Below are 57,671 nucleotides of genomic sequence, written 5' to 3'. Positions count from 1 at the left end.
TCATAAATAAGTTCCCACCTTGGTATCAAACACCTTGGTGAGAACTTATTAAATATTATTCTATTTTGTAGGTACCAATATTTTCTGTCCTGGGAATATTAAATGTGGGTTTTTAAGTTTATTATATTCAGCTAATCTTTCCCATGTAGTGTTGAACTTTTCAGCAATTCTCCACAGTACATCTCCCGATTTTACTATATAGGTTTCTTCTACTGCTACTTCTGGTTCTTCTATCTTTTCTGATTCTTCTCCTTTTTCTACTTCTGTTATCCTACCTTCAACAGAAATATCTACTTCTCCTAATTCTTGTATATACTGAGCTAACATCTCATCAAAAGCTGCAAATTCAGCCACAATATTTCCGTTTGCTAAAGCTTCATAACCATCTCCACCAACAGCCATAAAATCATTAGTAGCTAATTTATATACCTTATTTAAATCTACAGGTTCGCCTTTAATTACTAGGTCTTTTACTCTATTGCCTGGTTCTCCAGTTGGATCTATTTTAAAGGTCATACCAGCTACTTGAGGGAATTTCCCTGCAGACTCTGGATATTCTGTAACCCCATGTTCTAGAGCATTCAATATATCTATACCTTTGATCTCCATCATAACTCCATAGTTACCAAATGGGAAAGCTTCTAATACATGGCCTTTAGTAATTTCACCTATTTCAATAGGAGATCTAATTCCTCCACCATTTGTTATAGCCACATCAGCTCCCGTTATACTAAGCATAGCATCAGCCATTAGGTTACCAAAATTAGACTCTTGGGTCCTAACTATTTCCCTATCTCCATCTAGTCTCACCTTAGTACTTCCAATTACCGTTGATAATACTTCCTTATTCTCTTCTTCTAAGCCTTCGATTATTCCTTTAACTTCTTCATCTTCTTTTAATTCTTCCGCTTCTTCCCTAGTAAATAGTGTGGCTTCTTTTTTAGTTATTTCACCATCAGTAAATTCTATATTTACAATTCCAATATTGTTAAGATAGTTTCCTGTTTGAACTAGTAAAGTATCTCCAATTAATCTTCCCGCTTCTAAAAGGGTATGGCTATGTCCATCTACCATTAAATCTATCCCTTCTACTTTTTCTGCTATATCAGAAGACTTTGGATTGCTTTCATCGTCTACACCAATATGAACTAAGGCTATTATCATATCTACTTCTTCTTCCTTTAATTTTTGAACCATTTCTTCTGCTTTAGCTACTGGATCTACAATATCTATCCCTTCAGTATTTTTAGGATTAGATTTATACTTGCTTTCTTCTGTAGCCAATCCAAATATACCTATTTTAAGTCCATCTACCTCTTTTATAGTATATTCCTCTAAATCCTTAGTGCCATCATCTTTAATAACATTTGCAGCTAATATTGGAAACCCTGCCATTTCATTTAATTCAACCAGCCTATCATAACCATAGTTAAAATCATGGTTTCCTGGAGTCATAGCATCATAACCTATTTCATTCATTAGCCTAATCATTGCTTCCCCACGGGAAACGGTTATTATTGGTAAACCATGAATAGTATCACCTGCATCTAATACCAATACATTTGGATTCTCTTCCTTTAACTCTTTTACCTTTGTTGCTAACCTAGGGAATCCAATTTCATTGTCACCAGTTGTAACCCTACTATGAATATCATTAGTATGGACAATGGTAAGTTTGACTACTTCCCCTTCCTCAGCGAACACTAAATTTTGTACCGGTACTAAAAGCATACCTAATACTAGTGCTAAGGATAAAAATAGACTTAACAACCTTTTGTTTCTTAGAAACATTTTTAAATCTCCCCCTTTTTTGATTAAATATATTGATTACCAATTACCCGTTTTATGGGTATTATACACATCAACCTTTGTCCTAAACCTACTTTTTTAGGATATTTCTGGTGGAAGTCCCTGAAACTCCTATATTCTCCCCTATCTGCCTATATGAATATCCTTCATCTCTCCCCAGTTGTATATATTTAATTTTATATTTTGTTAAATACCTTTTTCTGGAACCCTTTTTTATAAGATTGAATTCATTTTCTGTAGGACAAGATCTCTTCAATATTTCATCTAAGGTAGTTCTTTCATCTTTTTTCGTTTTCTCAAAGGATCTTATAAATGCCTGTGAGCCTATTATTCCATTTCCTTCATAAAAATTCTTCAGATTTTCATAATTAGATATTTCTTGATCCATTAATTCAACATATTTTGTCAAAGATTCTTTCCTGTCTAGAGAAAGTGTATCTAATAGAACATCTATATCTACTATATTTCCTATGTTCATTCTATAGAATATATCACTACTCCATTTGTATTCTTCTATTGAGTTACATATATTAGCTGCCACTGGATTATTATGTATATATCTTACAAGTTCTAGTAAATAACTTTCATCTTGAATTAACACACTAGTATATCTACCTTTAAATACTGGACCTCTTCTCCCCATTTTCAAATTATAATATTTAGCATATTTACTGTTTATATTATGCATTATCCTACTAATAGAAATATTAAAAGTCCGCATTAAAAGATGATAATAATTATCCATTATAACATAGGCAAATATTTTGAAATCATAAATATCCCTAGATTCATTTAATAGTTCCAATAAATAAAGTTTATCTTTCTCCTCTTTAAAAACTAATCCCCTATTATTTCCCCCTTGGATTATATGATAAATAGCACCATAATATTGAATTCGAGGCTTTCTACCCATATTGTTCCCCCTAATCTAATTATCCTATATAGAATATTCTACATAAATTACATATTTCCTTCTTTTTCTTTATTTTATCCTTTTCCCGGGAAATATATAGGATTTAATATAAATTAGTCGAAAACTTTTATTATAAATAAGTTCCCATTAGCAAAAATGCAAATGGGAACTGTATGATAATTAATTTGCAGGAATTAATATTTTCTGTCCAGGGAATATAAGATGTGGATTCTTCATTTTATTATATTCGGCTAATTTTTCCCATGTAGTATTGAATTTTTCAGCAATTTTCCACAACACATCTCCTGATTTTACTACATATTCGTCTACTTTTACTTCTTCTACTACTACTGACTCTTCTACTTCTATAGATGAAGATGCATGTTCTCTTAACACTTCTTCAGGTATTAAACCTTCTTTAATCAATTCATATACATTTAAGGCCCTACTATTAATACTTCTTCCGTCTTCAGAAGTTGGAATTTCTATTTTACCTTCATTAACTTGTTCTATTATATAATCTCTAAGTGGATGATCTAAATCTGCACCAATTATTTCCCAATTATTATCAACCTTTGGTTCTATAGTCCCTGACTCCCTTATATATTGGGCTATATAGGATCTTAAAGATATTGGGTCTGAGTTGAAATAGGGTTCTCCACTAATAATTCCCATACTTTGAAGACCACTAAGTCTATAGTTGTTTATAGTCAATTTAAAAGTATCTTCATCTTTAACAGGTTCACCTTTAAACTTCAAATCAACTATTCTCTCACCTGCCGGCTTAGAGATATCTATTTTATAGTCTACTCCTTGGAACATATCATAATTATAAGCCCTAATATCTGGATTAAAGCTTATAGTTATATCTCCTGGTTTATAGGTATTATAATAGGAAGCCGACCATTCCATATAATCTTTTAATTCCTTACCTGTAACTTCTACTCCTACAAGGGTATTTGGATATTTATATATGTCGAAAATACTACTATAAGTAATATCCCCTTGCCTTATATTAGAAGAAGGTTGGAATAATGCAGCTGAAGATATATCTGCTCCTGAATATTTAAGCTGTACATCGTTGATTAAATCCATTACTGCCGTGTCTCTAATTTGTCCCTCTGGAATACCCTTCACTTCAGAAGCTGGATGGAAATCTTCTGTTGCTTGACCTATTACATCTTCTAAAAATTCTAATGTAGCTTCATGGTATCCCTTAGCATATTCTTTTAATTCCTCTGAAGCTTCATAGTCGGTTACTTCAATTAATTCTACCTTCCTATCAATTACATTCCACCTTTCTCCATCCTTCTTAAGAGTTAAATCAAATCTTACTACCTGTCTTCCTGCATCCCTTGCACCACCAACCAATGTAGTACCTACGGTTTCAGCTACTGAAGCATGACTATGGCCGACTAGCATAGCTTCAATTTCTGGATTCTTTTCAATTGCAAGCCTTACTGAATCTGCTTCACTATATTCTTCCTCTAAACCAGCATGGGCTGTAGCAATTATTATATCTACTTGATCTTTTAATTCCTTTACATATTTGTCTGCAGCTTTATCTATAGCTTCAAACTCTAATTCCGTTACCTTAGGTCCATCCCATCTTGGAATATTTGGATTACCAAGACCTAAAATACCAATTTTAATACCAGCTACTTCTTTAATAATATATGGTTTAGCAAAATTAGTTCCATCTTTCCAGTAGATATTAGCACCTAAGATCGGAAATTCTGCTTCTTCAACTATTTTGTCGATTAATTCAAGTCCAAAGTTAAACTCATGGTTTCCCAAAGTCATAGCATCATATTCCATAAAATTCATAACATCGATTACTGGATGAGGTAAATCTAGTTTTGTATTATATAAGTCATCTGAAAGGATTGTTCCTTGAATAGTGTCTCCGTTGTCCAATAACAGGGTATTAGGATTTTCCTCTCTAATCTCCTTAATTACCGAATATACTTTAGCTATACCTAAATCCTCTACCTCTTTCCCATCTTCATAGGACCAATTGTATATATTTGCATGTAGGTCAGTAGTTCCTAAAATAGTTAATTGTACCGTTCCTTCTTCTGCTTGTGCCGGTAAAGTAAAAACTCCTATAATCAGCAAAAATGAAAGCACAAGGCTAAACAGTTTTTTACCCTTATAACTCACGCTAAATCCCCCTTTTTAAATATAATTAGTATGTTTATACCCTTTTATGGTAATAAAAACCTCCCATTTTGGTATCAGACACCTAAGGGAGGTCTACAATCATTATTCCATTAGATGAGATTCTAGTATTTGGTCTCGTCTCAACCCTTGTAATCCCAAATAATATTCTAAATTGTTTAGCAAATAATCTAATTTCACTGGTCCTACTAATTCTGAACCGGTAACGGCCACTCCATACTTTTTAGCCTCTTGTTTTACCAATTCAAAAGTTCTATAAAGTGGTGTAGATGCACAGTCAAACATATTCATAGAAACTACTACTCCTTCTCTTTCTGGGAATTTAATACCAACTGCCCTAACTGTAGAGAATCCACCACTAGGTCCTCTTACTGCTTTTGCTATTTCTTTAGCTATATTTACATCTTCTGTAGCTAAAAACACATTATAGGCAGTTAATCCTTCCATATCAGCACTAACTATAGTTGCTCCGGATTTTTCGCTTAACTTTCCTTCTACTGATAAGTCTGGCTTTCTATTATCATAATCCGGATGATTAGAATCCTCTAATAATGCCTTTAACCCTTCATATTGTCCCTTTCTTATATAGGAGATGCTTTTTTTATCTTTTGTTCTAGCATTTTCTGCTGAAAAGTATATTGGTACTTTATACTTTTCAAATAATTCCTTTCCTATTTCTTCTGCTAACTGGACACATTCTTTTAAAGAAATATTCCTCAATGGAAAAATAGGTATAGTATCCTGAGCACCAATTCTTGGATGGGTTCCTTCTTGCTCCCTCATATCTATAAGTTCATATGATTTCCCAGCCATAGCAATTAAAGCTTCCTTTAAAGGCTCTGGTTCACCTACTATTGTAACTACCGTTCTATTAAAATCGTGTTCTGGTTCATAACTTACTAGTTTTACTCCTTCTCTATCCTTAACTTCAGCTACTATGGCTTCAATTACATCCTTTCTTCTACCTTCACTAAAGTTTGGAACTGCTAATATGTACTTCTTAGCTACCATATTTAAGCCCCCCTTTATCTATAATCCTAAATATGATAGCATAAATTCTACAATTTTTCTTTGTAGGTTTTCTATAAAGATATTATTTTACAAGGCTTTAAATTATTACAATTATATTACAAATAAGTTGCCTATTATGTACCAACCATAAACTAGGCAACTTATTTTAAATTAATATCTTGTAGAATTCCTCAACAACTCTTCTATTTCTCCTTCAGTTAATTGATAATGGTAGAATAGATTATAAAACTCCTTTACCTCTTCCTCCATATTATAATCGAAAATATCTGGATACAGGAGATTTCCTAACCATTTCACTCCTAATATCCTATTTACAGAAGGTGGTCTATCAAACCAATTGAAAGGTTTATTAGGTATTTCATATATTTCTCCATTTTCTACCGCCTTTATACTTTGCCAAGCTGAGTCTTCAAATATTCCTGAATAATAACCTCCTCTTTCATCATCCCAGGAGATGATTAAATCTGGATTCCATATTAATAACTGCTCTATTGATACTTCCGATTTTCCCTTATCCCCTTTTAGTTCTACCTCTGCTACATTTTCCCCTCCTACCATATCAATTATTTCAGCATGCCAGGAGTCGGAAGGTTCTGTTTCCAACCCATTAGGTCCTTCTGCATAGTATACTCTTACTTTTTCTTCTTTATTTATCCTAGATATATTATTTTCTATATCTTCCATAGTTTCTTTGCAGTAATTACCTAGTTTTTCTGCTCTTTCTTCTTCTCTCAATGCCTTCCCTAATATTTTATAAGCCTCATCTAATTTATGTAAATCAGAATCCAGCAAAATTACAGGTTTTCCCGTTTGTTCTTCCAATTCTTCAGCTTTTGATATGGTGTCTTCATCTAATTCTTCCATTATTATTAAAAAAGCCGGATCCATCTTTAGCATTTCTTCTATATTAATAGCATTTTTACCTGCACCACCTAGATTAGGTAAGTCATGGTATTCTTCATCAATAAATCTTTTTTCTCCTTCTCTTAAATCGTAATTCCACCCTATCATTTTTTCTGGATTTAAAGAATATAAAAGGATGGTCCCCGTAGGTATGGTGGCGAAAACTTTTTCAGCCTTAGCTGGTACTAATACTATTCTTCCAGCCATATCTTTTATTTCAATATATTCTTCGTCTCCTAAGTCTTCATTTACTGCTTCATTATTACAACCTACCAATAGGGAAAATACCAATACCAAAACAATTAATAGGGAAATACTTCTTTTAAACATATTATTCCTCCTTTCAAAATACAGGTATGCATATTTTGCTAGCTTTATCTTTTAAATCTATTTCTATAATTTTTAAATCCACATTATATAGTTCTCTTAATTTCTTTTCTTTTAAATTCTCCTTTGGATTATCTATTTCTACTACCTTTTCATCCTTTACTAATAGAGCTTTCGTTCCATATAAAAAAGCATGTTCAGGACAGTGGGTAGCCATTATGACGGTAACTCCTTCCCTTATCCATTCCTTCAAATATCCTAGCATAACTATTTGGTTGCTAAAATCCAAATTGTTAGTCGGTTCATCCATAATTATAATTTCAGATTGCTGGGCTAAGGCCTGAGCTATTTTTACCAATTGTCTTTCCCCACCACTTAATTGAGAGTATATCTTGTCCTTAAGATGTAAAATTTTGAGTTTTTCCATGGCTTCTTCTGCAATTTGTTCATCTTTCTTAGAGGGAGAAGAAATAAGTCTTAGATAAGAATTTCTTCCCATTAAGACTATATCCTTAACCTTATATTGAAAAGTAGAACTAAAGGATTGAGGGATATAGCTAATCTTATTTGCTCTTTTTCTCCAATTCCAATTTTTAATATCCTCATTATCTATTAATACCTGGCCTTCAAAGGGTTTTAATAGGCCTAGAATTGTCTTAATTAAAGTGGATTTACCCGACCCATTTGGTCCTAGTATACAGATAATATCTCCGGAGTTACCAGTAAAGCTTACATCTTTTAAAATAGTTTTATCACCATAGCCACAAGTCAATCCTTTAACCTTTATCATCTATTCCAACTCCTTCCCTTATTTAATAATAAAAATATGAAAAAGGGGGCTCCTATAAGGGAAGTAAGTATCCCTAGAGGAATTTCTACTGTTGTAAATGCCCTTGCTATATTATCTATTATCAATAGATATGTACTGCCTAATAATATGGTTATAGGCACTAAAATCCTATAATCAGGGCCTACTAATATCCTCCCTAAATGAGGAATTACAAGGCCTATCCAGCCTATTACACCACTAATGGAAACAGAAGCCGCTGTCATAAGAGTAGAACAGATTATTACTATTATCCTAGTCCTTCCTGTATCAAGACCTAAAGTCTTAGCCTCATCTTCATCTAAGGAAAGTACGTTTAGTTTCCATCTTAGTAGGTATAAAGGTACTATCCCTACTAAGATAGGAACGAATACCCTTTTAACGTCTTTAGGTAAAATTCCAGATAAACTTCCCATTAGCCAAAAGGTTATTGTAGGTAGTTTGTCCTCTGTATCAGCAATATATTTTATTATTGAAGTAAGAGACGTGAATATGGAGCCTACTAATATACCGATAATGACGAGCGAAATTAAAGGATCTTCTTTTACTTTTATACTAATTAGATAAACTAAAGCTACCCCTAATATGCCGAATAAGAAAGCTGATATTTGTATTCCTACCGTATTAAAAGATAAAAATATGGCTAAAGCAGCTCCAAAGGCGGCACCAGCAGAGACTCCCAGTATATCAGGGGATACTAATGGGTTTTTAAACATTCCTTGATATACTGCCCCAGATAAGGAGAGGGATCCTCCTACCAACATTGCAGCTAATATTCTAGGAAGTCTGACCCTAAAAACTATAGTTTCTACAGTATCAGACCAAGTTTTATCTATAGTAAAAACCTTAGATAAAAGAACTTTTATTAAAGTCTCCATATCTATAGGATATCTTCCAATGGCAAAAGATAGGAGAAAAACAAATATTAGTAATCCCCATAAAAATCTCCTTATATTTACTATGTTTTTCATAAAATCTGCCCCTTCATCGATATTCTTTTATTAATATAACGCTTTCAAAAAAATTAAATATCCTTAAAATATTTTTTGAAGATTTCTTCTACTGATTCCTCTGCTTCTTTACAAAATCCTTCATATGCCTTTACTATTGCCTTTCCCTCAACGGTTAAGTAGGACCCCCCTCCATCAATACCACCTGTTTCCCTTTCTAAAAAGGAATATCCTAAAGCCCTTTCTGCCCTATTTATAATAGACCAGGCCTTGCTATAAGACATATCTAATTCCTTTGCAGCCTTATTTAAACTTCCAAATCTATCTATGGTTTTCAGTAATATACAAGGTCCTCTTCCAAAAACTTTCTCCCCATTTTGTACTATCCAAAATCTACTTTCTAATTTCAAAATTCCCACCTGCTTTTATAAAGGTGAGGTACATCTTTCCCATATTTTACTGCTTGTATCTCTGCCATAATGGATAAAGCGATTTCTTCGGGAGTTTCTCCTCCTAAATCTAACCCTATGGGACTATAAACCTTTGATAATTCTTCCTTTGAACAGCCCTTTTCTAAAAGATTGTTAAAAGTAGTTTTAACCTTATTTTTGCTTCCTATCATCCCAATATATCTAGCCCTGGATTTTAATACTACTTCTAAAACATCTTGGTCGTATTTATGTCCATGAGTTACTATTATAACGAAAGTATTATTGTCTATATCCATCTTTTTTAAATTTTCCACTATATTGCCTAGAATTAAATTTTCAACTTGAGGAAATAATTGTTCATTTACTCTTTCTTCTCTATTATCTAAAACGGAAATGGAATAACCTAGTATATTAGCCATCTTAGCAATTCTTTCTGCCACATGACCAGCTCCTGCTAGGATTAACTTTTCTCGGGAGTTGTATACCTTAATAAATAGACTCACTTTACCACCACAAGCCATAGGCAAAATATTGCCAGTTTTTGAATCCCTATCTAGATTATAGTCTATTAATGAGGATTTGTTTTCTTTTATGCAATTAATTGCATCTTTTCTTGCTTTTTGTTCTAAAACTCCACCGCCAATTGTACCTTCTAATATATTACCATCTCCATCTACTAACATGGAACTCCCAACACCCCTAGGTGTTGAACCTTCTACCCTAATAATGGTTATTGTAGCTACAGATTGGCTTTTTTCTAAGCATTTATTAAGTTTTAATAAAACTTTTCTATCTTCAATCATATAATTATCTCCTTATCTACCTTTCATATATTATTATACAAGAAACTAGTCTAAAATGCTATATGAAATTTATATTAGAATAGCTAGCATTCTAAATTTTATCATGGATTATTTTGAATATTCCCTATTTCATCAAATGGAGTATTCCTTCTAAAACACCACCACCAATAGCTCTAGCCTTGTCCGAAATAGTAAAGGCATGGTCTATTACATTTCTTGGATCTATATCTCCAATTTTTAATCCCTTATTTACAAATAATCCTTCTTTTATTATACCTCTAAGGACACCACTAATCTGGGCCACAACATTTTTTTCCCCAACTTGACAGATTATATCTCCTGCTTCCACTTTATCTCCTATATTATAAAAAGCTTTAACTACTCCATCGCACGGAGCTCTAAGAACTCTCTCTTCTCTATAGCCCATTACTTCTCCTGGTATTCCAGAATTTGGGGCAGGTTTCCCCTCATATAAAACCTGCCCTAGATAATGTCCTCTTTTGGTTTCAACCACTAAATCCACATCTACTCCTGCCTCAAACCCTGGTCCTACTCCTATAGTTATAGGAGCAAGTTCAATAGTAGTGCCTAGATTTGACTTGGCAAGAATTGCATCCACAACTACTAATGGTTTTAATTCTTTGATTATCTGCCCCATACCATCTAAATATACAGGAATATGACCTTCCTTTAATATTTTCCTAATATCCTGTAAATCCTTAGCTAATATTCCTTTTACACCTTCTATAGTAATTTCTTCATTATATACAGCATGGCTAAAAGATACAGTCCTCCTAATAGCTAAAGGTTTTTCTATTTCTAAAATTACTACTTTAAAACCTGCCATAAATAATCTATGAGCTATTCCTGACGCTAAGTCTCCTCCACCTCTTATGACTACCATATTCACGGTTATTCACCTACTCCATCTATTTCCATGCTTTAACTACTAAATCTTTTATCATATCCTCATTTGGTATGAATGGTAATGTTATGTGATCTATTCCTTTTCTTGTTTCATTATAGCTAATACAGGTTTCTACTGAATTCTGATTTCTTGCCCATGAACGTCTAGCTACTCCACCCATTACATCCCAAGGTATAGCTCTTTTAATAATATTATCTATTCTTTCACTTCCATCAAGAACTAATCCAAAACCTCCATTAATAGATTTTCCTATTCCTACTCCACCACCATTGTGAAGAGCTATCATACTCATTCCTCTTGCTGCATTACCTGCAAAGCATTGTGTTGCCATATCTGCCATTATATTTGAACCATCTTTTATATTGGAAGTTTCTCTAAATGGTGAGTCTGTTCCACCAGTATCATGATGATCTCTACCTAACATAACAGGTCCTATTTCTCCTTTTCTTACCATATCATTGAATTTAAGGGCTATGTTCATTCTTCCTAAGGCATCTTGATAAAGAATTCTTGCTTGAGTACCAACTACTAGTTTATTCTTGTCTGCATCTCTAATCCACATCCAGTTATCTCTATCTTGGAATCTTCTATTTGGGTCTATACAATCCATTGCTGCTTGGTCAGTTTTTAGAAGGTCTTCTTCTTTACCACTTAAACATACCCATCTAAATGGTCCATATCCATAGTCAAATAGCAATGGTCCTAAGATATCTTCTACATATGATGGGAATATGAAACCGTCTATAGGATCTATACCATTTTTGCATATTTCTGTAACACCAGCATCAAATATTGCCTTCATAAAACTATTTCCATAGTCAAAGAAGTATGTTCCCTTGTCAACTAATGCTTTTATTAGTTCATAATGTCTTGTCAATGATTGATCAACTAAATCACCAAATTTTTCCTTGTCATTAGCTAACATTTCGGTTCTTTCATCAAATGTTAAACCTTGTGGGCAATATCCTCCATCGTATGCAGCATGGCATGATGTTTGATCTGATAATAGGTCAATGTGTATATTATTTTCTACTGCATATTCTAACAAGTCTACTATATTCCCATGAAATGCTATTGCAATTGTCTTTTCTTTATCCATATATTCTTGAGCTAATCTAAAGGCTTCATAAGGATCATCTATTATTTTGCTAACCCATCCTTGATCATATCTAGTTTTAATCCTTGAATAATCAACTTCTGCTATTATTCCTACACCATTTGCTATTTCTACAGCTTTCCCTTGAGCTCCACTCATACCTCCAAGTCCTGAAGTAACGAATAGATGTCCCCTCAAGTCACTATCTGCAGAAATTCCTAACTTGTCCCTACCTGCATTTAATATGGTACTGTAAGTCCCATGAACTATACCTTGTGGCCCTATATACATCCAGCCACCTGCAGTCATTTGTCCATAGTTAGCAACTCCTAAGGCTGCCCCCCTATTCCAGTCATGTAAATTATCATACATTCCTATCATTAAACCATTTGTTATTATTACTCTTGGAGCCTCTGGGGTTGACTTAAATAGTCCTAGTGGGTGTCCAGATTCAACGACTAAAGTTTGATCTTCTGTCATGACTTCAAGATATCTTTTTATTAACCAGTATTGCATCCAATTTTGACAAACTTGCCCTGTTTCCCCATAGGTTACAAGTTCATATGGATATAGAGCTATTTCAAAATCTAAATTATTATCAATCATGACTTGAATTGCTTTCCCCTCAATAGTTCTACCCTTATATTCATCTATTGGCTTACCTTTTATCCTTCCCTCAGGTCTAAACCTATATCCGTAAATTCTACCCCTTGTTAAAAGTTCATTTAAAAATTCTGGAGCTAATTGCTCATGCCATTCTTCTGGTATATATCTTAGTGCATTTTTTAGAGCAAGTTCAGTTTCTGATTGATTTAATGTAAATTCTCTTTTAGGAGCTCTCCTGATGCCTTCAATGAAATTAGGCATTTCAGGTAACTCTTTAAATATATCCGTTAACTTAACGGTCATAGCTTTTGAAACATTCTGATTATGAGTCATTTTTAAACCCCCCTAAATATTTTTATACTATTACACGATTAATTTAACTTTATCGTAAAACCGTTACTATAATATCTATTTATCTCCAGCTCGATACATACTTTTGCTCTAATAACTTCCTATTACTTTTTAGTCTTCACTAATGCCTCAACTATTCTCTCCGGTGTAGCTGGATATTGGGAAATATTTGTTCCAATAGCATTATTGATGGCATTCAAGGTAGCAGGAGCTATTGCCACAGCACTAATCTCCCCAACAGATTTGGCTCCGAAAGGTCCAAATTCATCTTCTTCCTCAATCAAAATTATCCTTACATCAGGCATACTAGGTGCATTTATCACGTGATAGTTACTAAAGTTTAATGTACTAATCCTTCCATTTTCATCTAATTCTATATTTTCAGATATAGCCATACCTAAACCTAAATGGATTCCACCTTGAACTTGACCATATACAAAATCTCTATTTATCGCCCTACCAATATCATGTACTGCAACTATATCCAATACATTTACCAGACCAGTATAAGTATCTACTTCAACCTCGACAAAATTCGCTGCATAAACTCCAGGATTTGCAGGAGAACTGTAGGTATATGAAGCAGACATATCCATCGAATATTGATGATATATATTTGATACCATATCCCCATATCCTACCTTTTTGTCAGGTTTGTTTTTGTTATAAATATATCCTCCCTCCATTACTATATCTTCTTCATAGCAATTAAGTATTTTTGAACTATATTTAGCAAATTTATCTTTAAGAATCTCTGAAATCTTCTTTGCAGCACCGCCACATACATAAGTTACCCTACTAGCTTGAGTTCCTGCTGAATCATAGGGGCTAGATAATGTATCTCCTTCTAATACAGTTATCTTACTAAGTTCTAAGTCTAGCACCTCGGCTACAATCTGTTGCATTATGGTAACTGTACCACATCCCATATCATGAATTGCAGAATTTAATATAACTTCCCCATTAGAATTCATCTTGATATCCATTGTAATAAAATCAGGGTATGCACCATAATATCCATTTCCATGGGTTCCGCACGCCATACCTACTCCTTTTCTATATCTACCGCTATCCTTAGGTCTTTTCCATTTTTCCTTCCATCCAAAAGCTTCTGCACCTCTCTTAACACATTCTATTATTTGTCCATTCCCCAAGTCTGGACCACCCATAGGGTCTTTATCAAATGGATGAACTAAATTTTTAAGTCTAAATTCTACAGGATCCATATTTATACCTCTAGCCACATTGTCCAAATTTAATTCGGTAATAGCATGGAGCTGAGGAGAACCATATCCTCTGCAAGCCCCACCAACAGGAGTATTTGTATATACCGATGTAGCTGAATATCTAACATTATCCATTTTATACATTCTAAAAAATTTTTTGCCCATTGCCATAGCTATGGCACTTGCATTAGTATGATATGCTCCTGAATCAATTACTATATCTAAGTCCCTGCCTAATATTTTCCCTTTTTTATCTACTGCTGTTTTTACTGTACCTATAGTTTTATGCCTTGTTCTAGTCCCAATTATTGATTGTGTTCTATCTAGTGTTAACCTTACAGGACGTCCCGTTTCTTTTGCTAAGAAAGCACACACTGGTTCAATTATTGGCTGTCCTTTCCCCCCAAATGATCCTCCCATAGGAGCCTTTATTACCCTTACTTTACTTAAGGGAATATTTAATGCTTCAGATACTATTAATTGAACCTGAAATACTACTTGACATGGAGTATATATAGTAATCATATCTCCACTAGGTATTGCTAAAGCTACATGAGTTTCCATAGCTGCATGATGTTGCTTTGGAGTAATTATCTTATCTTCAAATATATATGAAGCTTTATCAAAGACCTTATCTACATCTCCGTAACCCATAGTCTTTGAAAATGCAATATTTCCTCTTTCATGTATTTTTATTGAATCTTCTATTAACGAAGTTTCTGGATCTATAATTGCAGGTAGAACCTCATATTCAACTTCAATTAAATCCGCTGCCATTTTTGCAATTTTGTCATTGGTAGCTACAACTGCAGCAACTCTATCTCCATAAAACCTTACCTTATCTGTAAACAAGTATTGATCCAGCACTTCGTCCATTCCTGACATCCATTTATGAGCATTGTATAAAATTTTTGGAGAATTGTCATAGGTAAAGATATCGACTACTCCTGGTAAATCTTTGGCTTTTGATATATCTATACTTTTTATTTTCCCATGAGCTACATGACTTAATACAAGTCTTGCATATAACATGCCATTCACTTTCATATCTCCCACATATTTAATTTTACCAGTAGCCTTTTCTATAGCGTCATGTCTTGGTACAGATTTTCCTATATATTTGTAGTTTCCTTCAGTCATCATATCTCACCTCTAATACATGATTCACCAAATAATCTAATAAATAATTCCTCACACATTCCTTTTATTGCATGTCTCTTATACAATTGTGAACCCCTTCCTGGAATAGCTTCATCTACCTGTTTCATCAATATGTTTTGAAATTCAGATAATAGTTCTTTATTTGGCTTTTTATTCATTAATACTTTCTCTGCCATTATACTTCTAAATGCTTTAGGTCCTAAAGAGCCTAGAAATACTTTAGCATTAACTATTGTATTATTTAAATTAATATCTACAACCACAGCTCCGTTTAATTTAGATATTGTTACAGCCTTCCTACTCCCAATTTTATAAAAGGCTGAAGAGCATGTATCCTTTAAATAAGGAATAACGATTTCAATTATTGCCTCATTTGGTTTAAGATTCTTTTTACCCGACCCTTTTATTGCTTTATCTACAGGAATGTGATAATATTCACCATTACCATTTAACATTTTTAATTTAGCATTTAAAGCCATTAATGGTACTACTGTATCAGCACATGGAGAGGAATTTCCAATATTCCCAGCTATAGTAGCTCTATTTCTAATCTGTGTTGAACCAACTTGAGATGTTGCTTGAGCTAATGCAGGAAATTTTTCTTTAACAAATGAGTTTTCACAAACTTCTGTAAGGGTAACCCCTGCTCCTATTGAAATACTACTTCCATTTTTCTTTATTTCCTTTAACTCATTAACCCCTGATAAATCTATTATTGTATTTGGGTAGAGTTTTTTATTATTTATATTTATTATTAAATCCGTTCCACCGCCTAATAAACACGAGCTACTATCAGCATTCTTCAAGCAATTGATCAACTCATCTAAATTATTAGGGGTTTCTATTTTCATCATTTGCATAATTATTCCTCCCTCTTTAACTATTATCTTATCACCACGTCCTTAACCGCTTTAACTATATTGGTATATCCTGTACATCTACATAAATTTCCCTCAATAGCCCTACGTATTTCTTCTTCTTTGGGATAAGGATTTTTCATCAATAATGCCTTGCACGACATAAGCATTCCAGGAGTACAAAACCCGCATTGAATAGCCCCATTTCTTATAAACGACTTCTGAAGTTCATCTAATTCACCATTTTTTTCAAGACCTTCCGTGGTAATAATCTCTTTATTCCTAGCTTGTATAGCAAGAACAGTACAAGAATTTACTGCATCACCATTCATTATTACAGTACAGGCTCCACATTCACCTTCGCCACAACCTTCTTTTACACTAGTTAACCCCAATTGATCTCTTAAAACATCTAATAATCTATCTGAAGGATTAATATCTATATTATGTTTTTTCCCATTTACAATCATATTTAACTCCACTTGATTTCCTCCTTCCACATTTTCCTCCATTAACTTAAATAAGATTTGAAAGCTCATTCTAATTATGCTTCTTACAAAAATTCCAAATACAATTATATTAAATTAATCATCAAAAGATCATTCAATGAATTGCAATAGAACATAGGTAGTATATATCCTCTTACTCCTATGTGATTCATGAACGAACCTTTATCAATTTCAGATTAATATTTCATAAAATCATCAATAATTGTATGTTAATCTATCCTAATTCTTTAGAACTATTGCTGTATCTGGATTATCTATAACATCATAATCCTCATATTTAACAAGAGCTTTTACAGCTAAATATATCATCAGGGCAACTATAAGCAATAATGGGAACGCACTGACTATAGCCAATTGTTTTGTTGCATCTATACCACTAACCTCTACAACCTTTCCTGATGTTGCAATATTTACATAAGAAAGGAATGCCATTACTAATCCCCAGAAGATTTTTATCTTTGTAGGTGGTTCCGCTGAACCAGTAAGCTTTGATTTTAATGATAGGGATGAAATGTTGTTGTCATAGAATCAGCTAATATAACTGCCGATAGAAAAGCTGTAAATATGAACAATATACTTATCAATTTACTTAATGGGAAATTTGAGAAAAATGCAAATACTGATGATTCTAACCCATTAGCCTGTATGCTTTCCCATAGGCCAGCTCCATTCATTTGTAAGTTAATGGCTGAAGAACCAAAAACGTCAAACCATAAAACTCCAATAATTAATAGTTCACCAAATTGGCCATTGTTCTCCTTCAAAAGTTCCTAAATATGTAGCCTGTGTAAAATAATTATCCAAATGAAATCCCATAGATTCTGTTGTCATTGATAATATGTACTTTGTAGGTCCAAACAAAATACAAATATCATCAATCCTATATATATCTTGGCATTTTATCGGATAAGAATTTGATTCCTTTATCAATACCGGTTAGACTTGATATGATAAATGTAACTACTATTAATGTTAATATAATACCCCATACTATAGTTGATGGTTGAATACTTGTAATAGTACTAAGTCCACTAGCCATTTGCATAGATACAACTCCTAAAGATGCAGATACGCCACCTGCTATCCCAAATAAACAAGCAATATCAACTATATCACCAGCAACTCCAGTTACTCTTCTTCCTATTACTGGATATGATTATGACGAAACTCTATGGGCAGATCCATGTTATATGCTTCAATACCTATTGCTATTCCCGCCATGCAACAAAACGCATACAATGTGTGACCCCAATGCGGAAAACATGTACCTAATGAATATAGAGCCTCTTCCTTACTAGTAATACCATATCCGAACCAGGAATTGACGATACCAAATATGCCATTGGCTCAGCTATTATCTTAATAATAACCCTCTTCAGTCAATAGAAAGTCAAAACCTTTAGTATAAAATCAAAATAGTAAATTTTCACCGTCAACGCAGTTTCCAGTTCAAGCACAAAATAAAACATGCAAAACTATTAACAGTTTTGCATGTTTTGCTTTAGCAATTTTTGCATATTTCCTTTAGACTCCTCATAACCTCTATTTCATAACATTTGCTTATATTGCTTAAATAAAATATGGCTTTTTCGCAAAAGTTTTCTCCACATTCTTCTAGATATTTATATATATTATCATTTTTTACTTTCCCGGTTTTTACTAGACTGCAAATCTCTGCTTTTACCCTAAATGTGATTCCAACTTCATAAGGATTCTTCAGCCTTTGGGCATACTTATCAGCTTTTTTAAGATGCTTTACCACATCAATATAGTTTTGTTGTCTCATTAATAATAATGCTGTATACCCATGAGCTATAGTGCGCCCCCAGTGAAAATCTAATTGGTCATAAAGCATTAATGCTTGCCTTAAGTATTTTTCCGCCATATCGTAATTTCCCATATCATATGCAGCTTGTCCTGCACTAGTTTTGAAAACCGTTAACCTTTCAACTAAGCCATATTCTTCGCAAATAGATATAGCTTTTTCATAATATGATATTGCCTCTAAAAATTTCCCATTAAGTTTATTACTTTCTCCAATATAATAGTTTGCAGCTGCAATATTTAAAATATATTTATTCCTATCCTCAAGTGAATTAAATATTGAAATTGAATTTTTAAGATACTTTTCCCCTTGTATGAAGTTGCCTTCAAGGACTTTTTGATAGCCTTTCATTCTAAGTATTACTCCAATTTCGCCTTTATTATGTAATTTCTTTGCTATACTTAAAGCTCTAGTTATATTATGATTCATCAGTACTGTATCATATACATTTATACTATAATAAATTATGAGCAAATATCCTTTTAAAGCAAAATTATAGTTCTCAAACTTTATGGATTTTGCAATCATCTCTTCTACTATAGATAATCCTTTTCCATATTCCCCACTTACTATAAAATGTCTTCCTACCATATGAAAATAGGCAAGCTGTAATTCTTTCAATTTATCTTCATCACTAAAATATTCCTCTTTTAAATCTCTTAATAATATGTTTATCCTCCCTAACTCTTCAATAAGTTGTTTTTCGGTTATATATAAATTAATATTTTGAGAGTTCCCCTTATAATCAATAATCGGAAAAATTTCATCATTAATTTGTAAATAATCATATAGATTCTTTATTCTATATTCTAAAGCAGAGGCCTTATTCCCGGCATTTTCAAAATGATATATAAGTTTAGAATATAGCAATCTATCGATAGTTCGATTCTTTAATTGCCCTTCCAAATGTTTCCCTACTTTATTATGAAGAATCCTTTTTTTAGAGTAAGATAGCTGATTATATATATATTCCCTAAGTTTTTGATGGGTAAAAGTAATTGCAATATCTCCATCGCTTGTTATTATTTCTTTTATTAAATGTCTATCTTGAAGTTCTTCTATTATCTCGGATAATTCAAACTCATCTTTACCACTTATCATAAGAAGCTCATTAAAAGTAACCCTATCAAAATAAATAGATATTATATTCAGTATATTTTTCCCATCCTTTGAAACATTTAGAAACCTGCTCCTTAGAACATCCTGCATCCGTGTCGTTAAACTAGAATCCCTATTCTCCTTTATGCTATTTAATAATTCTATTATAAAAAGAGGATTCCCTTCAGTTTCTTTATATATCAACTTTTTGGTTTTAGGATTTAATTCATGGTCAGGAAGATATTTAGAAACAAATTCTATGGTTTCTGACTCATCAAAACTTTCCAATTCTAATCTTTCTATTAATTTAAACTTAGCTACTTCAGTTAAAAAATCTTCTATGCTTTCAAGATATCCATTTCTACATGTTATAATAAATTGAATTGATTTATTCTTATTTTGAAATAAAATATTTTTAATCAGCATTAGACTCATTCTATCTATCCATTGTACATCTTCAAAAATGATTACCATTTTCTTCCTGTATGAAACCTTTTCAAATATATCTAATAAAGCTTTTTCCGCAACTTGATATTTTAGAAAATCCACCTCTTCTATAGGATTAATATCTTTAATAGTTTCATGGCTTATAAATATCGGGAAAATATATCCAACTATTTTTTTTAACATTTCAGGAATTTCGATCTTTTCTTTTTCAATTATTGTGGCTAACTGTTTGCTAAGCTCAAACCAGGGTTTTAATAAAAAACTTTCTTCAGCCTGATAACAATTTGAAATTAAAATATTAGCATCATTTTCGTCTGTTAATTCTAAAAATCTATCAATTAATTTACTCTTTCCAATACCGGCTTCTCCTATTACAATAATTGATCTAGATTCTATATTATTAATGAATCCATAAAAATTATTGTTTAAAATTTTCATTTCATCTTCTCGCCCATAAAAGAATCCCTTTTCCCTATCTCTGTTTATCTTTTGTACTTGATTTTTTTCTTTAATAATACTCTCGAGTAATTGCTTAGTTTTACCATCAGGAGACAAAGATAGTTCTTTTTCTAAAAGATTTGCTAGCTTATTATATTCATCAATACATTCATTATATCTTCCCTGTTTTCTATATATATCTAATAGTATTCTATAAGCTCTTTCATCAAAAGGATCTGTATTTGTAAGAGTTTTACAATACTTCTCCGCCTGAGTAATTTTCCCAGAATCTAGACATATGCTAATTTCATTATACAATTTTTTGATATATTTATCCTTGTAAGTATATTTTAAGTCAAACATCCATTGCTCAAAGTTATTAGCATCATTTACATAAAACCCCTCTAAAAACTCACCTTTATAATAGTTTATAGCATCATTGCTATCATTACTTAAAAATAATTCAATATCTGTTTCATATTTTATGTTAGGATTAAGCATGATCAACGTTCTTTTTGGCGACACGAGCACATCTTCATTGAATGTCTTTTTAATTACATAAACAGCATTTCTCAAGCTTTTTTTACCTAAACTCTCATTAACATCACTCCACAGAAGTTCAACTAAAATCTCTCTGGAAACCTGTTTTTTTAATAATATATAATAAAATAATGCTTCCGCTTTTCCATATGGAAAAAATACTAATTGGTTATCAATTTCTACTTTAGGAGTTCCAAATAACTTTGCTTTTATTATAGTCAATTGTCTCACTCCTTTGTTATTATGTTTAACATTAATTAATATGTAGATCTTAGTTCCTTTTTGAAATTATACTAACTATAGTCCGAAAAATAGCTTATAATGAAGTTGTTAACATATGTTTATTTCTGCACTAAGCAATATATCGACTGTGTTTACAGCAATATGATATGGAATAAATTTATATGATGGAAATTCTAGTATTATTATATCACCTTTTTTACCAACATCTATGCTTCCTATAATTTCCGATCTACCTACTGCAGCAGCTCCATTTATGGTCAAAGCTGTTATTGCTTCTTCCGTAGTCATGTTCATATATAATGCAGCCAATGCGAATATTAGCGGAATTGATTCAGTAAAGCAACTACCTGGATTTAAATCTGAAGCTAAAGCTACTGCACAATTATTATCTATCATATATCTAGCTCTAGCAAAATCCTCCTTTAAACTAAAGGCTGTACAGGGAAGTATGGTAGATATTACTCCTTTTTCTGCCATAGCCTTTATACCTTCATCAGAAGCATGAAGCAAATGGTCTGCAGATATTGCTCCTAATTCTGCTGCTAGTTCTGACCCACCAAGTTGTACAATTTCATCTGCATGAAGTTTAATTTTAAATCCCATTTCTTTTGCTTTCAAAAGTAACCTTCTTGATTGTTCTACTGAAAATACATTTTTTTCACAGAATACATCACAAAACTCTGCAAGTTTTTCATTAGCAATAATAGGCATCACTTTATTTATCAAAAATTCTACAAAATCATCGGTTCTTCTACTGTACTCTTTAGGCACAGCATGAGCCCCTAAAAATGTTGTCACAATATCTATAGGATGACTTCTTTGTAGCTTATCCATAACTTTCAATTGTTTTACTTCAGTATCAATATCTAATCCATAACCGCTCTTACCCTCTACTGTAGTCACACCAAATGAAAGCATTGAGTTAAGCCTTTTTAGTCCTTCATTATATAATTCTTCTTTTGAAGCCTCTCTAGTAGCTTCAACGGTATTGACTATTCCACCGCCTCTTTCCATAATGGACATATAGCTATCTCCACGAAGTCTCCATGAAAATTCTTCAGCCCTATATCCTCCAAATACAAAATGAGTATGAGAATCTACAAAACCAGGTAAGACAGCTTTGTTTGAAGCATCAATTACTTGGTACTTTGATTGATCATATTTGTTCAGTACTTCCTCCGTCTTTCCTACTTCCACTATAATTCCATCTTCTATAACTACAGTTCCATCTTCTATTATATGCAGATCAGACATTTCCTTACCATGTTTAGCTGCAAAGCCACTACAAGTAACAAGCTCTTTGGCATTTTTTATTATAGTATAATTATCATTCACTCTTAAACACCTCCCCAAAAACTTAGGGATCATTCCATAAGTTTATTTTCCAAAACCTGGTCTACTGAAAAATCTTCTACCCCTAAATAATATACTGCAGTATCTATTAACGCCTCCATTGGAACCAAGCCTATAAGTTCACTACCAACTATGTTTATGCCATATCGTTTTGCTTCAACCTTAATCATTTCATATGTTCTATAAAGTGCTGTTCTTGTATAATCCGTCATGTTCATAGAAACCTGTACAATTCCTCTTTCTTTCAAGTCAACGCCTATTGCCTTACAGAACCTAAAACCTCCATTAGCAAATCTTATATTCTTTGCAATTTTACTTGCAATTTCTAAATTATCTGTGTCTAGATTCACATTAAAAGCAACTAAGGGCATCCTTGCACCTATAGCTGTAGCCCCAGCAGTAGGATGTACTTCCTGTGGTCCAAAATCAGGTTCCCATTTAGCCTCCCTAATCTTTTCCTTCATCCCTTCAAATTGTCCTTTTCTTATTTTGGCTAAATTTTCTCTTTCAGGACTTGTAGCAGATTTTTCATAAAGGAAAATTGGTATATTATATTTTTTGGCTACTTCCTTAGCAACTTCTTTAGATAGCTGTATTGCTTCATCCATTGTTACATTTTTAATAGGAATAAAAGGAACAACATCTGTAGCTCCCATCCTTGGATGCTGTCCTTCATGTTTTGTTAAATCTATAAGCTCTGCTGCTATGCCTATAGCTTCTACCATTGCCGCTCCAAGAATTTTGGGCTCTCCTATTACAGTTACCACACATCGATTATGGTCTTCATCTCTACTATAGTCTAAAAGTTTAATTCCATCCTTTCCTCTAAAAGGACTTACTATCTTCTCTATTTTTTCTAGATCTCTCCCTTCACTAAAATTGGGAACACATTCCATTATCTTTTTCATTGATGACATACTAAACACCTTCCTTAAAATTATTATATTTGCTACCACAATAATTCTATTTTATATTTAGAGCGTCACCAAAACGTCAATAAGTGTTTAATTATGAATTATAATAGGCTTTATAAACTAGACATGGAAAAATAGCACAATGTTTCATACAATGGCTTAAAATTTGCTTGTAAGATGGTAAAAACACATCTTTGAATTGTCAAGGGTAAAATGAATATGCTAATGCACGTCCCTGATAATTCAAAGGATGAATACGTTACTATTTAAGCGAAATTCAAGAATAATTTATGCTATAATAAAATACTTTTTCTTCCCTTTAGCTGTTAGATTTAGCCCAACAACTTGAGTTGGAGTTATTCCATTAATAGATGAGTGGAGCCTAACAAAACTATAAAGAATACAAGCATACTAATTAATTATTTGCTGATTCAAACTAATAAAACCTTGTTTAGTCTTGTACCAAGATTTAAACTGGTGGTGGAAAGGCCCCATTTAGTTATTAGGAATATCATATTTTAAGCTTTCAACCCTAACATGCTTAACGCCATTACCTAATACAGATTTAACAGACACTTTATAATTACTGTAACGGCCACAAACAATAGCATTAGTAATTTCTAAATCCTTAACGAAGTTAGGCAAAGTAATAGTTTGCATAATATCTCTATAAAGAGATTTCTATTTCAGAAAAGTATAGATTGTCTTATATTACCCCAGCTTTAGCTCTCCATTTTTTGCAAAGATTAGAAATATTATTTATATAAATCTGATATGGATTTCTTACTCATACTAATGGTCCAATTCTAAAATATAAATTTAATAAACCCCATTATTTGAAAATTATTTTAAAAATAATGGGGTTTATCATTAATCTGAGATTATTAGAATCTGTTTTTATGGTACTAAAAGTGAAAAATATTTAATTCTATCAACTACCGTTAGTAGGTTGCAGAGTATTTCTGAGTTTAAAAAGAAAAGTAACCGCCTTTCCCAATGATTATAAAGTTATTATAAAACAACCCTTATATTTTATCAGATATACAGCATGTCTCTTTCACTGGAACTTCGACCTCTACCTTATCTACAGGTGGTTGCAGTTAAATTGTAGAACTTTTGCCTTCCTCTAAAATTGCAAGCTGTTCTTCTGTGGGTGGTTCTGTAGCTAAACTAATCACCACAAATAGAACAAGGCTTACAATGATCGCTAATAAGTTAGAGGGCATACCTAGGAAACCTTCCAGCTTACCAGCCATGAAGTATTCAGAATAAAGGCCTACACACATAGTGGCTAGCATGCTAATTATAGTTGCCAATGTGGTACCGCGCTTCCAGTAGATACCCATAATCATCGGAATAAACACTGCAGTACCATAGAACAGGCCTCCAACATACATCATCTGAATAATGCTATCTGATATTAGGCAAAAGCCTATACCCAAAACACAGATAATAAGTGTAATAATTCTAGAAATGTTCAGCATACGATTATCTCCGATTTCTTTGTCCTTACAAAAATATGGCTTATAGATATCATTGATAAACAACTGGGAGGCTGCGATAATTTTGGAATCAGCTGTAGACATTGCCGCTGCGAACAGGCCACCTAATGCAATTCCCGCCACCCCATTGGGAAGTACTTCCTTAATAATCATGGAGTACGCTATTTGTGGATCTTCAAGGTTGGGATACAAAGCATAGGCTAGCACACCTATGAATGCAATCACCAGGCCAAATACAATATACATAATGCTGGAGAAAGTAAACGCAAATCTTGCAGTGCTAGAATCTTTGGCAGAGAAAACCCTTTGTAAAATATGTTGGTTGGTTGCGTAGTCGAACATATACAGAAGTCCAAGGGACATCGGTACAAGGAACCCTTGAGAACCGATGTTCATATATCCTGATGGGATCTTCTGCATCAATATATCAAATCCGCCTATTCTGCTCAGCCCGAATGGAATAACTAGAATTACCGAGACACAGATGATGACAAACTGGAATACATCGGTATTTACAACCGCCAATAATCCGCCACCAATAGTATACCCAACCACTATAACTACCGTTATAATCAGCGCCAGGTTATAATTCATACCACTAATGGTTGAAATTGTGGAAGCAGCAATCACAAACTGAATTCCCAGTGAAGCTCCAATGGCAAGTAATTGTGCAATAACCGAAATCAGGCGACATTCGTCGCTGTAGCGTTTACCTAGCAGGTCTGGGACCGATAATACTGGCATACGTCTAAGCTGCTTTGCTAAAACAAACGCTAGCAAAAACATAGGTATAACTGCACCCCAATTATACCATGCCCCGCCCAGCCCACGAGCATAAGCATAAGCAGTCGCTCCTACCACCGCATTTCCGCCAATATCAGTAGCAGCCATACTGAAGCCTGCCTGGATCTTCCCCAAAGAGCGGTTTGCCATAAGAAAATCATCGGAAGTCTTCGTCTTTTTTGTTGCTGCCCATCCAATGTATGCAACAATTAAAAATACAGATATTATTGCAAGAACGTCTAAAATGTTCATAATACAATACCTCCTATTTATATTTTATTATGATTTTTATATACATGTGCAAAATACCAATCAGCACCACCATAATCTATGTTAATTTTTTATTTAAGTGCATTAAAATTGTTCCTTTCTCAACCAATCAATTACGCTTTGTGCCATCAGCACAGATCCTTTCCACATGATTTGCTCGTTTAACATAAATCGAGCATTATGCAGGGGAAATATTTCCCTGTTATCCTCAAATCCACAGCCCAAATGAATATAGGTTCCTTTTCTAGCATTGAAAAAGTAAGAAATATCTTCGCTGGCCATGATATCTGAAACAATTTCAGTGTATTTTTCTTGGGGAAAAAGCTTGTTGACTGTTTCCATTACACTATCTGTTACCCCATCATCGTTGTAAACAATACCGTTTGAATCCGAAAGTGAAATTATGCAATTACACCCAGTCTGATCTGCTATTTTCGTGACAGACTGTTCCAATTCATATAAAAGCTGCTGACGGGAGGCCTCGCTTTTTATCCTAAGCGAACCATTCAACTCAACTATATCTGGAATCACATTCCCCTTATCTCCACCTTGGATTAATCCTACGGCAATTACCGCCTTATCCCGTCTCTTGAGGCAGCGATCTCTAATCTCCTGAATGGCCAGAACTATTCTTGCTGCTGCAGGTACTGGATTGATTACATGCTCTATATCGGAAATATGTCCACCTTTTCCAGTAATCTTGATATAAAAAGCATCGCTACCAGCCATCACAGCTCCTTTTCTAAGGCCTATAGCTCCAGGATTTAATTCCCTGATGGTATTAGTGACATGAAGCCCAAGTACCGCATCCACATACGGGTCTTCCAGAGCGCCTTCCTCCAGCATATAGCGCGCGCCTTGAAAGCCTTCTTCCCCTGGCTGGAAAATACATTTTACATTTCCGGCAATTTTATGGGTATGAGCTGCCAGAAGCTTTATGGCACCTAGCAACATAGCCATATGAGCATCATGCCCGCAAGCATGCATATTACCATTTTCCGATGCAAAAGGAAGTCCGGTTAGCTCCTGGATGGGTAATGCATCCATATCGCTGCGCAGTGCGATTGTTTTCCCACCCTTCGTACCACGAATCAATACTTCAACTCCTGATGTGCTTCTATGTAACTTATAGTTTAGTTCCAGCTTGTCCAAGACATTACAGATATATTCCCGTGTTTTGGGCAAGTGGAGCCCTACCTCTGGAATCCTATGCAAATCCCGCCGCCATTTAATAATATATTTTTCTACGCTTTTTCCCTCCTGCTTTAACACACTGTATACCTCCTATCTCCAGGAAGTATAATTTCCTTTTCTCGAACCACCTTATACACTTTTTCCATTTCCGCTCCCAAATCTCGATCATCGTCCTCAAGGAACATGATTACATTACGGACTACATCATAAGCATAACGCGTTCCTTTCCCGGTAGGAAGTTTTCCGCTGAGATCTGCAGCCTGTGCGTTATGCATCAATTCAATCCCCAAAAGATAATACAGCAGATCTACTATTTTCTCAGTTTTTGACATCACATAGGACGTATTGCAGCCATGATCTTCGGTTTCATTTGCAGTTGGTAGATAATCCAGTGAAACAGGATTTGCAAGATGCCTAATTTCTGTATCTAGGGCGCTTATGGTTTTCTGAATAGTAGAAAATGAAATCACATTAGTATCAGGACGTAGAAAACGTGGTAAATTGCTAAATAAATCGTTGTCCAACCTCAGAATCCTATTGCAAATAAGTTTTGATAAATGTGCTAGCGCGATACCCATCATTTCATAGGCAATCGCAAGCCCCGTAACAATAAAATTATCGGTCGATATCATTTCCTTTTCCTCGATTAGCACCATCGGGCAGTCATCGGAAGAATTAATATAAAGAGGGAGCATGCTTTGAATATAATATAGAGAATCACGGATAGCCCCATGGATAGCGCAACTACTTTTATAACTGAGCGCCCCAAGCAACGTTTCGTTGTCGCAGTTCCACAGATGACTGTCCTCCAGGCATTCTCGCACCTTCTTCAAGCTATCATGCTGTCCCTTTAGCGGACGGTTCCTTGCACTCCTCTTATCAATGAACATTGGGTTATACCCCTGAGCTTCATATCCCATAGCGTAAATAATGTCCGCCATATCCATTAGATCTTCTATGTCAGCACACAAAAGCGCTGCTTTTCCAACTGAATATGCATTACTACTTACAATTGAGAGAGCATCCTTTGGCCCAAGCACAATCGGGGCAAGATTATACTTTTTCAACGCTTCCATGGCAGGGATATTACTGCCGTTATACTCCACATTCCCTTCGCCAATCATAGCTAGACCTACATAGGCCATATTCCCAAGATCAGCCATACCAACTGAGCCCCGCTCTGGAATCCGGGGATGAATACCGTAATTGAGGAAATCCTTCAACATAGTTAAGATTTCAGTCTGAACTCCTGCTACGCCATTAAGAAACCCATTAAGGCGACAAAGCATAGTTGCGCGTACTGTAGCCTTGTCTGCAAACGGTGGGAGTGCGACGCAATGAGAATGGATAATACGTTCGTTGAACGCACGGTATTCTTCTGGCAGTATCTTATTATCTTTATTTGCACCAACCCCAGTATTCAACCCATAGATCTGTTTATCACTATTAATAAGTCCCAACACTACGGCACGGGATGCTTCTGCGGTGGCAAACGCCTTTGGATGAATTTCAACCTGTACTCCTTCCCTAGCTACTTCGACTACCTGTTCAACTGTCAGGTGCTTCCCATCCAGAATGATCTTTTTTTGTTTCACTAATCTCATCTCCTTTTTACCTCTGTTTCTATTTCCGTAGACCCTAATAACCTAGCCTACCTATTTTAGTAAAGCTTATATCTCAGTATATATCACTAAGTTTATTGCAGAGATCATCCATTTCTATATTATCCTAGCGCCATTAATTCTTGCGTGCCCCGATCCCGATATTTCCAGAAACTGTTCTACTTTGTATAATACCGCATGCATTTGTGCTCATCTTCACCTCCCTCAAATATTTTATTATCTCATATATTATTGTAACTAATTATCGTCAAAAGATAGTCAATTGACTCAATTTTCATATATTGGTGAATTTTATGTTTGTTGCTTCATTTCTAATTCCTTAATTGCTAATTTTGCACTTTCCTTCAATTTTAGATTTCCTCTTAAATCTATTGTCTATGCTATATGCATGATATCAAACTTTTTCCTTTAATAGCCATATGTTTTTCCTTAATACTTCACTTACTATTAACTCCGATAATACAGGAAAGTTGTTATATTCACATGTACAGCAAAATTAATGGCATTTAATACAGCAAATTCCTCCGCATTTTTTGCCATATGGGCAGTAAGATTCATTCGCTTAAATCGTTAAAGCCATTACCTTTGGCATAGATGTGATATTAATAATATGATATTTTTAAAAGTTTGTGGACATTACATTACCTCTACTATCAATTTCTGCTTCTTTAGGCAAAGCCATTCCTAAGCTAAACTGAGCACCCCCTTGTATTTGTCCTTCCACTAGCATCGGATTAATAGATTTAACTAAATCATATACTGCAATAAATCAACTATACTTACAAATCTAATATATTTATCAACCCTAACTTTAGTAAAATATGCCACAAATATAGTTAGTTTTTCTGGAGCTTTATATTCTATGAAAACATTTATTCCCTCAGAAAAATACTCTTCATATTCTATTACTATATCAGAATATTTATATTTTTATTTGAACTTTTTTCATATATAAGTCTATATGAAGTTTCCACATTCTCAGCCTAATATTTGAGGAAATTGTATAATTGAATTTATTAAACCTTTACCTCTCTAATATATGGATCAATATATCAGCATGAATGTATATATGCGTGTTGATAGCCTTTTTGCTGTCCCAGAGCTCTTCAATCTGTTGGAGCATAACAGTTGCTCCTACTCCATAATACTAAAAGCCAATTGAATAGATAATCTGTTAGTATACATTCATCATAACAAATCTGGAACTAGACCCAAAAGGCTGATTCAGCTTTACTACAACTATGAACGTATGGAAATATTATTAAGAAATCTAATAATAGATTTGACCTTGATTCAATGAGCAATCATAGCAAAATAGTTAATGCAAACCGTCTGCAAATGTCAATGCTGCATACAATTTATTCAGCTTGTTTAGACACCTTACACTTCCTGTGAAAATGAGTAAACTACAGGTATATACAATAAGGCTGAAATTACATAAAATTGCATCAAGGATAGCACGAAGTGCACGATATATAATATTCAAGCTTTATAGCAGTTTTTCTTACAAAAAGGAATTTTGTGAAACCCTCGAAAACATCCGCAGTCTGCTTCTAAATCTAGAATGGAAACTGCTAATGTCTAGATTTTCCCAAACTTTTTATGGGAATTAAAAGATACCTTTTGTGGATAAGATTATTGCTAGTTATGTGCTTATCCACAAGTTTCATTATTTGCACAAAAATAAGTAAAACAGCCCTTTGTTTTGATATAATAAGCCTGATAAAAACTAGAATCAAAAGCAGAAGGGCTATTTTACTTATAATTAATTATGCCGAACTTTCCCACTATTAAAAAACAAATTATCATACTTTTCAAATAAAATTATTAAAGAAGTTCCAAAACCTAAGCTAAAATTATATTTCAAATGATGTATAAGCTTTTTGAAGAGTAAATTTGTATTGCTAATCAATATATCCATAACTTTATATGGGTATATTTTTTGAAAAAGGCCATAGAAAGATTGAAAAACATAAAATATCTTAGTCAAGCTTAATATAATGATTTACTAATAGCCTTTACAAAGTATCCAAAGCTAGAAGAACTTCATTACATTAGGGAAGAATTTAGGGTACTCTTTATCCTTAAGACAAAAGATATTGCTTCTTTATTTCCAGATTATTATAAAGACCTAGTAGAAGAATTTGATATTCCAAAACTAAAGAAATTTGTAGAAATCCTTGATGATTAGATGCCATACATCTTAAATTATTGCGGTTGTCCTATATCTAACAGAATTATAGGAGGCAATAACCATAAAGTAAAATATTAATTGCAGAGCTTATGGATACCATAATCGTGATGATTACGAAATTAGAGTAAATACCATTTCAATATATTTACAGAACCAACACGATTATCAACTAAAGCATCTATACCATATTTATTCTATTTGTTGATATATCCAATAATGGTTGGAGGAGGTTTACAAAGTATATTCTGTATTTCTTACGTATGAATACATTGATACCTTATGATTACAGTTCTCATCAAAGATTTTATAGATTTCTTATATTACTTTCTTCAAATTTGATAAGCTCATATATTGTAAATCCATATAAGATAGTTACCTCTAATAATTTTCTTCCCGTTTTTATATCTACCTTTTTAAATGTTATTTACTATTAGCCTTTGGAAATATCAAAATGTAATACATTTATTATTTTTATATTGCTCACGTTGCTTATCCATATGCTATATCATAGCGAAAGAAGTTTGTCGAATTATATGCTTATTACGACAGAGTCAAGTTACTGTAGGAAAAAAGTTTGAATACCCCTTGTTTAATAGACGTAACTAATATACTAAATTTTAATTTTCAATATCTACACATTAACTCTTTAGCCAATCTTCTATACACATTCTCTCTGTTATCTTTAGTAACCTCAACTTCTACTACATCCTTTCTTTCTCTTATAGAGTCCAAAAAAGGTATAGACAGTGGCTTAATAACCCCTATTACTTTCTTATTATCCAATGTTTCATGGACCTTTCGTTGAAATTGATATGCAGTATTTTCGAAAAAACCTAATTCATCCATTATTATTAATTTAAAATCATTCTTTATACAATTATCCAATATTTCAACTCCAATGTTTTCAAATGTGGCTGTATTTCCAATCCGCTTTATACCATCAGAAGTATACCCTATCATCCTATCTCTTATATTAGTACTCTTACAATTGAAATTTAAAGGTTCAATATAAAATTCCTTGACTTGATTATCTATTATATAAGGCCTTGTATAAAACCCTCCTATTTCTTCCTTCCTAATGTTAAGTTGTTCTATAATACGTTTAATCATTGTACTTTTCCCAACATTTATTCTCCCTGTTAAAAATAAGTTGTTCATATTAGAATCTCCTCTCCAAATGAAGAAAAATATTACAAACATGTTACAAATAACTTCCCCTTATGGTGCCTGGCACCTTAAATGAGAAGTTATTTGTATTCCTTCTAAAACTCTGTCGCCAATTATCCTGGCTTTGTCAGAAATAATAAAAGCATATTCCTTTATACATCTAGGGTCTATGTCGCCTATTTTCAATCCTTTATTTACATACAAGCCTTCTCTTATCATCCCTCTTAAAATTCCTTTGAAAGGAGCTATTACGTTTTTATCTCCTACTTGACATATTACATTCCCTTTATCTATTATATCACCTATTTTACAAAAAGCTTTAACTATTCCATCGCACGGAGCTCTGAGGACTCTCCCCTGTGTGTATCCCATTACTTCTCCTGGGATACCAGTGTTTTTTGATGCTCTGCCACTATGAATAATCTTTCCTAGATTAGTACCTCTATTGCTTTCTACTACAAAATCCACATCTTTTCCAGCTTCAAACCCTGGTCCAATTCCTATGGTAATTGGGGCCATAGATTTATTAGTGCCTAGGTTTCTTTTAGCAATTATAGCATCTATAACTACTAATGGCTTAATTTCTTCAATTATTCTACCTTCCTTGTCAATATAAACTGGAATAGCACCTATATCCCAAATTTTATAGATATCTTTTCTATTCTTAGCTAAGATTCCCTTAATACCTTCTACAGTATTTTCACCTTCATATACTGCTTCACTAAAAGCTACAGCTCTTCTAACGGTTAAAGGTTTGTCTATTTCTAAAATAATTATTCTATACCCTGCTTTATGGAGTTTATAAGCTATTCCTGTTGCTAAATCACCGCCACCTCGTATAATTATGGTATCCATTTTTTTCACCTTCATCCTTAATAGACAATCCTCTTCTTTGATACTTTCCTAAAGGTTTTGATATTAAAATCTTTTCATCTTTTACTACCATTTGTCCCCTTAGAAAACATACTCAAACTTACCATACTGAGTTAATCCTTCATATAGATTATAGTCCACATTTTGGACTTGATTTTCTGCTCTTATTATGGACTTAGCCTCTGGATTAAATATTATAATATCAGCATCACTTCCCTTTTGGATAATTCCCTTTTTAGGATATAACCCAAAAATTTTAGCAGGATTTTCAGAAAGGATTTCTACTAATCTTTCTATGGTTATTCTATTCTTTGTCACTCCATAGGTATATATAAGTTTATATCTATTCTCTACTCCAGGTGCACCATTGGGAATCTTAGTAAAATCATCTTTCCCTAATTCCTTCTGTTTTTTATAATTAAAGGCACAATGATCTGTAGCTACAACATCTATTTCTTCATCTTTAATTCCTTGCCATAAAACTTTCTTGCTCTCTTCATCTCTAAGAGGTGGTGAGATTACATACTTAGCACCTTCGAAGGAGTTTTTTCCTTTAGATAAGTAACAGTCTTTGTCCAATAAAAGATATTGAGGACAGGTTTCAGCCAATATTTTCATTCCCTTTTTTCTAGCTTTTATAATTTCATCATAACCTTCCTTTGAACTTAAATGGACTATATAGATTGGGGTATCTGCCAGTTCTGCAATAGTAATAAGTCTAAATATAGCTTCTCTTTCCAAAGATGGAGGCCTTGTTTCCATATGGTATACTGGTTCCAATTTCCCTTTAGCTATGGCTTCCTTCCTTAGTCTATCTATGATATCTCCATTTTCACAATGAAATCCTATTAAAGTTCCTAATTCCTTTGCCCTTTTTAAAGCTTCGTATATAGAACCATCATCTACCTTTAAATCTTCATAGGCGAAAAACATTTTAAAAGAAGTTATCCCTTCTTTGACCATCTCTTCCATCTCTTTAGAAGTATTTTCATTCCAATCTGATATAGTCATATGGAATCCATAGTCGGTATAAGTCTTATCTGTTGCATTTTTACTCCACTCTTCTAAAGCCCTCCTTAATGTTCCCCCTTTTATCTGTTCAGCAAAATCAACAATAGTGGTAGTCCCTCCTACAAGTGCAGCTTTAGTCCCTGTGGTAAAAGTATCAGCTACCATTCCTCCAGCTTCAGCCTCAAAATGGGTATGCACATCTATTCCACCTGGAAGTACAAAGAAACCTTTTGCATCTATTATTTCATCATTAGGCGCAACTAAATCTATTCCTATATCTTCTATTTTTTCTCCTACTATACGAATATCCTTTACCATAATTCCTTTTGAACTTACTATTTGTCCATTAGTTATTACAATCGCCATCTATACACCCCTCTAACACTTTCCCTGCCAAAATCTTGTTATATTTTCCTTTTTCCAATGTTATGTTTCCATTAATGATAACATAATCTATACCCTCTGGGTATTGTTTAGGTTCTACAAAAGTTCCCTTGTCTTTTATCTTTTCTAAATTGAATATTACAATATCTGCAAAATTTCCTTCTTTTATTTCCCCCCTATTTTTTAGCCTAAAAGTTTCTGCCGGTTTCTTTGTCATCTTATATATTGCTTCTTCTAATGATAAGACTTCTTCCTCCCTTACATATTTACCTAAAACTTTGGGGAAAGAACTATATAATCTTGGATGAGGATTATCAGAAATCATTCCATCAGTACATACATTTTGTTCAGGTCTTTTTAAAATCTTTATGATATGTTCCTCCAGTCCATAAAAATCCACCATTCCTACAGAGTTTTCTTCTTCATATATAAGATCAAAGGTAGCATTATAAGGGTCCTTTCCTCTTATTTTTCCCAGTTCAATAAGATTTTTCCCAATTAGATTTTTATTTTTATCCATATTTACTGAATTCACATATATCTGGTCCAGCCCAGCAAAATCAATAAAATTGTCCCAACCTGGAATACCAGTTTGTATATCTTTAATAATTCTTTCTCTATTGGATTCATCCTCTAACCTTTCTAATAGTTTTTCTGTACCACCTTCATGAACCCAAGGTGGAAGAATTACCCCTAAACTAGTACTACCTGCCACATAAGGATATTGGTCAAAAGAAACTTTAACTCCCTCTTTCTTTGCTCTTTCTAATAATTCAAAAGCTTGGTCTATATACTTCCAATTGTTTTTCCCACATACTTTAAAATGAGAAAAATGAATTTTAACTTCTGCTTCTTTTCCTATAGTTATTATTTCCTCCATAGATTCTATAATAGTATCTGCTTCAGACCTTTGATGTACTATAAATATTCCATCAAATTCTGCAACTACTTTACAAATCTCAATTAATTCTTCTATATCCCCATATACACATGGTGGATAAATAAGACCTGTAGAAAGTCCAAAAGCTCCCCCTTCCATTTCTCTCCTAGTTATTTGGCACATCCTATCTATATCTGTTATATTAGCCTTTTTATTCTCTAATCCGATGGCCTCTAATCTAATATTCCCATGAGGAACTAAATATCCTTGATTTAATCCTACTCCCTTTTCTTTCAGCATTTTTAGATAGTTTTGGGTAGTTTCATATTCCCAATCTATATCTTCATTATCTCCATTAAAAGCAGAGTTTATCTTTCTCCAAGGTTTTATATATTCCTTAGGAAGTGGTGCCATGGATATTCCATCTTGACCTAATATTTCAGTAGTCACCCCTTGCCTAATTTTTATCTCATTATAAGGGTTGACCAAAATCGAAAGGTCTGAATGGCTATGAGTGTCAATGAATCCAGGTGATACTACTTTACCTTCAGCATCAATTACTATATCTACCTTTTCCTCTATAGTACCAATCTTTTTTATTTTATCTTGTTCAATTAATAAATCTCCTTTATAAGGCTTATTTAAACTCCCATCTACTATTAATCCGTTCTTTATTAAAATCTTCATCTATTCACCAACTTTTTATGATTCTTTTCCTACCAAAGCTTTAGTAGGGCATACAGATATACAAAGACCACAGTATCTACATTCTTCTTCATCTAGTTCCATAGTATCCTTTAACTTTCTTGCTTCATAAGCACAAACTTTTTCACATAATTTACATTTAATACATTTATCTTCATCCCATAAAAACTCAAACTTTGTCCTTTCATTGTTCTCTCCCATATGCTCGTGAACTATACCACAAGCATCTTCTATGGATTTATATCCAAGTCTTTCAAGATGTCCTTTGAAATCCTTATAAATTTTATTGATTATACTTTCCCCTTTTAGAATAGGACCAGTACATATACCTATAAAATTAGCTCCTGCCATTATCATTTCTACAGCATCAGCTCCAGACATACAACCTCCTAGACCTATTATTGGCACATCAACCTTGTTTCTAATTTCATATATCTTATGAAGAGTAATAGGTTTTATAACCTCTCCTGTTAGCCAACCAAAGCCATTACCCCCTAATAAAGGTTTCCCTGATTCTATATCAATACGGAAAGCTGGTCCTACTGAATCACATGCAGTAATAGCATCTACACCTGCTTCTTCTAGTTTTTTGCAAAAATCTCCTATCTCATCAATCATAGGTGGAAGCTTTGCTATTACAGGTATACTTACTCTTTTTTTAGTATCCTTAACCATTGGAATAAGATCTGTATAATCATAAGAAACTAACTCGATTATATCTGCTCCTGCCTTCTCTATCTTTTCTACTAATTCACTACTTTCCTCCAAAGTATGACCAACGGAAGCTATAGTTACAACTTTCATTTCCTTTAATTTTGGAATCTCCTCATCTATCCATCTTTCTGGATCAAAATCCGTCCATTTTTCATTATTTATAAGAGAGTTATTAGTACTTCTTACCATATGAGGAGCTGGATTTATAGCTCTTTTCTTTCTAATGGTCTTAGTAACAACTGCCCCAGCACCTGCATCATATAATTTTTTCATGGACTCAGCACTATATGATAAGGGTCCTGATCCAATAATAATTGGAGATTGTAACCTAATACCTAATAAATCGTACATTTAAAATCCTCCTTATCCTGCGTATTTAAAACTTCCAAAATTCTTCTGCTACATTTTTCATTTCTTTAGAAATCTGTTTTTTATCTATGGTTTTCAATTCTCCATCTTCTAAAATAGGTCTTCCATTTATATAAACACTATCTATAAATTCCTTTTCTCCTTGAACCACAATCTGATCAAATATATTATCTAAAGTTACTGGTGTTTTAAAATTATTCTCCATTATTATAAAATCAGCCTTATTCCCAGATACTAGTTTCCCTGTATTTTTCCATCCCAATGCTTTGGCACCATATTCAGTGGCCATTTTAAATACTATACTAGCCGACATAACTGAAGCATCTTCTTTTACAGCTTTATGCAGTAAAAATGCAGATTTCATTACAGCGAAGAAATCATTTATATATCCATCGGTTCCAAGGGCTACCTCTACCCCTGCATCTAATAGATCTGGAATTGGGGCAAATCCTCCTCCTACCTCACAATTACTTAAAGGCATGTGAACTACTTTAACATCTCTTTCCTTTAATATTTTGATTTCCTCTTCCTTTACCTTGACGCATTGGGATGCTAAAACATCCTTGTCCAATAATCCTAAATGTTCTAAGTATTTTACTGGTAATTTACCATAGTTTTTTAAACAATGATCTACCTCATATATACTTTCCGATAAATGAAATTGCCAAGGGGCTTTCAATTCCTTAGCCTTATTTTGGGCTAATTTTAAGAATTTATCTGAACAAGTGAAAGTGGTATGAGTACATATAATTCCCCTTATCAATTTACTTTTTTTTCTACTCCATTCTATTAATCTACTATTTTCATCTAAACATTTAACTCCATTTTCATAACTAATCCTTTCGCAACTTTCCAAGGATAAAACTGCCTTCATTCCTATATCTTCTAATATTTTCCCCTGTTCTATCAAAGTACCTTCTTCTGTATTAGGGGCCTCCAAAGTATCACAGAATCCTATAACTCCTGATTTTATAAGCTCTATGGCTGAAGCTTTTGTAGTTGCCTTTACCTCTTTTAATCCAATCCTATTTTCAATAAAAGGCCACCAATAATCCCAAAGGAATCCTTCAAAATCCTTAAACTCTACATTAGCAGGTATACCTCTAGAAAGTACTCCATATTGATGCATATGAGCATTAATAAATCCTGGCATAAGAATTGAATTTGTTTTATCAATGATTTTAGCTTTAGGATATTTCATTTCTACTTCACTATTTGGAAGTATTTCTAATATATTTTCCCCTCTTACTACCAAAGAATGATCTATATAAATATCTTCTGCTGAAGATATTAAATACTTACTCTTTACAATGAGCATTTTTTACCTCCTAATCCTTATTGTCTTTTGATTCTTTCATGGCCATATAAACCTTTTCAGAAGTTATAGGTAAATCTCTTATATATACTCCTACAGCATTATAAACTGCATTAGCTATGGCTGGAGGTGGAGTGTGTATTACTACTTCACCAATGGATTTTGCTCCAAAAGGTCCCGTTGGTTCATAGTCTGGTTGAAATTCTACTATAATATCACCTATGTCTTTTTTGGAAGGAACATTATACTGAATAAAACTATCTGTCAACAACCTTCCACTATCAGAATATTTTACATCTTCATATAAGGCTAAACCTATTCCTTGGGTTATTCCACCCTCTACTTGAATTCTTGCCAAATTAGGATTTATAACCGTTCCACAGTCAACAACGGCAACATAGTTAATAACCTTAACTTCTCCTGTACTTTTATCTAACTCTATTTCAACAAAACCAGCAATAAAAGGTCTTGGACTTTCTGGCATTCCAAAGGTTGCATTGGCCATTAATACTTCACTATCTGGTCCTAGTACAGATTCTTGTCCTAATATGCTCAAAAACACATATATGCTTTCATCTTCTTTATGGCATACCCTATCTTCTTTTAATTCTAAAAATAATGCTGGAATATTAAGTTTTGCTTCTGCAATCTTTAATATTTTATCTTTCAACTCTGCACAAGCTCTCACAATTGCATTCCCTGTTAAATAAGTAGTACAAGAAGCATAGGCACCAGTATCATAAGGGCATGCATCAGTATCCCCTGAATAAACTGTAATTCTATCCATATTCGTATTCAATGATTCAGCTGTAATTTGTGCTAGAACTGTATCGGAACCAGTGCCTAAATCCGATGAACCAGTTAATAATATATATGTTCCATCTTCTACCATTTGGACAATTACTGTAGCGGAATCTATATTAGCAATTCCAGAGCCATGAATAGCTATACTCATGCCAACAGCTCTTACTTTAGTAGAGTTAATTTCCTTGTTAGGATATTTTTCATCCCAACCTATTAATTCTTTACCTCTCTCAATACATTTTTCTACATTGAGACTTTTAATAGGATTTTTTAATATCCCACCTTCAGCTCCTTTTCGTATTGTATTATTAAGTTTAATTTCCACAGGCTCTATTCCAAGTTTACTACTAAGTTCATTTATAGCTGTATCAGTAATAAAAGTCCCTTGAGTTGCACCATAACCTCTAAGAGGTCCAGCTGAAACTATATTGGTATAAACTGTTTTTCCTCTATACCTTATTGCTGGTACTTTATTATATACAGGCAATACATTTTGTGCAGCTTCCATAGTTACTACAGTTCCATTAGCACCATAAGCTCCTGTGTTGTTTATGGAATTAATATCTATAGCTTTAATATTTCCTTCTAAATCCGAACCAATTTTTACATCAAATTTCATTTCATGTCTACTTGTAGAGGCTGCAAAAGTTTCTTTCCTTGTATATATAAGTTTAGATGGTCTTTTTGTTTTCCATGTAACAAAAGCTACATAAGGTTCAGCTAACGCTACATTTTTACCTCCAAAACCTCCACCTATCCTTGGTTTTATAAACCTCAACTTTGATACAGGTAGACCAATAGCTTTAGCAGTTTGTCTTCTCATGTGGTAGGCTGATTGATTAGAAGATATTACAACAATTCTCCCATTTGCATCTATATAGGAATATGCCCTATGAGTTTCCATCATACAATGAGCTTGTGCCTGAGTATGGTAAGTTCTCTCTATTACAAGGTCACAGTTTTTAAATTCTTCTTCCACATCCCCTTTGCCTAATTTAAATCTTGAAACAATATTCTTTTTCCCATTAAATCCAAAATCAAAGGGACAAAATATATCATCCTCTGGATGTATGATAGAGCTATGTCCTTCTGCCTTAATTAAGTCTAATACTGGCTCAAGTACTTCATATTCTACTTTTACTAATTTCATTGCCTTTTCAACAGCTACCTCATCTTCTCCAACTATAATGGCAACCTCATCTCCCACATATCTTACAATAGGTTCCAATAACATTCTGTCATAAGGTGTAGGATCAGGATAAGATTCTCCTGATTCAGAGTATCTAACTTGAGGAACATCTTTATAGGTGTATATTTCTACAATCCCCTCTACCTTTTTAGCCCTATCAATATTAATATTCTTAATCCTAGCAAAAGCATGGGGACTTCTTAAAAGTTTAATTATTAAAACATCTTTATGAAAAACTAAATCATCTGTATATATTGGTTGTCCACTTAATATGGACTCACTATCTACTTTCCTTATTCCTTTACCTATCATGATAACCACCAACCTTATCATGCATTCTTTTTATCAATACTTTGCACATCTCTTCTCTATATTCTCTACTTCCTCTCATATTAGTTCCAAAATGTAATTCATCAACCACCATATCTGCAACTTTATCTATACTTGCACCATATTCTAAAGCTTCCATAGATTTTTCAGCTAATTTTGCTCTTTGAGGTCGAGAACCTATAGCAATTACATATTCGCAATTATTTCCTTTGAACATTGCTCCATTTATAATAGGCAAATCTCCAGAAGATTTTCTTAAACAATCGTATACAGCTATACCGTCCTTTTTAGGTAATATTACTTCCAATAATATATCTTTCTCATATTTTTTCTCTAAAAAATCTTTCAAATCCATAACTCCACCTTTATAAAGTCTTACTTTTGCATCTAATACCAATAAAGATGGCAATAAATCGGAAAACCCATATCTAGAAAATACACTGGCTCCAACCCTAGCCATATTTCTAAACTGTACTCCTACAATATAAGAAACTCCTTGACTAATTGCCCCTCCACAATGATTTTTAATGATATTATTAATTTCTAATTGCCTCAAAGTGGTATCTGCACCAATTAAAATCTCTTCTTCATTTTCAACAATATAGTCTAAGGACAGATTACATAAATCTATAGCTGTATTAATATTTCTAGAACCTATTTTTATAAATCCGCATCCACCTAATATTAAATTATTCTTTCTAGCTATGAGAAGCTCATAAGCTTCTTCTATGGTTTTAGGTGCAATATATTCCTTTATTGTAACCATCTTCCTTCCCCTCTCGCTACCTTAGATTCTAAATATTTTTTAACGGCCCTAATCTGTCCCTTGTATCCTGTACATCGGCAAAGATTGCCATTTAAATAATGGCATATTTCTTCTTCACTAGGATTGATCAGTTCTTTTTCCATAGCAAGTACCGTCATTATAAATCCTGGAGCACAATATCCACATTGTTCTGCACCTTCATCAGCTAAAAAGTCGGTAAATTTCTTAGCTTCATCCCTTACTCCTTCTAAGGTTGTTATACTCTTCCCTGTTGCTCGTACTGTTAAATAGGTGCAAGATAGTACAATCTCATCATCAACCCATATTGCACATAAACCGCAGGAACTTGTATCACATCCTCTTTGAACACTTAAATACCCAAGTCTTCTTAAAGTATCAAGCAAAAATTCGTCCGGCCTAACATCCAGTGTTCTATTACTATTATTTATAGTTAGTGTTACCTTCATATGATCACCCTTATGTTGGAAATTTATAAATTAATAGATATTAAAAACGGATTTCAATATCCCATAATATCCTTTAGCACCTTTTTCCAATTGCTCTATCTCTATATATTCATTAATTGTATGAGCTAGATTTTCTTGAGATGGACCAAAGCCTATGGTTTTTATTCCTTTTTCCCCTGCATAGTGGCTTCCATTAGTACAGAAGGAATAATGAGTTACCTCAGGTTCAAGACCGACTTCTTTCAATCCTTTATATGCAGCTTGTACAAACTCATCCTCTTTGTCAAACAACCAGCCTGGGAAAAACCTTTCTCCAGTGATAGTTTGGCCTGTATAGCAGATTTCAGTTCCTATTGCATAGGAAACCTTAGCATTTAGCTCTGGATCTTCCTTCATCATTTGGTCTAATAACTCCTCTATTGGTGTCAACACAGATTCCTTTGTTTCCCCTACTAACAATCTCCTATCAAAAGTAGCCTTACAATACTCTGGTACAACTGAAGCTCCTGGATAAGGAGAAGATTTAATATCTGTTAACACTAAAATACCTTCTCCTAATTCTTCATGTACTATTGGTTTTAGTTCTTGAATTCTTTTTATTATATTAGCCATTTTATAGACTGAATTAATACCTTTCTCAGGATTAGCAGAGTGGGCTGGCTTTCCAAATACTTCTATTACAATTTCTGCCCTACCTCTTTGACCAATTTTTAAATTTAACTCTGAAGATTCTCCTATTACTACATAATCGGGATTAATAGCATCGCTTATCTTCCTTGCAGCTACTCCTTCAAATATCTCCTCGTGGACTACTCCAGCTACGTAAATATCTCCATCAAAATTTCTATTAGTATCTTCTGCAAAATAAGATGCTGCAGTTATCATAGCACTAACTTGACCTTTCATATCTGAAGTACCACGTCCATATATTCTTCCTTCTGCTATCTCGCCACAAAAAGGACCAAACTTCCATTTTTGCTCATCAGTTACAGGTACATGGTCTATATGTCCATCAAATAAAATAGTCTTACCTGGTCCTTTTCCCTTAATATGACCTATAATATTTCCGTAACTATCTACAAAGTATTCATCAAAATTAAATTCTTTAAAAACCTTTTTAATAGCTTCTACCACCTTATCTTCCTGACCGGAAACACTAGGATTTCTTATTAGTTCTTGGCATAGTTTAACTAATTTTTCTTTTCTTACTTCAGTTAACATCCTCTCATCCTCCACTTTTTAAACATTCTTATTTTGTACATTCTCCCAGCCATACAATGCTTCTATATTTATCTGGGTCTGTATCTCCTTCTGTGCTAAATAATAATATTTTAGAATCCTTATTAAGATTTAGCTTTTCTCTTAATTCTTTGTATTCATCATTCTTCATTATTTCTACCAATAAACCAGTAGTTACAGCCCCTGATTCTCCTGAAATTACATGAGGATCATTTTTCAATGGATTCCCTAATATTCTCATACCATTAGCTGCAACCCAGTCAGGACAGGATACAAACATTGAACTATGATTTTTAAGGATCTCCCATCCTATTGTATTTGCTTCTCCACAAGCCAATCCAGCCATTATAGTTTGTAAATCTCCCCCAACTGCTACTGCTTTTCCATCTCCTGCTACTGCTGATCTATAAAAGCAATCTGCAATATCTGCTTCAACTATGGTTGTAGTAGGACAATCTTTCCCATAAATATTTGCAAAAACTCCTTGAACTGCCGCTGCTAATGAACCTACTCCAGCCTGAATAAAAATATGTGTAGGTTTATATACTCCTAATTCCTCTAATTGTTCTATTGCTTCCAAAGCCATAGTGCCATATCCTTGCATAATCCATGTGGGAATGTCTTCGTATCCTTCCCAAGCTGTATCTTGTATTACTACTCCATTATTTTCTTCAGCATATTTTGCTGCCAATCTAACGCAATCATCGTAGTTCATATCCTGAACTGTAACTTCTGCTCCTTCTTTTCTAATGTTTTCCACCCTTGCCCCCGAAGAACCTTTTGGCATATATACTACAGATTTTTGCTTCAGTTGATTAGCCGTCCAAGCTACTCCACGCCCATGGTTGCCGTCAGTAGCAGTCACAAATACCATATCTCCTAGCTTTTCTCTAGTTTCATTAGATATCAGTGTTTCATATCCTAGTTCCGAAACATCTTTACCAAGCTTTTTAGCCATATATTTAGCTATAGCAAAAGAACCACCTAAAACCTTGAAGGCATTTAATCCAAAACGATAAGATTCATCCTTTAAATAAACTCCCCCAACTCCAATATGTTCTGCTAGTTTCTTTAAATTTTGTAAAGGTGTTTTTGAATATTGGTCAAAACTTTCATGGAAAGTTCTAGCTTTATTTATTTCATCTTTATTTAATATTTTTATACACCCTTCTACATCCGTTTTAGAAAGTTGATTTTCCTTCCATTTAATAATATTATTTTCTGAAAATGCTTTTTCCTTTATTGATATAGCATCATTCATCTACATTTCTCCCTTCATTCACTATTGTTTTCATATTTATATAGTTGCAATTTATATGCCAATCTTACGTTTTATTAAAGTTAATTTTATTTATTTCTCCATTGAATGTGTAAAATTCAACATTTCCATTGGTTTTTTGATAATTAAATTTTTAACAAAAAAATTGCTGAAGACCCTCAGCAATTCCTTATCTATACTTTTATTAAAATTATAAATATCAAAATTAAAAGCACCTGTCGAGAATAAATTCTTAAGGTCGGTATTTACAACCATTGTAGCTAATTCCAATATTATATTTTTTTATTTTTACAAGTACTTATAAATCTATTGTTATCAATATTAAAAAGCATAATTATCAAAACGATAATAGATTTTATCATTTTGATAATCCCCACCCCTTAATATGTTAGGCGTTTAACAAACTTTTATATGCTTATTATCATTTTGATAATTATTCTTTAATCTTTCTATATAGAGTAGCTACACCAATACCTAATTTCTCTGCTGCTAATTTCTTTCCTTCTGTACTATTTCCATATATGCTAAGAGCTCTTTTTATATATTCCTGTTCTACTTCCTTTAGTGGTTTAATTTCAATTTCATCTCCGTAATAATTCATATCTACACTATTTAAAATGCTTTCTGGTAACATATCTTTTGTCAACATACCTATATCACTAGCTATATTTATCATATATTCAATAGTATTTTGAAGCTCTCTTACATTGCCAGGCCAGGAATAATCTAATAGTATCTCTTTACACTCATCTTCAATACCATGAATATATTTATCAAATAAGATATTATATTTGTCGATTAACATATTTATAATTAATTCTATATCCCCATCCCTTTCCCTTAAGGAAGGAACTTCTATGGGGATTACATTCAATCTATAATATAAATCCTCTCTAAATTTATTCTCTTTAATCCTTTGTTCCAAGTCTAAGTTAGTAGCGGCTATAACTCTAATATCTAAATCAATAGGTTGATTAGATCCTATCCTGGTTACAGTCCTTTCTTGCAGAACCCGTAAAAGTTTGACCTGCATATATAGGGGCATATCTCCTATTTCGTCTAATAATATAACTCCTCCATTGGCAAGCTCGAATTTACCTATTTTACCATTAGGATTTGCTCCTGTAAAAGCTCCCTTTACATAACCAAATAACTCTGATTCCATTAAAGCTTCTGGCATAGCACTACAATTTACAGCAACAAATGGCTTATGCCTTCTATCGCTTAAATCGTGGATTGCTCTTGCTACTAATTCCTTTCCCGTCCCACTTTCTCCCGTTATTAATACTGTGGATTGGGTGGAGGCAATTCTTTTTATCTTTTCCTTTAATACTTTCATAACTTTAGATTCCCCAATTATAGAATCTAAGGTTATCCTCTTTTCGCTAGTGGTTATCTTATAGATATCCGAGTTTATCTTATTCATATTATTGAATATAAATACTTTTGCATATTCCTTAGATATGGAGTGGATAGGTATAATATTTCCTACTAAATAGAAACTTTTTCTATCTACCTTTAATTCGTAAAGCTCCCCTCCCATTATATATTCATATTTATCTATCAACTTTACTCTTTTCTCCAATTCAGTAGAATATAGTTTTAATTCTCTCATTGCATTATTATTGACCATAGTTATTTTATCATCTGAGTCTAATACCAGCACACCTTTATCTACATTATTTAATATTTTCCTTAGTACCTGAGCCCTTTCAATCTGCATTTTTGTCTCATTATGCTGATATACCTTAGAAGATATAAAATCTCCTATTTGATGCAAAAATTGCATTTGGGAGTCTATATTTTCTAAAATAAGTTGTTTTTGTTCATCGGTAGAACAAACTAAACCTATTACCCCTATAATTTCTTCCTCATAGACAAGGGGAGTTGATATTTCCAATTTCTCTATACAGCTATCCTTTTCAACACAATCCCTACAAAGTTCATGTTCTCTAGGATTTTCAATTATTTGAGGTTTTCCTGCCTCTATTACCTTTCTATATACAGAACCCTTATTTACCGCATCTATCTGGTCCTTAAATATCCCGGTTCCAGCAATTCTTCTCATGCCTTCATCTACTATTTCAACATCTACCTTTATTACATTAGATATTACTTCAGCATACTTAATAACGTCTTCCTTAATTTCCTGTAATAACGAAGTCATGATATCACTCCTTTGAAGTCTATAGGTGTATCCACATCCAACCCCAATTTCCCATCATCTATTATAACCTTCTTTACAGAAGATACATTTCTCCTTATAATATCCCTTCCACCTTTATCCCCTTCTACCTGTAACAAATCATCTTTAAATTTGGAAGAAAAAATGGTAGGCGTTCCATTTCTACCATTATAATAAGGAACAATAATGGTAGATTTATCATTTTTATATTCCTCAATCAATCTATCAATTAACCTCTTCGTAATAAAAGGCTGATCCCCCATTAAAAACATATAGGCTTGGCAATCTTTAATTGCCTTTATCCCTAATTTCATACTCTCCGATTGACCTAAATAGGCATTAGGATTATATATGGTTTTAATAGAATATTTTTTTCCTATCTTTCTTACCTCTTTTCTTCTATATACTAATATTATTTCATCTAAAGAGGAGTCTTTGCAACTTCGAATAACCCTTTCCACCATTTTAACTCCATCTATTTCCATTAAAAGCTTATCTTCTCCCATCCGTTTTGAAAAACCTGAAGCCATTATAATTCCACCAATCATATTCATTCTCCTAGTAAAATTTTTTTCTTTTAATATCAGTAACCAGGACAGTATCCTTAAAACCGTTAGCTAATAAAATTCGCCTTATTCTACTTCCCTTTAATATAGTTTTTTCATTATAGGCCTTATTTAATAGAAGGATTCTTTTGCCTTGAGTTACTTTAAATAGACCTTCTGGATCTAAAATATATCTAATTATAATTTCTTCGTCTATTATATCAGAATATCTTGTATTTGTAATATTTGTAAATATCTCTGGTCTATGAACTATATCTCCTATTTTCTTTCCTAAAGAATCTAATCCAATTATTCCTATGGTCTTAGTGGTATTTTTAGGTATTACTGGTTCATGGGGGGCATGCCCTTTTATTGGTTTCCCCTTAGCCCCATCGGCTTCTATTAATACAAAATCGAATAATTCTCTATTTATAATCTCTTTAAATTTAGAAAGAGGCACCCCTTTTAACTTTCCTTTTTCCACCCTATCCCCGAATATGGTAATACCCCCTTCCCTTGGATTAAAATCTTCTATTTCCCTTAAAAAATAATGATCGTAATCCTTCTCCGGATTATAGATTGCCGTTGTAGTTGTAATAAGTACCTTTTTATTAAGCCCTTTTAATTCCTCTCCCAATGCAAAAATGGTGGTAGTCTTTCCACCACCACCTATTAATGATAATATTTCTCTTTTGTAAATATCCAACCCTAAACTCTCATATATGCGCATTCTCACCACCTCCCCTTACATTACAATTATATTACAAATAAGTTCCTTTTCCGGTGCCTGGCACCGGTGGGGGAACTTATTCAGTTAGGTTTATGAATTTAAATTCCCCTACATGGAATAAACCTAAATCCGTTACCTTAATATCTGGAATTACAGGTAATGCTATGAAAGATAAAGTCATAAAGGGGTCTAGGTTTTCATTTACCTTTAGTTTCCCGTAGGCAATTTCCAACATCTTATTTAATTTTCTATCCACCTGTTCTAAAGGTTCCTCTGACATAAGGCCAGCAATAGTTAAAGCTAAGGTATCCAGCACTTTCCCTTCCGATACCATGGTTAGCCCTCCTCCAACCCTTTCCAGTTCTTCTATAGCTAAGAGCATATCCCCATCATTGTCTCCAATTACTATTATATTATGGGAATCATGGGCTACGGTAGAGGCTATAGCTCCATTTTCTAAACCAAAATCCTCTACTAAAGCTAAACCAATATTTCCCGTCCTATTATGTCGTTCAATTACTGCTACCTTTAATATATTGTCTCCCCTTATAAAGGCACCATCTTCCACTACCATATCCTTTACATCCTTTACTACCTTTTCTGTAATCAAACTATGAGGGAGTAACTTTATTACATTTACCTTTTCGCCTTTAATTGGAATTCTTAAACTCTCTATTTCGACTCTTTTAATATTTACCGTATTCTTCATAGAACTATTATCCCTACTTGGAATTTGGAATAAAGGTTTATGGTTTTCTGCTACCAATTTACCTTCCTTAAATACCCTTATTACATTAAAATCCTCTAGGTTATCTATAACTGCTAAATCCGCCTTATATCCAGGAGCTATAGCGCCTTTACTTTTTAATCCATAAGCTTCTGCTGGATTTAAGGAAGCCATCTTAATACAATCTATAGGGTCTATTCCCTCTTTTATAGCTAGTCTTATATTATGATCAATACTCCCATCTACTAATAGATCCCCAGGATGTTTATCATCAGTACAAAATAAACATCTTCTTAAATTATCTTTATCCACTACCTTAATCAATTCTTTCAAATTCCTAGCTGCAGAGCCTTCTCTAATATGGATGTACATCCCTAGCCTAAGTCTTTCTATCATCTCTTCCTTTGTAGAACATTCATGTTCCGTTTTTACTCCTGCAGCTACATAGGCATTTAATTCTTTGGCTGTAATAAGAGGTCCATGACCATCTATAACCTTATCTTGAAATAAATCCAGTTTCTTTAGTACCTTTTCATCTCCCCCTATAACTCCTGGATAATTCATCATCTCTCCTAGGCCTAAAACCCTTTCTTCATTCATCAATTTCTCTAAATCCTCTGCTTCAAGTACAGCTCCTGCATTTTCAAAGGGAGTTGAAGGAACACAGCTAGGCAACATTACATATACATCTAAAGGTAGGTCTTGGCTTTCATCTAGCATATATTTTATTCCCTCAATTCCCTTTACATTAGCTATCTCATGAGGATCGGTAACTACAGCAGTGACTCCCCTTGGTAAAATAGCCTTTGCAAATTGACCAGGAGTTACCATAGAGGATTCAATATGGACATGGGAATCTATGAATCCAGGAGATAGATATTTTCCTTCTAAATCCATCTCTTCTATGCCTTCATATTCACCAATGCCTATTATCTTTCCTCTTTCAATAGCTATATCACCTTTAATTATTTCATTAGTGAATACATTGATTATATTGGCATTCTTTAATACCAATTCTGCTTTTATTTCTCCTTTAGCAATCTTTATAATTCTTTCCATCTATATCTCCTCTTTCTTCTTTCCATCCTCTTCTATGGCCTTAATTAACCTTTCGGGGGTAACAGGCAGTTCAGTAATCCTTACCCCTATGGCATCATAAATAGCATTTAATATGGCAGGCCCTACAGGTATCATCACTGGTTCTCCTATACCTTTAGCACCAAAGGGAGCTGTATACTCTGGTTCTTCTACTATTATATTTTCTATCTGAATCATATCCATGGCCGTTGGTATTAAATATTTTGAAAACTTATTATTATATATTTTACCCTTTTCCAGTTTTAAATCTTCAAATAAAACATAACCTAAAGCCATGGCAAAACCTCCATCCATTTGTCCTTCTACTAGATGGGGATTAATCGCTCTTCCTACATCTTGAGCAAAAACTGCCCTTTCTATTTCAACTAATCCAGTAATAGTATCCACTTCTAGCTCTACTCCACAGGCATTGAAAGTATAAGGCCAATAAGGAGCTCCTTGCCCAGTTTCCGGATCCATCTCTATCGTTTGAGCAATGAACTCGCCTTCTGCTTCTATATTATCATCACCATAGATTTTGGACAATTCTTTAAAGGAAATTCTTTTTTGAGGAAAAAACTCTAAATATATTTCTCCCTTTTCCACAGTTAATCCATGGATTGCATTTAATTTTAACTGCTCCCTAGCTGCTTCCCTCAATCTATTTTTAAAATTCTCACAGGCTATCTTTATAGCATTTCCCGTATTATAGGTTTGGCGACTGGCAGCTGCTGTACCTGAGTCAGGCATTAGGCTAGTGTCTTCGGAAATAAATATTATTTTATCTAGAGGCAATTTTAAAGTTTCTGATCCAATTTGAGAAAGAACGGTTTTAGCTCCCTGACCTACCTCAGTTCCCCCCACATATATACCAACCTTACCATCTTTAAGGAGTTTTACTTTTGCTTTAGATGCATCGGGAAATCCATTTCCATATCCAGTTCCATAAAAAGATAATCCTATTCCCCTTCCTCTTTTCTTCATCAATAGGCCTCCTCTCTCTCAAGGGAAAAGTCTATTTTCTCTGCCACTTTTTCTATACATCTATCTAAGGGCACACTATCAGTTAGCACCTGACCAGTAGCAGTAATAGATCCCTGTTTAAATATATTTTTCATCCTAATGGCTATTGGATCTATTCCTAGTTTTTCTGCTAAAATATCCATCTGTTGTTCATGAGCTATGGGCACTTGAGTAGCACCAAACCCCCTCATGGCCCCTGCAAAGGGATTGTTGGTATAGACTGCAATACTATCTACCTTTACATTAGGAATAAAATAGGGACCTGTTGCATGAACCCCTGATTTTCTTAAAACATTAGTAGCCCATGAAGCATAAGCCCCTGTGTCCCCAACTATTTCTGCTTCCATAGCTAATAGTTTTCCATCTCTATCTGCTCCTGTTTTATATTTCATTATCATAGAATGCCTTTTAGCATGGGCAATAAAAGATTCTTCCCTAGAATATATAGCTTTTATTGGTCTATTTAAAACTTTTGCTGCTAAGGCTAAATGGATTTGAAGGCTAATATCTTCTCTACCACCAAAGGCCCCTCCTATATTGGTATTGATTATTCTTACCTTTTCTTCCGATAATTCCAGTGCAGAGGCTATTTCCTCCCTATCATAATGGGGGTATTGGGTAGCTACCATTACGGTAACCCTACCTTCCTCATCTATAAAAGATATCCCTGCTTCAGGTTGTAAAAAAGCATGGTCTACCATATGGGTTCTATAAATATTTTCTGCAATGGCATAACTATTTTTAAAACCTTCTTCCACATCACCTTTTCTAATCTTATAATGGTATACTATATTAGTATCTCCATGTACCTTAGGCGAATCCTCCTTCATAGCTTTTATTGGACAAAAAACCTCTTCTATTTCCTCATATTCTATAAGGATTTCCTTCAATGCTAATTCGCATATTTTTTTATTCTTGGCAACTACAAAAGCTATTGGATCTCCAATCCTCCGCACCTTTTCACTACAGAATACCTCATGATCTTTAAATATTACCCCATGTTCATTATTGGGTACATCCTTATGGGTCAAAACTTTAATTACTCCATCTATTTTTTCCGCTTTTCCCGTATCTATCCTAATATAGGCATGGGGTACTTTAGACCTTAAGGTTTTACCATAGACCATATTATCCATAAATATATCCTCAGGATATAAGGCCTTACCAGTGACCTTGCTTAAGGCATCTATCCTTAAAATATTCCTACCTACTATATCCAGGTTCATAGCTACACCCCCTTCCCTTTCTCCACAGCTTGGATAATCTTATTGTATCCAGTGCATCTACATAGATTACCTGATATGCCTTCTCTAATCTCCTCTTCAGTAGGATTAGGATTCTTATCGAGTAAGGCCTTAGCAGAAAGGATCATTCCTGGTGTACAATATCCACATTGGACTGCTCCTACTTCTATGAAGGCCTGTTGTATAGGGTGGATTTCTCCTTCTTTTTCAAGACCTTCTATAGTAGTAATGCTACTACCTTCAGCTTGGAAAGCCATTACCAGGCAAGAATTTACTACTTTCCCATCCATTATTACAGTACAAGCCCCACATTCTCCTTCACTACAACCTTCCTTCACTCCTAAGAGACCTAATTTCTCCCGAAGCAAGTCTAATAACCTCATATCCTCTTCTATTTCTAAGATATAACTTTTGCCATTTACCTTTAATTTAATCTCTACCATATCTCTACCCCCTTTAGCCTTTTGAGTCCATCGCCTAAAGCCTCCTTGAATATCCTCTCTACGGCTATTCTCTTATAAGGTAAAGTTGACCTTCCCCCTAATCTTTCACCCATAACCTGCTGTAGTACTTTTACTGCCTTATCCGTTACATCTACTGTTAATTCCCTTCCTAATAAAAATTCTTCTACTATAGGTTCCCTCATAGGATACCTTCCCAAAGAACCACTAGCTATTTTTATGGTTTTCACTTTATTATTCTCATCCAATTCCAATAAAGTAGCAATGGACAATCTAGATATGGCTAAAGCCTTCCTAAGGCCTAATTTAGCAAAGGATAGTATCTGACCTTTATCAGGTTTTTTAAATTGGACAGAGATTATGAGCTCATCCTCTTTAATGGAAATATTATCTTTATAGTAATCCTCTAGACCTATTTCCCTTTTCCCCTTTATACTTTCTAGAACTATGATACTGTCCAAACAGAGAAGGGGAGGTATGGAATCGGCAGCAGGAGAGCCGTTGGCAATATTTCCACCTATAGTACCTTTATTCCTTATCTGAGGAGAACCAACTGTATTACAGGCCCTCTTCAATCCATATAGGTTTTCCTGAAATAAGGGATTTTCTATTATCTGGGTAAAGGTAGTTGCAGCACCTATATTTATTGTCTCATCATATTCCTCAACTCTTCTTAATTCTTCAATACTAGATATATCTATCAATGTATCTGAGGTTAATTTTCCATTTCTCAAATCAATAATTAAATCCGTACCTCCAGCGATAACCTTTCCCTTATATTTAGCTAATAATTGGATGACTTCTTCTATGGTTTTACCTCTATAAGCTTGCATCTTTTTATGACCTCCTTCCATAAAACTTTGTGAAAAAGGCCACCTCCCTTTGGAAGGCAGCCTTAGTTTATGTTAATTAAAAATCAAAGGAAGTATATTTTTTAGTATGAATAGAACTGCTAGTATATACATTACTAATGAAATATCCTTATGTTTGCCAGTTATCAATTTTAACAGTACATAGGAAACCATACCAAAGACTATACCTTCTGCAATACTATAGGCAAAGGGCATCATTACTATGGTTAAAAATGCTGGTATGGCTTCTGTAAAATCCTCTAAATCAATATCCCTTATTGGGCTCATCATAAAAAGTCCAACAATAATTAGAGCCGGTGCTGTAGCCTGCCCTGGAATCATACCGAAAATTGGAGAGAAGAATAGGGCTAAGAAAAACATTGCAGCTGTAGATAAGGCAGTAAGACCAGTTCTACCACCATCGGCTACTCCAGAGGCTGATTCTACATATGTAGTCACCGTACTAGTTCCTAAACAAGCCCCCGCCACTGTACCTACTGCATCGGCAAATAAAGCCTGACTAACCCTTGGAAGTTTACCTTCTTCGTCTAACATATCTGCCTTAGAGGCTACTCCTACTAAAGTTCCTACTGTATCGAATACATCTACAAATAAGAAGGTGAAGACTACTATTAACATTTCCCATGTAAATATATTAGACCATTCAAATTGGAAAGCTACTTGACTTACCGATGGAGGCGCTTTAAATACCCCCTCTGGAAGAGGTGTAATCCCCATAGGAATACCAATTAGGGTAGCTGCAATGATACCAATTAATAAAGCTCCTTTAACATTTTTAGCCAATAATACTCCCATTATTAATAAGCCAATTAAAGCTAATAAAGGCCCTCTATCCGTTAAAATTCCTAAGCTAACTATAGTCCCACCTTCAGCTACTACTATACCTGCATTAACAAAACCTATTAGTGCAATAAACAACCCTATACCTACTGATACTGCCTTTTTCAAATTCATCGGAATAGCATCGAATATAGCCTCCCTAACTTTAAATAGAGATAATATGATAAATATAATCCCCTCAATAAATACTGCAGTTAAAGCAAACTGCCAGGATTTACTCATTCCAAATACTACTGAATAGGTAAAGAAAGCGTTAAGTCCCATACCAGGAGCTAATGCAAAAGGATAATTGGCTAAAAAGGCCATTATAAGGGTAGCAATTATAGATGATACGGCCGTGGCTGTAAATACTCCCCCCCAATCCATTCCCGTTTCTGCTAACATATTAGGATTTACGATTAAAATATAGGCCATAGTCATAAAAGTTGTAATACCCGCTAAAATTTCCGTCTTTACATCCGTATTATGTTCACTAAGTTTAAACTGTCTTTCAAAAAAACCTACATTACTCACAGTTTTAGTTGGCATAACCATCCCCCTTTAATTTGTAATAATGGCAATAATCTACTATCCCCCTTTCCACTTCAATTCACAATTATTAGGGTCTAGCTTTTGGGTCTAGATCCTTCGCTTCCCTCAGGATGACATCTCATTAATTGTCAATCGTCCTTACAATTGTGCATCGTGCATTGTGAATTGATTAAACTATTGGTGGAAGAATTTTAAAGTTGTTCACATCTATTAGGCCTTTGTCAGTGATTTTCCATGTTGGTGATGTGGATAAGGCTAAGAAGGATAGATGCATAAATGGTGCATGGATTTTACATCCTAAATCTTCTTTTACTATCCTTTCCAATTCTGCAATTTTACTACTTACTTCATGTCCATCTAATTCGTCAGTAATCAATCCACCTACTGCCAGCCTCATATCAGATAATATCCTTCCCTTATTGGCTATTGCAATACCTCCACCTAGTTCTATGACTCTATTTACAGCCAAAGTCATATCTCCAATATTAGTACCTACCACAATTATATTATGGGTATCATGGGCTACTGACTCGGCAAAGGCCCCATTTCTCATTCCAAAGCCCTTTACAAATGCCTTGCCAATATTGCCTGTTCTACCATACCTTTCTATACAAGCTATTTGCAATGTATCCATCGATACATCTGGTTCAGCTACTCCGTTATATACCTTTACCGTCTCTTCTAATTTCCCTGTTAAGTTTTGATCTGGAATAACCTCTATACATCGTACCTTTGCTGTACTTCCCTCTGCTCTTATTTCTAAATCTTTTTCAGAAATAGGTCCAATTTTAACAGAGTTTTTCACCTGTTCCGGATAGGTATAGGTAGGTAAATCTATCAATAATTCTCCTTTCGAAGCTACCAACTTTCCATCTATGAAAACCCCTTCTACTACCATCTCTTCTAAATCATCTATAATGGCTATATCTGCAATCTTGCCAGGAGCCAACACTCCAACATCATCTAATCCAAAATAGGTAGCTGGATTTATGGTAACCATCTGAATAGCCTCTACAGGGTTTACTCCTTCTTTTATAGTTCTTCTTACAATTTCATTCATATGGCCTATAGTCTCTAAATCAGCTGCTACCATATCATCTGTAGCTAAAATACATCTTCTAGAATCCATTTTTTCTTCTGTAACTGCCCTAATACATTCAGCCATATTCCTCTGGGTAGAGCCTTCCCTCATAAATAGGTAGACTCCTTGCCGCAGTTTTTCTACTGCTTCTTCTTTAGTAGTAGTTTCATGGCAAGAACATTTTCCTCCAGTGGATATTATATGGGCTGCTAACTCAGCACCAAATAGCTCAGGTGCATTCCCATCTACCACCATATTCTTAGATTTAGCGTATATAGTGGAAGCCAGCAGATCTGTAATTATCTCTGGAGTATTTCTATAAACATGTTTTGCATTGCTAAAACCTTGCAATTCTCCTATTCCAATAATATGTTTATAATTCAGTAAATCCTCCATATCCTTAGAACTAGTATCATAGCCTGCAGTTTCCAAATCAGGACAATCTGGGGTTAATGCTGGAACTACAAGATGTACTTTGTTAGGGACCGAGTCTATCTCATCGGCCATAGCCTTCATCCCAACTGGTCCTAATGCATTCCCTATTTCATGGGGATCCGCAATTAAGGTAGTAGTCCCAGAAGGAATAGATAATCTAGAAAACTCTGTTACCGTAAGCATACTGGATTCAAAATGCATATGGGAATCAATGAAGCCAGGAGATAAATATTTGCCCTTTACATCTATAACTAAAGTATCTGGCCCAATTAAATCCTTACAATCCCCTACTAATAAAATATATTTTTCTTTTATGGCAATATCCCCTCTATAAATTTCCCTGGTGATAACATTTACAATTTCTCCATCATATAGAACAATATCTGCATAATCCTTATCACTCATAAGTATGTCGATTAAATTTCTATACTCCATAGACATCTTTAGATATTTAGTTTCCAATCCCATCCCCCTTTCTATTTAATGTATGATAATTGACATTCCCCTGTCATCCTGAGACTGTAAGTATTAGACTCACCATTGAAGGATCTCTTTTAAGATTCTTCACTTCGTTCAGAATGACAATAGCCATTGGGACATTGGGGACAGTTCTCTTGTCCCATTTTCTTTTGATATACTATTTTGGGGACATTAGGAACCGTCCCTGTTGTCCCAATGGTCAATTGTCAACTGGTCTACTATTCCTACTATGGAAATATCTATAGGGGCATCCATTTTTCTGGCTGCTATTCTTGCTGCAGTCCCTTTGGTGAAGATTACTAATTCTCCTATTCCTGCTCCTACTGTATCTACGGCAATTAATGGTTCACCTATTGGTTCTAACTCCATATTTAGAGGTTGGGTAATCATAAGTTTTGAACCAATTAAATTTTCGTCCTTCCTTGTTGCCACTATAGTTCCAATTACCTTGCCTAAATACATTTTGTCCCCTCCCTCTATTTTTCTATTTCTATTTTAATCCCTAATTCCTTAGCCCTATCCTTTGCCAAAGGGGTAATTATTGTACCCTTTGGCAGTATTAATGACTCCCTTAAGTTATAGTTAATCAAATCCCTTTCAGTAATTACCTTATTAA

The 57,671-nt window shown here is 33.9% G+C and carries 48 protein-coding genes and 1 pseudogene (1 of these 49 cut by a window edge); 1 reads left to right on the top strand and 48 read right to left on the bottom strand.

Going from position 1 to position 57,671, the window contains the following annotated elements; all coding sequences use genetic code 11:
• Window positions 1-60: 60 nt before the first annotated feature.
• From CUL_RS0104750 to CUL_RS20135, 25 genes are all read right to left on the bottom strand, one after another.
• Entirely contained in the window at window positions 61-1,791 is a 1,731-nt protein-coding gene (locus CUL_RS0104750) for a 5'-nucleotidase C-terminal domain-containing protein (RefSeq protein WP_025640675.1), read from the bottom strand.
• A gap of 88 nt (window positions 1,792-1,879) precedes the next feature.
• Window positions 1,880-2,722 (bottom strand): transposase, encoded by an 843-nt coding sequence (locus tag CUL_RS17905; RefSeq protein WP_025640674.1) that lies wholly within the window; start codon window positions 2,720-2,722, stop codon window positions 1,880-1,882.
• Between the two features lie 180 nt (window positions 2,723-2,902).
• Window positions 2,903-4,885: a 5'-nucleotidase C-terminal domain-containing protein gene (locus CUL_RS0104740; RefSeq protein ID WP_025640673.1), complete on the bottom strand. Its 1,983-nt coding sequence runs from the start codon at window positions 4,883-4,885 to the stop codon at window positions 2,903-2,905.
• Window positions 4,886-4,987: 102 nt separating this feature from the next.
• Window positions 4,988-5,914 (bottom strand): glutamate formimidoyltransferase, encoded by a 927-nt coding sequence (gene ftcD, locus CUL_RS0104735; RefSeq protein WP_025640672.1) that lies wholly within the window; start codon window positions 5,912-5,914, stop codon window positions 4,988-4,990.
• A gap of 171 nt (window positions 5,915-6,085) precedes the next feature.
• Window positions 6,086-7,168, bottom strand: coding sequence for an ABC transporter substrate-binding protein (locus CUL_RS0104730; RefSeq protein ID WP_025640671.1), 1,083 nt, complete (start codon window positions 7,166-7,168; stop codon window positions 6,086-6,088).
• Window positions 7,169-7,181: 13 nt separating this feature from the next.
• Complete coding sequence (locus tag CUL_RS0104725; protein ID WP_025640670.1) at window positions 7,182-7,955, bottom strand: ABC transporter ATP-binding protein; 774 nt, start codon at window positions 7,953-7,955, stop codon at window positions 7,182-7,184.
• A complete protein-coding gene (locus tag CUL_RS0104720; protein WP_025640669.1) occupies window positions 7,952-8,962 on the bottom strand; it encodes a FecCD family ABC transporter permease in 1,011 nt (336 codons plus the stop codon). Before CUL_RS0104720 ends, CUL_RS0104725 begins: the two co-directional genes overlap by 4 nt.
• Window positions 8,963-9,015: 53 nt before the next feature.
• Window positions 9,016-9,360, bottom strand: coding sequence for a winged helix-turn-helix domain-containing protein (locus tag CUL_RS0104715; protein WP_051403501.1), 345 nt, complete (start codon window positions 9,358-9,360; stop codon window positions 9,016-9,018).
• Entirely contained in the window at window positions 9,348-10,175 is an 828-nt protein-coding gene (locus tag CUL_RS0104710; protein ID WP_035142809.1) for an XdhC family protein, read from the bottom strand. The genes CUL_RS0104715 and CUL_RS0104710 overlap by 13 nt, the downstream gene beginning before the upstream one ends.
• A 124-nt stretch (window positions 10,176-10,299) precedes the next feature.
• Window positions 10,300-11,079: a selenium-dependent molybdenum cofactor biosynthesis protein YqeB gene (yqeB, locus tag CUL_RS16675; RefSeq protein WP_035142897.1), complete on the bottom strand. Its 780-nt coding sequence runs from the start codon at window positions 11,077-11,079 to the stop codon at window positions 10,300-10,302.
• A gap of 25 nt (window positions 11,080-11,104) precedes the next feature.
• On the bottom strand, window positions 11,105-13,138 hold the full coding sequence (locus CUL_RS0104700; RefSeq protein WP_025640666.1) for a urocanate hydratase: 2,034 nt from the start codon (window positions 13,136-13,138) through the stop codon (window positions 11,105-11,107).
• Window positions 13,139-13,260: 122 nt separating this feature from the next.
• Window positions 13,261-15,525 (bottom strand): xanthine dehydrogenase family protein molybdopterin-binding subunit, encoded by a 2,265-nt coding sequence (locus CUL_RS0104695; protein ID WP_081722760.1) that lies wholly within the window; start codon window positions 15,523-15,525, stop codon window positions 13,261-13,263.
• The gene (locus CUL_RS0104690; RefSeq protein WP_025640664.1) at window positions 15,522-16,403 is read right to left on the bottom strand and encodes an FAD binding domain-containing protein; all 882 of its coding nucleotides are present in this window, start codon (window positions 16,401-16,403) and stop codon (window positions 15,522-15,524) included. Before CUL_RS0104690 ends, CUL_RS0104695 begins: the two co-directional genes overlap by 4 nt.
• Window positions 16,404-16,426: 23 nt before the next feature.
• Window positions 16,427-16,882 carry a (2Fe-2S)-binding protein gene (locus tag CUL_RS0104685; protein WP_025640663.1) on the bottom strand — a complete coding sequence of 152 codons (456 nt, stop codon included), beginning with the start codon at window positions 16,880-16,882 and terminating at the stop codon, window positions 16,427-16,429.
• Window positions 16,883-17,128: 246 nt separating this feature from the next.
• Window positions 17,129-17,422: a BCCT family transporter gene (locus tag CUL_RS19885; protein WP_109840500.1), complete on the bottom strand. Its 294-nt coding sequence runs from the start codon at window positions 17,420-17,422 to the stop codon at window positions 17,129-17,131.
• Window positions 17,404-17,673, bottom strand: coding sequence for a BCCT family transporter (locus CUL_RS19880; RefSeq protein ID WP_025640661.1), 270 nt, complete (start codon window positions 17,671-17,673; stop codon window positions 17,404-17,406). Before CUL_RS19880 ends, CUL_RS19885 begins: the two co-directional genes overlap by 19 nt.
• A gap of 116 nt (window positions 17,674-17,789) precedes the next feature.
• Window positions 17,790-18,053, bottom strand: coding sequence for a BCCT family transporter (locus CUL_RS18320; RefSeq protein ID WP_081722759.1), 264 nt, complete (start codon window positions 18,051-18,053; stop codon window positions 17,790-17,792).
• 357 nt (window positions 18,054-18,410) lie between these two features.
• Window positions 18,411-21,479 (bottom strand): AAA family ATPase, encoded by a 3,069-nt coding sequence (locus CUL_RS0104665; RefSeq protein ID WP_025640660.1) that lies wholly within the window; start codon window positions 21,477-21,479, stop codon window positions 18,411-18,413.
• A gap of 108 nt (window positions 21,480-21,587) precedes the next feature.
• Window positions 21,588-22,835, bottom strand: coding sequence for an imidazolonepropionase (hutI, locus tag CUL_RS0104660; RefSeq protein WP_025640659.1), 1,248 nt, complete (start codon window positions 22,833-22,835; stop codon window positions 21,588-21,590).
• A gap of 29 nt (window positions 22,836-22,864) precedes the next feature.
• A complete protein-coding gene (gene ftcD, locus CUL_RS0104655) occupies window positions 22,865-23,770 on the bottom strand; it encodes a glutamate formimidoyltransferase (protein ID WP_025640658.1) in 906 nt (301 codons plus the stop codon).
• A 492-nt stretch (window positions 23,771-24,262) separates the two neighbouring features.
• The gene (locus CUL_RS19100) at window positions 24,263-24,427 is read right to left on the bottom strand and encodes a hypothetical protein (RefSeq protein WP_160113564.1); all 165 of its coding nucleotides are present in this window, start codon (window positions 24,425-24,427) and stop codon (window positions 24,263-24,265) included.
• 440 nt (window positions 24,428-24,867) lie between these two features.
• Window positions 24,868-26,304 (bottom strand): sodium:solute symporter family protein, encoded by a 1,437-nt coding sequence (locus tag CUL_RS0104650; RefSeq protein WP_025640657.1) that lies wholly within the window; start codon window positions 26,302-26,304, stop codon window positions 24,868-24,870.
• Between the two features lie 102 nt (window positions 26,305-26,406).
• The gene (locus tag CUL_RS0104645) at window positions 26,407-27,594 is read right to left on the bottom strand and encodes a M20 metallopeptidase family protein (protein WP_025640656.1); all 1,188 of its coding nucleotides are present in this window, start codon (window positions 27,592-27,594) and stop codon (window positions 26,407-26,409) included.
• Complete coding sequence (locus tag CUL_RS0104640) at window positions 27,588-29,111, bottom strand: HAL/PAL/TAL family ammonia-lyase (protein ID WP_025640655.1); 1,524 nt, start codon at window positions 29,109-29,111, stop codon at window positions 27,588-27,590. The genes CUL_RS0104645 and CUL_RS0104640 overlap by 7 nt, the downstream gene beginning before the upstream one ends.
• A gap of 646 nt (window positions 29,112-29,757) precedes the next feature.
• Window positions 29,758-29,904, bottom strand: a complete 147-nt coding sequence (locus CUL_RS20135) for a molybdopterin cofactor-binding domain-containing protein (protein WP_408065619.1) — start codon at window positions 29,902-29,904, stop codon at window positions 29,758-29,760.
• 589 nt (window positions 29,905-30,493) lie between these two features.
• Here CUL_RS20135 and CUL_RS20130 point away from each other — a divergent pair.
• A pseudogene (locus tag CUL_RS20130) lies at window positions 30,494-30,751 on the top strand (transposase); the annotation flags it as partial.
• A 1,205-nt stretch (window positions 30,752-31,956) separates the two neighbouring features.
• On the opposite strand, the gene CUL_RS0104635 reads toward CUL_RS20130, so the two are convergent.
• The 23 genes from CUL_RS0104635 to CUL_RS0104520 form a co-directional block, all read right to left on the bottom strand.
• Window positions 31,957-32,490 (bottom strand): nucleoside-triphosphatase, encoded by a 534-nt coding sequence (locus CUL_RS0104635; protein WP_025640654.1) that lies wholly within the window; start codon window positions 32,488-32,490, stop codon window positions 31,957-31,959.
• Between the two features lie 60 nt (window positions 32,491-32,550).
• Window positions 32,551-33,354 carry a selenium-dependent molybdenum cofactor biosynthesis protein YqeB gene (gene yqeB / locus CUL_RS0104630; RefSeq protein WP_025640653.1) on the bottom strand — a complete coding sequence of 268 codons (804 nt, stop codon included), beginning with the start codon at window positions 33,352-33,354 and terminating at the stop codon, window positions 32,551-32,553.
• A 99-nt stretch (window positions 33,355-33,453) separates the two neighbouring features.
• On the bottom strand, window positions 33,454-34,749 hold the full coding sequence (gene hydA / locus CUL_RS16670) for a dihydropyrimidinase (RefSeq protein WP_201767845.1): 1,296 nt from the start codon (window positions 34,747-34,749) through the stop codon (window positions 33,454-33,456).
• Window positions 34,730-36,334, bottom strand: coding sequence for an N-acyl-D-amino-acid deacylase family protein (locus tag CUL_RS0104620; RefSeq protein ID WP_025640652.1), 1,605 nt, complete (start codon window positions 36,332-36,334; stop codon window positions 34,730-34,732). The genes hydA and CUL_RS0104620 overlap by 20 nt, the downstream gene beginning before the upstream one ends.
• 15 nt (window positions 36,335-36,349) lie before the next feature.
• Window positions 36,350-37,417 (bottom strand): 4Fe-4S binding protein, encoded by a 1,068-nt coding sequence (locus CUL_RS0104615; RefSeq protein ID WP_025640651.1) that lies wholly within the window; start codon window positions 37,415-37,417, stop codon window positions 36,350-36,352.
• A gap of 25 nt (window positions 37,418-37,442) precedes the next feature.
• Entirely contained in the window at window positions 37,443-38,753 is a 1,311-nt protein-coding gene (locus CUL_RS0104610) for an amidohydrolase family protein (RefSeq protein WP_025640650.1), read from the bottom strand.
• Between the two features lie 10 nt (window positions 38,754-38,763).
• Entirely contained in the window at window positions 38,764-41,055 is a 2,292-nt protein-coding gene (locus tag CUL_RS0104605; RefSeq protein WP_025640649.1) for a xanthine dehydrogenase family protein molybdopterin-binding subunit, read from the bottom strand.
• Window positions 41,045-41,839, bottom strand: a complete 795-nt coding sequence (locus tag CUL_RS0104600; protein WP_025640648.1) for an FAD binding domain-containing protein — start codon at window positions 41,837-41,839, stop codon at window positions 41,045-41,047. Before CUL_RS0104600 ends, CUL_RS0104605 begins: the two co-directional genes overlap by 11 nt.
• Window positions 41,827-42,306, bottom strand: coding sequence for a (2Fe-2S)-binding protein (locus CUL_RS0104595; RefSeq protein ID WP_025640647.1), 480 nt, complete (start codon window positions 42,304-42,306; stop codon window positions 41,827-41,829). Before CUL_RS0104595 ends, CUL_RS0104600 begins: the two co-directional genes overlap by 13 nt.
• 30 nt (window positions 42,307-42,336) lie before the next feature.
• The gene (locus CUL_RS0104590; RefSeq protein WP_025640646.1) at window positions 42,337-43,527 is read right to left on the bottom strand and encodes a YgeY family selenium metabolism-linked hydrolase; all 1,191 of its coding nucleotides are present in this window, start codon (window positions 43,525-43,527) and stop codon (window positions 42,337-42,339) included.
• Between the two features lie 28 nt (window positions 43,528-43,555).
• Window positions 43,556-44,806 (bottom strand): diaminopropionate ammonia-lyase, encoded by a 1,251-nt coding sequence (gene dpaL / locus CUL_RS0104585; RefSeq protein ID WP_025640645.1) that lies wholly within the window; start codon window positions 44,804-44,806, stop codon window positions 43,556-43,558.
• A 451-nt stretch (window positions 44,807-45,257) separates the two neighbouring features.
• On the bottom strand, window positions 45,258-46,991 hold the full coding sequence (locus CUL_RS16665; protein WP_035142807.1) for a sigma-54-dependent Fis family transcriptional regulator: 1,734 nt from the start codon (window positions 46,989-46,991) through the stop codon (window positions 45,258-45,260).
• Window positions 46,988-47,557: a nucleotidyltransferase family protein gene (locus tag CUL_RS0104570; RefSeq protein WP_025640643.1), complete on the bottom strand. Its 570-nt coding sequence runs from the start codon at window positions 47,555-47,557 to the stop codon at window positions 46,988-46,990. The genes CUL_RS16665 and CUL_RS0104570 overlap by 4 nt, the downstream gene beginning before the upstream one ends.
• Window positions 47,558-47,567: 10 nt before the next feature.
• A complete protein-coding gene (gene yqeC, locus CUL_RS0104565; protein ID WP_025640642.1) occupies window positions 47,568-48,284 on the bottom strand; it encodes a selenium cofactor biosynthesis protein YqeC in 717 nt (238 codons plus the stop codon).
• Between the two features lie 76 nt (window positions 48,285-48,360).
• Window positions 48,361-50,070 carry an adenine deaminase gene (gene ade, locus CUL_RS0104560; RefSeq protein WP_025640641.1) on the bottom strand — a complete coding sequence of 570 codons (1,710 nt, stop codon included), beginning with the start codon at window positions 50,068-50,070 and terminating at the stop codon, window positions 48,361-48,363.
• On the bottom strand, window positions 50,071-51,072 hold the full coding sequence (locus tag CUL_RS19875) for a xanthine dehydrogenase family protein molybdopterin-binding subunit (protein WP_025640640.1): 1,002 nt from the start codon (window positions 51,070-51,072) through the stop codon (window positions 50,071-50,073).
• Entirely contained in the window at window positions 51,072-52,337 is a 1,266-nt protein-coding gene (locus CUL_RS19870) for a xanthine dehydrogenase family protein molybdopterin-binding subunit (RefSeq protein ID WP_025640639.1), read from the bottom strand. Before CUL_RS19870 ends, CUL_RS19875 begins: the two co-directional genes overlap by 1 nt.
• Before the next feature lie 2 nt (window positions 52,338-52,339).
• Window positions 52,340-52,798, bottom strand: a complete 459-nt coding sequence (locus CUL_RS0104545) for a (2Fe-2S)-binding protein (protein ID WP_005585033.1) — start codon at window positions 52,796-52,798, stop codon at window positions 52,340-52,342.
• Window positions 52,792-53,649 (bottom strand): FAD binding domain-containing protein, encoded by an 858-nt coding sequence (locus CUL_RS0104540; protein ID WP_025640638.1) that lies wholly within the window; start codon window positions 53,647-53,649, stop codon window positions 52,792-52,794. The genes CUL_RS0104545 and CUL_RS0104540 overlap by 7 nt, the downstream gene beginning before the upstream one ends.
• Window positions 53,650-53,721: 72 nt before the next feature.
• Window positions 53,722-55,056: an NCS2 family permease gene (locus tag CUL_RS0104535; RefSeq protein WP_025640637.1), complete on the bottom strand. Its 1,335-nt coding sequence runs from the start codon at window positions 55,054-55,056 to the stop codon at window positions 53,722-53,724.
• A 172-nt stretch (window positions 55,057-55,228) separates the two neighbouring features.
• Entirely contained in the window at window positions 55,229-57,043 is a 1,815-nt protein-coding gene (ade, locus tag CUL_RS0104530; RefSeq protein WP_201767844.1) for an adenine deaminase, read from the bottom strand.
• Window positions 57,044-57,226: 183 nt separating this feature from the next.
• Window positions 57,227-57,517, bottom strand: a complete 291-nt coding sequence (locus CUL_RS0104525; protein WP_025640635.1) for a EutN/CcmL family microcompartment protein — start codon at window positions 57,515-57,517, stop codon at window positions 57,227-57,229.
• Window positions 57,518-57,531: 14 nt separating this feature from the next.
• A protein-coding gene (locus tag CUL_RS0104520) for a flavoprotein (RefSeq protein WP_025640634.1) crosses the window boundary here: on the bottom strand, window positions 57,532-57,671 show its 3' end. The gene runs 604 nt beyond the window's last position; 140 of the gene's 744 nt are visible here — the last part of the coding sequence; the start codon falls outside the window, past its right edge — the gene reads right to left on this strand; it ends in the stop codon at window positions 57,532-57,534.

It is taken from the genome of [Clostridium] ultunense DSM 10521 (genome assembly GCF_000511955.1).
GTDB lineage: Bacteria > Bacillota > Clostridia > Tissierellales > Tepidimicrobiaceae > Schnuerera > Schnuerera ultunensis.
The sequence above is the reverse complement of the archived record's forward strand: the minus strand, read 5'-3'. Positions and strand labels throughout refer to the sequence as shown.

Coding starts and splice junctions, on each gene's coding strand:
- CUL_RS0104750 (WP_025640675.1), bottom strand. CDS start 1,791: ATGTTTCTAAGAAACAAAAGGTTGTTAAGTCTATTTTTATCCTTAGCA.
- CUL_RS17905 (WP_025640674.1), bottom strand. CDS start 2,722: ATGGGTAGAAAGCCTCGAATTCAATATTATGGTGCTATTTATCATATA.
- ftcD (WP_025640672.1), bottom strand. CDS start 5,914: ATGGTAGCTAAGAAGTACATATTAGCAGTTCCAAACTTTAGTGAAGGT.
- CUL_RS0104730 (WP_025640671.1), bottom strand. CDS start 7,168: ATGTTTAAAAGAAGTATTTCCCTATTAATTGTTTTGGTATTGGTATTT.
- CUL_RS0104725 (WP_025640670.1), bottom strand. CDS start 7,955: ATGATAAAGGTTAAAGGATTGACTTGTGGCTATGGTGATAAAACTATT.
- CUL_RS0104720 (WP_025640669.1), bottom strand. CDS start 8,962: ATGAAAAACATAGTAAATATAAGGAGATTTTTATGGGGATTACTAATA.
- CUL_RS0104710 (WP_035142809.1), bottom strand. CDS start 10,175: ATGATTGAAGATAGAAAAGTTTTATTAAAACTTAATAAATGCTTAGAA.
- yqeB (WP_035142897.1), bottom strand. CDS start 11,079: ATGGTAGTCATAAGAGGTGGAGGAGACTTAGCGTCAGGAATAGCTCAT.
- CUL_RS0104700 (WP_025640666.1), bottom strand. CDS start 13,138: ATGACTCATAATCAGAATGTTTCAAAAGCTATGACCGTTAAGTTAACG.
- CUL_RS0104695 (WP_081722760.1), bottom strand. CDS start 15,525: ATGATGACTGAAGGAAACTACAAATATATAGGAAAATCTGTACCAAGA.
- CUL_RS0104690 (WP_025640664.1), bottom strand. CDS start 16,403: ATGCAAATGATGAAAATAGAAACCCCTAATAATTTAGATGAGTTGATC.
- ftcD (WP_025640658.1), bottom strand. CDS start 23,770: ATGTCATCAATGAAAAAGATAATGGAATGTGTTCCCAATTTTAGTGAA.
- CUL_RS19100 (WP_160113564.1), bottom strand. CDS start 24,427: ATGCAAACTATTACTTTGCCTAACTTCGTTAAGGATTTAGAAATTACT.
- CUL_RS0104650 (WP_025640657.1), bottom strand. CDS start 26,304: ATGAACATTTTAGACGTTCTTGCAATAATATCTGTATTTTTAATTGTT.
- CUL_RS0104635 (WP_025640654.1), bottom strand. CDS start 32,490: ATGAACAACTTATTTTTAACAGGGAGAATAAATGTTGGGAAAAGTACA.
- yqeB (WP_025640653.1), bottom strand. CDS start 33,354: ATGGATACCATAATTATACGAGGTGGCGGTGATTTAGCAACAGGAATA.
- hydA (WP_201767845.1), bottom strand. CDS start 34,749: ATGGCGATTGTAATAACTAATGGACAAATAGTAAGTTCAAAAGGAATT.
- CUL_RS0104620 (WP_025640652.1), bottom strand. CDS start 36,334: ATGAAGATTTTAATAAAGAACGGATTAATAGTAGATGGGAGTTTAAAT.
- CUL_RS0104615 (WP_025640651.1), bottom strand. CDS start 37,417: ATGTACGATTTATTAGGTATTAGGTTACAATCTCCAATTATTATTGGA.
- CUL_RS0104610 (WP_025640650.1), bottom strand. CDS start 38,753: ATGCTCATTGTAAAGAGTAAGTATTTAATATCTTCAGCAGAAGATATT.
- CUL_RS0104605 (WP_025640649.1), bottom strand. CDS start 41,055: ATGATAGGTAAAGGAATAAGGAAAGTAGATAGTGAGTCCATATTAAGT.
- CUL_RS0104600 (WP_025640648.1), bottom strand. CDS start 41,839: ATGGTTACAATAAAGGAATATATTGCACCTAAAACCATAGAAGAAGCT.
- CUL_RS0104595 (WP_025640647.1), bottom strand. CDS start 42,306: ATGAAGGTAACACTAACTATAAATAATAGTAATAGAACACTGGATGTT.
- CUL_RS0104590 (WP_025640646.1), bottom strand. CDS start 43,527: ATGTTAACTGAAGTAAGAAAAGAAAAATTAGTTAAACTATGCCAAGAA.
- dpaL (WP_025640645.1), bottom strand. CDS start 44,806: ATGAATGATGCTATATCAATAAAGGAAAAAGCATTTTCAGAAAATAAT.
- CUL_RS16665 (WP_035142807.1), bottom strand. CDS start 46,991: ATGACTTCGTTATTACAGGAAATTAAGGAAGACGTTATTAAGTATGCT.
- CUL_RS0104570 (WP_025640643.1), bottom strand. CDS start 47,557: ATGATTGGTGGAATTATAATGGCTTCAGGTTTTTCAAAACGGATGGGA.
- yqeC (WP_025640642.1), bottom strand. CDS start 48,284: ATGCGCATATATGAGAGTTTAGGGTTGGATATTTACAAAAGAGAAATA.
- ade (WP_025640641.1), bottom strand. CDS start 50,070: ATGGAAAGAATTATAAAGATTGCTAAAGGAGAAATAAAAGCAGAATTG.
- CUL_RS19875 (WP_025640640.1), bottom strand. CDS start 51,072: ATGAAGAAAAGAGGAAGGGGAATAGGATTATCTTTTTATGGAACTGGA.
- CUL_RS19870 (WP_025640639.1), bottom strand. CDS start 52,337: ATGAACCTGGATATAGTAGGTAGGAATATTTTAAGGATAGATGCCTTA.
- CUL_RS0104545 (WP_005585033.1), bottom strand. CDS start 52,798: ATGGTAGAGATTAAATTAAAGGTAAATGGCAAAAGTTATATCTTAGAA.
- CUL_RS0104540 (WP_025640638.1), bottom strand. CDS start 53,649: ATGCAAGCTTATAGAGGTAAAACCATAGAAGAAGTCATCCAATTATTA.
- CUL_RS0104535 (WP_025640637.1), bottom strand. CDS start 55,056: ATGCCAACTAAAACTGTGAGTAATGTAGGTTTTTTTGAAAGACAGTTT.
- ade (WP_201767844.1), bottom strand. CDS start 57,043: ATGGGATTGGAAACTAAATATCTAAAGATGTCTATGGAGTATAGAAAT.
- CUL_RS0104525 (WP_025640635.1), bottom strand. CDS start 57,517: ATGTATTTAGGCAAGGTAATTGGAACTATAGTGGCAACAAGGAAGGAC.